This window comes from Acinetobacter sp. YH12105, assembly GCF_013419095.1.
Lineage (GTDB): Bacteria > Pseudomonadota > Gammaproteobacteria > Pseudomonadales > Moraxellaceae > Acinetobacter > Acinetobacter pseudolwoffii.
The window spans coordinates 1-57,671 of the sequence record NZ_VPAU01000017.1; the positions used below are offsets into that span (position 1 = coordinate 1).

The following is a 57,671-nucleotide window of genomic DNA, read 5'->3' on the forward strand; positions in this document are numbered from 1 at the left end:
TTGTGCTGGCGACAATAGCAAGAGTGAACCACCTGATCCCTTCCCGAACTCAGAAGTGAAACCTCTTTGCGCTGATGGTAGTGTGGGGTTACCCATGTGAGAGTAAGTCATCGCCAGCTCATTATTCAAAACACCCTCAAGCCAAGGCTTGGGGGTGTTTTTTTGTGTGCGGAGTTTATAGCAAAATTAAAAAGTAAAAATAATATTCTGAATTTACTCAAGGTTATTTGCTGTTTTTAAATCAGCCTGATTATGTTTTAATCATTAAAATTTAAAGCCTAGGAATCTGCGTGTTTGAGGTATTTACACAGCTCTGTGGTGGAATCGGTTTATTTTTGCTTGGCATGACTTTAATGACCGAGAGCCTTAAAGATATTGCAGGTGAAACATTAAGACAATGGTTAGGTCGGTTTACTGGTTCTCCTTTTAAAGCAATGACTTCAGGTATTGCCTTGACCTTGATTGTGCAATCCTCCACAGCCACGACTCTAGCAACCATTGGCTTTGTCAGTGCAGGCGTACTCTCTTTTTCGCAAGCCATTGGTGTAATTATTGGCGCCAATATCGGTACAACCAGTACTGGCTGGATTGTGGCTTTTTTAGGTTTAAAGTTTTCTATTGGACAAGTGGCTTTGCCTCTCATTGCCATAGGCGCTTTACTTAAAATATTAGCACATGGACGTACAGCGCTTACCGGCTTGGCGCTTGCGGGATTCGGCCTGATTTTCTTTGGAATTGATTTGCTTCAAGTAGCAATGTCAGGTGTCGCAGAACATCTCGATCTTTCAATTTTCTCGACCGAAAGTTTTGCTGCAAAGCTGTTATTGGTACTTTTCGGTTTGGTCATGACTGTGATTTTGCAGTCCTCTAGTGCCGCCATTACAGCGACACTTGCTGCATTAGCAAGTCAGGCGATTCAGCTCGATCAAGCGCTTGTGCTCGTCATTGGCCAGAATATTGGAACCGTTGCAACTGCAGTACTGGCAGCCATCGGTGCAAATGCGAATGCAAAACGAACTGCTGCTGTGCATGTCTGTTTTAATGTCGTGAGTGCAATTTTTGCATTTTGTATTTTGGTTCCCTTGTTTTTATGGCTGTATCAACCACAGTATTTTTTATCTGGTTGGGATCATGTGGTCATTGTGGCAGCTTTTCATACAGCCTTCAGTGTATTTGGTGCCTTATTTTTTATGCCATTGATTCGCCCCTTTGAACAGCTGTTGGTGAAATATATTCCGGCACATGAAGATTCATTATTACAGGCCTTAGATGAAGCCAGTTTGGCAGTGCCTGCGGTCGCAATTAATACGGCAGAACAAGTGATCTTTAAAACCATATTGACCCAATATTCCTGGATTCTAAAAGCCATCAAGTCAGCAGAATTGGTTTCGGCCAATGAATTAAAACAGCAAGACGAATTAATTTACAAATTACAGGATTATTTAGAAAAAATTGTTGTGCCTGAAAATAGCACTGATCAAAGTCGGCTGTTTAGCTTATTAAGGATGATGGTTTATCTGAAAGTGTTGCGTAGTGATTTGGAAAATCTAAAGCATGTTGTGAGTATTCGTACCCAACCCGCGATTCATCAACTTGCCTTGGATTTTATCCAGATTCTGGAAAATGCTGGAAATAGCATGCTAGATACTCGCTCATCTGAAGATTTGAGCCAACTGTATATTGAAATGGGACATCTAAAACAGTGGAGTAAACAGCATCGTAGCGAATTACGTGAAAAAACTAATATTTATGCCTCAACGTATCAGCTGAATGCAGCCAAAACTTTTGAGTTATTGGCTGCTCAGCGTTGGTTAGATCGCTTAGTTGCGCACAGTTACCGTTTGATTAATGTACTCAATGAGCGTCAGCAAACACTTACAATGCATCAAATTGACGACGAGCATGTTTAAGAGCAGATCTGAGACCTTCTTCCAGTGTTGGGTGATAAAAAGGTTTTGCCAGGATTTGATGAATATCCTGATCTGCATCAATGGTCCAGGCCAGAAGATGGCCAAGATGTTCAGCTTGTGAACAGAAGAGTTCTGCGCCTAATAATTTGCCTGATTTTTTATCAATATAAACTTCGATACCACCTTTATTTTCAGCAAGAACCAGTGCACGTCCTTGATTTTCATAGGAGGCAAATCCTCGAATAAACTCAATATTTTGCTTTTCTAACTGTTTAAAACTTTGCCCGATAATCGCCATTTCCGGGTGAGAGAATACGATTGCCAGTGGGGTGAGTGCGGGAATCGGTTTAATTTCGGGATAATTTAAACAGTTATGAACCACTTCTTTACCAGCATGAGCAGCTTCGTGCTGAATGGGGGCATCAGGTGCGGCATCACCCACTATAAATATCGGCATATCTGCGAGTTGTTTGGTTTTTTTATTGATAGGCAATTTTTTGATATCAGCAAAATTAGGATCTAACTGATTTAAACTCAATCGATCCAGATTAGTCTGACGGCCTGTAGCGCCCAAAATATATTCAACTTGAATAGTTTGAGCTTGATCATTTTCAGTAAAATTAATCTGGATATGATCAGCTTGTTTTTTAACTTGATCTGGCAAGATTTTGAACTTGATATTGAGTTCTTTACTCAATTGCTCCTGTGCCAGCTTTTGTAAGACTGGACTGGTTAAGGCACCTACTTTTTGGCTACGAGCGAACAGGGTAGTGTCTACGCCCAGTCGTTGCATGGCTTGTGCCAGTTCAATGGCAATCACACCACTTCCGATCACTGCTAAAGACTTGGGTAATTGAGAAAGTTCAAATATCTCATCAGAAGTTAGATATTTATCTCCTAATTCTTCCTTGAACGTTTTATCGATATTAGGTCGTGAACCAACCGCAATAATGAAGCTTTTAGCCTGATAAGCTTGTCCATTGACTTCAACTGTATGGGCATTAATAAACGTTGCATGACCAGAAATTTTATGTGAAGCCTCCCATCGATCAACGCCTTTTAGGGTTGCACGAATGAAACGTTCTCTTAAGCTATGTAGACGTTGCATCACACCTGAAGTATCTATTACAGCTTCATGTTGTAAAGCGAGGTCTTTCGCGGATTGAATGTCATGCATGCGATTTGCAGATGAAATCAGAAGTTTGCTTGGCATACAGCCGACACGTGCACAGGTTGTATCCCATGGGCCGTCATTAATAATTAAAATATTTTGGGTGTATTTGATGGCTTCGTTATAAGCACTGATCCCTGCAGTGCCTGCGCCAATAATGATGAGGTCGTACATGGATCACCCTTATAAAAAATTATTTTATATAAGCTAGCATACAAAACATTTGACTTACCTTTGTTTACATAAAATCTTAATTATGGTTACATAACGCATAATTAAATAAAGATTGATAACAAACTCTATAATAGAGGATCTTGGGGATTTAAATGATTAGTAAACAATTAAGTATGAAATTATCTGCTCTTACTTTAGCTTTGGTGTTGGCTGGGTGTGGAGGTGGGGGGAGTGACGGTTTTTATAATGAGACTGGAAATTCAGGGGGTAATGGACAAAGTCCTGGTGGTCCTGCTGAGGTTCAAGCGCTTAATGTCACTGAATTTTCACTCAAAGACTCGAATGGTGAAAAAACAGAAATCATATCAGCGCTTGGTACTGTCGCAACAGTTAAAGTAAGTGATGGAAGTGGTAAACCCGTCAGTGGTGCATTGGTTGCATTCTCTGGCGAAAATATGACTTTTAGTACAACGAATAATTCAGTATTGACAAATGCTGATGGTGAAGCAACTATTGGTGTTACACCAACCAATGCGAATGTTACAGGTCCATATACGATTTCTGTAACAGCTTCATTTAATAATCAAAGCGCTGCTCAGTCAAAAAATGTAAGTTTTGTTAAAACAGACATTATCATTGATCAATTTGAAGCTGCGAGCAAAATCTTAGTTTCAGGTGGATCTACACTGCTTACACTTTTGGTTCAGGATACTAATGGCAACTATCAAAATAATCAAGAAGTTACTTTCTCAGCAGATTGCGGTAGTTTTGCTCAACCAAGTGTAATTTCTACAAGCGAAGGCAATATTTCCAATACATATTATGCTTATGATGCATCTGGTAACCTATGTAGTGGAAAACAAGAGATTAAAGTTACACCAAGTAACTCACCATCCAACGCAAAAATAGTTTCTGTGAATGTAGAGGCTGCAACAGCAACCTCTGCCGTATATACTTCTAAAGCGATTTCAATCCCTGTTGTTGGTAGTGGGTCATCATCAAGTAGCCAAGTCGAATTCACTGTTTATTCAAATGAAAAAGCTCTCCCTAACCAAGACGTAACTCTAAGTTTAGTAAAAGCTCCGCAAGGAACAAGTTTCGTTAGCTTGAGTAATACAGCAAACAGAACTGTCAAAACTGATAGTGCTGGAAAAGTGCTTGTGAATATTTATCCTGGTCATATTCCTGGACCTGTCGAAATTAGTGCGACTTTATCGTCAGGATTCACAGCACTGTCAAAAAATGTAACAATTACGACAGGGCGGGCGACACAGAACAGTTTTAGTTTGTCTTTGAGTAAAAACTCACTGCAAAATGATATGGATGGTGACAAGGCAACCCTTGTTGCAAGACTTACTGATCGTAATGGCAATGATGTTCCTGATGGAACAGTTGTTAACTTCGTCACTGAAGGTGGTAAAGTTGGGGGTTCTTGCTCAACTTCAAATGCTGAATGTTCAGTAGAAATCAGCACACAGAATCCACGTTCAGCAGATGGTCGTGTGACTATATTGGCTTATGTTGAAGGTGATAAAAGTTATACAGATAAAAATGGTGATAATACTTATACACCAGGTGTTGATATATTAACTAAAAATATTGGCAGCTTCTTCCGTGATGATAACGAAAGCCTTACATATGACAATGAAATAGGTGAGTTTAAGTACGATAGAATAACGACTGGAACAAGTGCGTCATGTGCGGCATCTACCTTCAGGGAGCCGAATATTGAGGGAACTTGTGATAATCAACTTTCAGCAATTTTACGTCAACAAGTTATTGTATACTTTGCTGATAGTACTGCGACTATTCAAGGTTTAAAAGCAAGTGATAGTTCATTAAGCTTTAATCTTTATGGTAAAAGTGCATTGACGACACCGATGCCTTCCGGCACATCTGTCACTGTTACAGCAGAAGATGCTACAGAAAATAACAAATCATGTTCTGCAGAGTTAGCAACAGGAAGTAACCCAGTTGCAAATATTGTTGTTTCAAGCTATTACGAATATAAATTAAAAGACTGTGCTAGAGGGGACAGCTTAAAAGTGACAACTACAGCACCTAATGGCAAAGTGTCAAATTTCTATGTTGATTATTCATAATCTCTGATGCCATAAAAAAACAGCGCTTCGCGCTGTTTTTTTATGGGGACTGAAGTTTAAAAACTTAAATTGAGGTTCCCACACTTACACCTACAGTTGGCTTCAAGTTCATTGAACTACAGCCGATAAAGGTCAAGCTCAGACATAACACAACTAAGATTTTATTCATGAATCAATCCTTGAGATTTAGCCTGGTTAAACAAGGTCGCTGAACGTGTACCACTCCGGCAAACCATCAAAATAGGTTTAGGTAGCTCATTATAATATCGAGCAAATTCCTCAATATTGGCCTGAGAAAGCTGGCCACTCACCACAGGCTGATAAATTACACTCACTTGAGATTTCTCCGCAATGGAGCGTAATTGACTCACCGTGACATTATTGCCAGTTTCCTGATCCGGCCGATTGACAATCACAGATTTGAAACCTTGCTGAATCAATTGCTGAAACTTGCTTAATGTCATTTCACCTGACACACTCAGCGAAGAGGTCATTGCACGGCTGAGATCATTTGCGGCAAAACCAAGTGAGCTGACACTTAAACAGCTTGCCAGTACTACAATTTTCCAAAAAGACTTAGTCATCCAGCAGGTCCATCTGTTTTGCCAGTTGATATAAATTATTTGAGCGATTTCCAGTACGGCAGAACATCAGAATAGGTTTCGGTAATTCATTATAATGATTGGCAAAAGTACGTACATCGAGCTCAGTAATCTGACCAGCGACGACAGGCTGAAAGACATAATCCAGACCGGCACTGCGTGCAGCTTCTTCAATTTGTGCACTGGTCGGCTGCTCAGAACCACCTTCCATATCCGGGCGGTTATTGATAATAGATTTAAAACCTTTCTCGACCACCTGAGTCACGTGTTCCGGACCAATTTGACCAGCAAAGCCTACATTTTCGCTCATGACGCCACTCCATCATTTCATTTATATCGATATGCTTTATGATAGCATTAAGCGGAAAACATGCTGAAGCTGTTGTGAAATTTTTATAAATGATGATCACCATAAGATAACGCAATGGAGCGCGTATGCAGGCTTATACAGTTGAGCCACTGTATGTCAAAAGCGGTCAGGATGTGATTGCTGCAGATTTTTATCGGCCTAAAAATATAGAAAAACCGGCCGTGATCTTGATGGCCCATGGTCTGGCGGCCTTACGTCAATTTAAACTGGTGCACTATGCCCAGCATTTTGCCAGTGCCGGCTATGCGGTGGTGTTATTCGATTATCGCTATTGGGGCGGCAGTACCGGGCGACCGCGTGAGCTGGTCTCGATTTCTGCCCAGCTGGATGACTGGCGAACCATGATCAGGCATATTCAGGAACGTAAGTCGATTGATAGTCAACGGATCGTGCTCTGGGGAACTGCGCTAAGTGGAGGGCATGTACTCACGCTAGCAGCAGAACTGAAAAATATTCAAGCTGCAATGGTACAGGTGCCTTTTGTCGATGGGGCTGAAAGTGCCAGGCTTTATCCTTTGCAGCAACTCCCCAAGGCACTTAAGGTTTCTAGTCAGGACTATATGGGAAGCAAGGTCGGTATGCAGCCCAAAACCTTGCCGGTGATCGATCCTTACGAGCTGTGTTTTATGCCGACACAGGACAGCTACGAGGGTTATCTGTCGATTGTGAATCCGGATTATTATTGGAGCGGTCAAATTCCTGCGCGGGTCTTTTTTAATTTAATGCGTTATCGCCCGATTCAGCAAGTTAGAAAAATCACCATTCCGGTGCTGTTTATTGCAGCAAAACTGGATAGTTTAATTCCGATTGAATCCAGTCGCGAAACCGTAACCAATCTTGCACCGTTTGTACAATATCAGGAGTGGAATATCCGGCATTTTGATATTTATCATGGTGAATGGTTTGAAAAAGCCGTTTCAACCCAATTAGAATTCCTACATCAACATATTGGAGTACGCTAGATGATTATTGTATGTCCGGAATGTCAGGCCAAGAACCGTGTTCCTGAAGATAAACTCACCGCCAACCCTGCCTGTGGTCAATGTCATCAGGCCCTGATTCCATTGGAGCCAATTGAATTAAATGAGCAGAATTTCAGTCAGTTTGTCACCCATAGTGACTTGCCTATTTTGATTGATCTCTGGGCAGAATGGTGTGGCCCCTGTAAAATGATGGCACCGCATTTTGCGACTGTCGCGCAGCAATATCCAAACGTGGTTTTTGCAAAAATTGATACCGAAGCGAATCCGCGCTTAAGTTCAGCATTTAATGTTCGTAGTATTCCGACGCTGGTGTTGATGAATAAAAGCAACGAAATTGCTAGAATAAGCGGTGCATTACGATCAAGCGAACTACAAAAATGGCTTGATCAGCAGTTAAATACCCAACCCTAATTCAAATGCCTGGAGTGAATGTGTCAGATTCTCAAGTAAAACCAGAGGGGATTCTTTCCCTACAAACGATCGCAATGCCTGCAGATACCAACTGGAGTGGTGATGTGTTTGGTGGCTGGATCGTTTCACAAATGGACTTGGCAGGCGCGATTCACGCAGAACGATTTTCAAAGGGACGTTGTGCCACGATTTCGATTAACCAGATGACCTTTCTGGTTCCAGTGAAAGTCGGGGATGTCATTAGCTGTTATACCCAGATTTTAAAAGTTGGCAAGACCTCTATTCAGATGGAAATTGAAGTCTGGGACAGTCATGATGATTCACGTGCGCCGATTCGTGTCACAGAAGGGGTATTTACCTTTGTCGCAGTCGATGTAAAAGGCAATAAGCGTCTGATTCCAGAGGAAGCCAAACAGAAGTTTTTAGAGTCTCAAGCAGCCCAATGATTGAATGAGATATAAAAAAATCCCAGAGATGATCTCTGGGATTTTTCTTGCTTAGAAAGAATTATGATTGCTTGAGCTGATCTTTGGCAATCCAGGCCCAGAGCATTTCACATTGAATCGGCGTTTCTCCGGATTCATCCGTGACCGTGACCTGAACCAATGTTTCGCCTTTATCGGAGCTTTGCATGAGTGCTTGTTGCTCCGGCGTCAAGGTAGCGACTGCAGTCATGGCGCCTTTGGTCGGACGTTTAAAATCAATCTTCAAACTTTTGATTAATACAATCGCGGCATCCGGCACATTCATTGCCGTCACAAAGCCGGTCGCAGTTTCTGCCACTAAGGCCATGGCACAGGCATGTACCTGACCAATATGGTTTTGCATGGCTTTATGGTTGGCGATTGTGACCACCACTTTTGCTCCACTGAGTTCTACATAGCGAATCTTGGCAGAACCTACCATGGGAATAATCCGGCCAAAGGTTTTACTCAATAAAGTACTACGAATAGCTTGAGGTAGTCTGGAAGTAGCTTTTACCAGTTTGGTCAGTCGATTGCGATGCGTCATAATTCCTTCTTTAAGACACTGTGCGGTCTTAATCTTTAAAGTTATTGAACTGTAAAGGCAAACCAAATTGCTGTTCTTTTAAGAAGGTCATCACTTGTTGCAAAGTGTCGCGCTTCTTGTCCGTTACACGAATCTTGTCTCCCTGAATAGAAGATTGCGCTTTAATGCCGCTTTCTTTAATGGCTTTATTGATTTTTTTTGCGGTATCAGAGTCAAGACCGTCTTTGAGCTTGATCACCTGAATCACGTTTTTACCAGAAGCCGTCATTTTCTGTGGATCGAGTGCCTGAATATCAACTTTGCGTTTAAAGAAATGACTTTCGAGCATGCTATACACTTGTTCACACTGGAAATCACTTTCAGTCGAAATCTTGATTTCCTTGTTTTTTTCATTCAGTTCAATAGAAACGTCCTGACCGCGGAAGTCAAAGCGGGTCGCAATTTCTTTTTGGGTGTTTTGAACTGCATGATTTACTTCAAAAATTTCTAATTCAGAAACAATATCGAAAGAAGGCATGGTTTAGACCTTTACAAATGGAAAGAATATCTGAGATGCTAGGGATGTTTTCTTCATTTGCCAAGTGTTGTTTACATCAAAGGAGTGCGCAATGATCCGTAAACAAGAAATTACAACATTTGAGTTCCCAGAAAATGCAATTATCTGGGATGTACGCGATACAAGTGCTTTTGCTGAAGCACACGTGAAAGGGGCGGTGAATCAGCCCATTAACGATCTTTCAGCAGAGAGCCTAACTCAGGTGTCAGCGGATCAACCCATTTACATCTTGTGTGGTGGGGGTAGTAAAGCTCCACGTGCTGCTGAAAAACTAGAGGGTTTTGACAGTTCACGTGAATATGTCATTCTGATGGGGGGTACTCGTGCCGCCCGTGATGCAGGCTTACCGCTTGAACAGGGTGCATAAGCATTCTGTTAAAAAAAAGCGCCGCAAGGCGCTTTTTTATTGGCTGAAATTTAATCCCTCCCAACCTCCCTTTTCTAAAGGGAGGAGCTACAGGCATTCGATTTATTCATAAAAGTAGAGAAAAGTCCCCCTTTAAAAAAGGGGGACTTAGAGGGATTAATTCAAAAGGGTAATTCAATTTGTGGCTTAAAATAAGGCTTCTTGGCTTTTACTTTCTTTTGAAAGCGGCTCACGCTGAGTTTTTTAACCAGACTTGCCGGAACAGGACAGGCTTCACCCAGAATCTGGGCGGCCAGAATTTCACTACAAAGGGGTGCAAATAAAAAGCCTTTGGAGCCTAGACCGGCAAAACTATAAATTTCCTGTTCAGGCTGCATTTTACCGAGTAAAGGAAAGTAATCCTGACTTTGGGCACGTAGTGCTGCACGGCCTTGCCAGGTGTCCATCGGTGCTAATGACGCGGCATAATCTGGAAAGACGCTCTGGAGCAGCTCATGATTATGTGCATGATCTTCTGGGAGCACCTCTGTATCCTCCCGGCCGGGATGGAAAGATGCACCGAGAATTAAATGTGTATCATCCAGTTGCATACAATAACCGCCGTAGTTATAAGCAGTGTCTTTGCTTAAAGGCTGAGCGCTATTGTTTAGCCAGCTCACTTGTCCACGAATTGGCTTGAGTGCCGGATAATGCTCAAAGAATTGTGCTGTCTCGCGCGCGCTACAAACCAGCACATGATCAAACTGACCCAAACAATTTTCATTTTCAAAAAGTTCGGGTTGAGATAGCTGCTCAATTTTGGTGATTTTTGCTTGGATATATTTAATATTCGGATGCTGTAAAATTTCATCACGCAATTGATGCGGAGAAATAGTTCCTGCTGCTAAAAGTTTTAAACTTGAATATTCAGTATGCAGTTTCTGCTCATCCGCCGTTTGCACTGAAAGAATATGTGCTGGATATTCATTTGCCAGACTTAAAAGAGTTTCAGGATGTTTGAGTGCCAATTGACTGACCTGAATCGGTCGAAAGGCTTTGAATTTTGCATAATGAGTCAGGGCATGTTGCCAAGCCAAGGTCATTAAATGTTCTGCACTCTGCTCAATCGGGCAGAGTTTTGGGTTCAGGAGCGCAAGCGGGTTACCAGAACCACCAGCAAGTGGCGCTGATTGATCGTAAATCGTGACTTGGTGGCCACGCTGCGCAAAGGCCCAGGCAGCACTTAAACCTGCGATTCCGGCACCAATAACCGCAATCTGGCGTACGTTAAATTCAAGCTCAGGATTTAATGCTGTTTTTTTTTGAGTAATATCCTGATCTGCACCCGAATTGGCTGGTTCAGATAGCTTCCAGATGGCTTTGAGCATTTCACGTTTATGTCCAAAACCTCTTGGACGTGAAATGGAAATCCCATGATTCTTTAGGCCACGTTTCAGGACACCTGCGACACTAAAAGAAGCGAAAGTGGTGCCAATCTCGGATAAACGCACAATATTATTTAAAACATTTTCTTCCCACATGTCTGGATTACAAGACGGCGCAAAACCATCCAGAAACCATGCATTCACAGGTGCGGTTTTTTCCATGATGGGAAATACATCATGGGCATCTCCAAGCCAAAGATCCAGACTGAAACGTTGTTCAGGAAAGCTTAAACGGTGGCAGCCTGCAATTGGCATCGGATATTGGGAAATCAGTTGATCTGCCAATGGCTTGAGTTCAGGCCAGACATTTAAAGCGCGAATCAGATCGGGTTTAGAGAGCGGAAATTTCTCCACTGAAATCGCATGCAAATGACTGTGATTGTCCGGACGGGTCTGCTGCCAGAGCTGCCATAACGCCAGAATATTCAGTCCTGTGCCAAAGCCGGTTTCGCCCACACAAAAATATTCAAACGGTTTTAAGTCAGTCAGGCGGGTCGGCAGGTCATTGCCATTTAAAAAAACATGGCGGGTTTCCAGCAAACCATTGTCTTTAGAAAAATAAACATCGCCAAACTGTTTAGAGACAGGCACTTCAATGCCATCCACCAATTGCCAATCGAGATCGGCGGTTTGAATTGCATGCGACAAAACGACTACAACCTTAAATAAGTCCGAAAGGGGAATAGATTACCATTGACGGCGACGTTTGGTATAAACGTAACTGGCAATCAGAAAGCCCAGCAAAACGCCTACGGCCAACGTGGCAGCACCATACAGGAACATCTGCGCACTGCGTTCGCTTTGTAAAACCTGTACTTGCACGCCAAGATTGTCATTTCTGAGCTGTAGTTCCTGATTTTGTGCTAACGCTTCCAGATTGGCTTTTTCCAGCTGTTGCAGACGTGTCGCCTGATCTTTCACCAAGGCTTTTACTTTGGCATCTTGCTGAGCTTTATTTCTGGCGAGTTCTTCAGCAGTCAGTGGCTTATTTCCAGTTGCCGGAAGGGCTTGAGATGCTGTTGCAGCCACAGGGATGATTGCAGGTTTTGGCGTAGCAGTGGGGGGTGCGACTGCAGCTTGTACAGCGGCGGCGGCGACACTGTTCGGTGTTGTCTGAACTGTGGCAACTTCTACTGCCCATACAGAATGAAAGGTACAACAGAGGCCAATAACACTGGCAAGAACAACACGCATAAACCTTATCCTTGAGGGAATGCTTTGTTAAACGGTTTCACATCAATCTGTGCATATACACCTTCTTTCAGGAAGGGTTCATCCTCTAACCAGGTATCCAGGTCTTCACGGCTGTCAAAATCGACAATGATGGTACTGCCATAAAAGCCGGCTTGTGGATTACTCGGATCTTTCGGCATCGCGCCTGCAACAATCAGACGGCCTTCATCATTCAGCTTTTGCAAGCGGGCAAGATGTTGTGGACGAATGGCAAGACGTTTCTCCACTGTACCTTCCTGATCGGTACAGCTAACGACAAATAATGGCATGATGATTCTCAATCGTTTGTAGTTGGATTTATTCAGCAGTCTTAAAGTATTTACGCAATACAATAAACTGGATAATGATAAAGGAAAACATCACGATCATGTCACCGAATGCCGTGAATTCGCCCCAATATTTTCCATCCAGCCACAAGTAGGCAAAGAAGGTATGTAAAAATGACATCAGTGCAAACATGGCGACCCAGGCATAGTTCAGTTTGATCCAGCCTTTTTCACTTAAGTTGAAAACCGGGCCAAACAGACGCTGAATCAGTGGCTTTTTATCTTTACTAAACCAAGGCGACAGCAGGAATACGCCCGCAAAGACCAGATTCAGCAATACCGCCTTTAAACGGATATAGAAATCGTCGCTCAGCATCAGAGTGATCCCACCAAAAATCACGGTCATAAACAGCACAATCCATTGCTGCTTATCCAAGCGGAATTTTTGCATGACAAATAACGCACCATAGACCACCAGCATAGCAATAATCAGCCCCGTGGTTGCCACAAGAATATTATTATTGTCGACACCCCCCGCAGAACCGATCAATTGCAAAAGTTGATGGTCAGTGTCTTTTGGATCTACAGTTTTATATAAATAAAAGAAAATAATGAGTGGCACAAAGTCTAAAAGTGCTTTCATGTTAGAGTATCTAAATCTGATTAAATAAATGTCATAGTATAGAGATGCACGGCGTAGATTTACATACACATAGCAATATTTCTGATGGAACTTTAACTCCACAGCAATTGGTCGAGGCTGCCGTAGAGAAATCGGTGCATACTTTGGCATTGACAGATCACGACACTATGGATGGCTTGGAACTGGCACAAGAAGCCGCTAAAAATCATGAGATTAAGATCATTTCTGGGGTGGAAATCTCCAGCCAGTGGTCACGTCCAGCCACCAAGAAAAATTATGGTGTGCATATTGTTGCACTGAATATGCAAAATCCTGAGCCTTTACAAAAAGCCCTCAATCAGCAGAAGAAAATCCGGGCGGAACGCTCGAAACAGATCTGTGACTTACTGATTCCTTTAATTGGTCAGGATATTTATGCCGATGTACTGGTCAAAGTCGATAATATCCCTGATCGGGTAACACGGACGCATATTGCCAAAACCTTAGTAGAAAAAGGTATTGTGACTCGCCCGCAACAGGCTTTTGATAAGTACATCAAGGAAGGCAAGAAAGCCTATGTCAAATTTGATGGCTTGAGTCTTGAAGACACGGTTCAGGTGATTCATGAAAGTGGCGGTTTTGCGGTGCTGGCACATCCGACCAAATATGACCTATCTGCGACCAACATTCGTTACCTGATCGAGATCTTTGCCAAGTTTGGTGGCGACGCCGTTGAACTGCCGCCAGCGGTAGATCCAAGTTCTACTCGCCAGATGGTCGATCGGATGATTGCGGAGCATCGTCTGAAAGTTTCGATTGGCAGTGACTTTCATGGCGACCATATGCCATGGATCAGACTCGGGAATGTGCCGAGCCTAAAACAGGGACAAGTCGGGATTTGGGAGAGTTTTGTTGATTGAGTGCTTTACTCGAACTTTGTTCTTGCAAAGCAGAAGTGCCCTTTGCTGATAGAAAAGGGCAAGAGAAAAATAAATTACAGTAGGTTATGATCTTTGGCCTGAATCGGTGGTGGGGTTGGTTTGCCTAATGTGCCTAAGAGTTCAATTTCAATGGTACGTACCATCGAATCGAGTGGCAAATCATTACTTTGCGTGCCAAAAGGTTCTTCAATTTCTGAGCTTAAGGCATCTAGTCCTAAAAAGGTATAAGCTAAAATACCGACCAGTAAAGGCGTAAATAAACCTAATGTTGAACCCAGGCTAAAGGGCAAAATAAAACAGAAAAAATAGACGGTACGATTCAGCAAGACTGAATAGGCAAAAGGTAAAGGCGTCGTCGCAATCCGGTCACAACCAGTCTGGACAATACTCAACTCCGCCACGTGATTATTCATCTGCATATAGATGATGTCTGAGATTTCACCTTCTTTGAGCGCCTGCATTAACTCCCATTGAATCAGGCTTAAGGTATATTGCGGCGCGTTGGCCTGTTGATAGAGCTGGGTCACAGCTTGCTGGCTCATGCCGCTGGTTTCAACCAGTTCGGTCGGATTGGCTGTCTGATGGCGTAGCCGGTCACGGAGAACATTGGCAAAGACAATCACGTGCTGAATTACACGTTCACGGCGACCTTGAGACAGCATCCGGCAATCCCGGTCAAAATGTCGTGAATTGGCAATCAGAATACCCCAGAGTTTGCGGGCTTCCCACCAGCGGTCATAACAGGCCGAATTCTTAAATCCGAGAAAGATCGACAGTACCACTCCAATCAGGGTAAAGCCGACCAGGGGTAATTCTGGAAAATGAAAAGAGCCAATATGTGACAAGCCACCGATAATGGCCGAGATCAACATCACTACGCCTAAAGGTGGCAAAACTTTCGGCAAAATTGTACCTCGCCAGGAAAACAGCAATTTAAAAAGACTTGGCTGGTCACGTACAATCATTTATTGGAATCATCACAGTTTTTTCATGATCTTCTTGACTTGTGCCAGCTTTGTCAAGTGCTAATCACCTGTGTATTTCGGGTTGAATGAGTTGCTGCTCGGCAAAAGAAAAACTGCCCTCTAGGGCAATGATACAGTGGTCGATTAAATAAATATCGACCAGTTGACAGGCTTGCTGAATCTGGCGAGTCAGATGCCGATCTGCTGGAGAGGGATAGGCCCGGCCGAGTGGATGATTATGCGCAATTACAATTGAGGTTGCCTGTTGGGTAATTGCATAGCGCAGTAATTGGTTAATCGAAATATCACATGCATTCACAGAGCCATAAAACAGTTTTTTAAAGCTGATTTTTCTTAAACTGGCATCCAGACACAGCACTGCAAACACTTCCTGAGTTTCACCGAGCAGTTCAAAACGTAAATAATCCCGTAACCGTTTGGAATTATTGAGCTCCAGTGCATCCTGTTTCAGATGTTCGGAAATATAACGCCGTCCGAGTTCCTTGACGGCCATGAGTTGGGTATATTTACTGATGCCCATGCCATGAAACTGGCTGACTTCCTGTAAAGGTGCATCCAGTAAGGCAGTGAGATGACCGAAATGCTGAATCAAGAGTCGGGCAAGTTCGACTGCGGAATGTTGCTGGGAGCCCGAACGAAGAAAGATGGCCAGTAGCTCGGCATCGGACAGACTTTCTGCGCCATATTGAATTAAGCGTTCTCGCGGCCGTTCTTGTTCCGGCCAGTTTTTAATAGAAAATTGCATAGTTATTAGACTTATTTATTATGAATTATCAGTTTTCCCGCAAGCCGATCTCTTGGGAATGCGGTTATTTAATGCTATTGTGAGCCCCACTGCAACAGAAAGGTAGCCTGTTTGTGAGCTTCGACGTAAGTGTAATTCCTCATAAAAATATCATTTTAGCTGTGACTGGCGGCATTGCTGCCTATAAAAGTGCGATTCTGGTTCGTCGTCTGAAAGATGCCGGATTTAATGTGCGGGTGGTGATGACCCAAGGGGCACAGGCTTTTATTACACCTTTAACGTTTCAAGCCTTATCAGGCAATCCGGTCCATACGGCATTACTGGATCCTGAAGCGGAAGCAGGTATGGGGCATATCGAGCTGGCACGTTGGGCGGATCTGTTACTGGTTGCACCTGCAAGTTGTGACACCTTGGCAAAGTTTGCAGCAGGTCTAGCAGATGATTTGCTCAGTACTTTATATCTGGCGACCAAGGCACCGGTCTGGGTAGCGCCTGCCATGAACCAGCAAATGTGGGCAGCTAAGCCAACACAACGCAACTTGGCCACTTTAATTGAAGATGGTGTGCATGTGATCATGCCGGATGCCGGATCTCAAGCCTGTGGCGATGTGGGTTTAGGCCGTATGCCTGAGCCGGAAGATCTGGCACGACAAGTCACAGAATATTTCCATCAAGCACAGCGTGCGATCGCAGAAAAATTTGGTCAGCTTGCGGGTAAACGTGTCACCATCACCGCCGGTCCAACCCGTGAAGCGATTGATCCGGTACGTTATATTTCCAATCACAGTACCGGTAAAATGGGCTTTGCTCTGGCAGCTGCCTGTTATGCCGCTGGGGCAGATGTGACCCTGATTGCAGGGCCAGTGACTCTGGATACACCAAATGGCGTCAAACGCAAAAATGTCAGTTCTGCCGTAAAAATGCTCAATGAAAGCATGCAGATGCTGGAAGATGGCTGTGATATTTTTATTGCAACTGCTGCGGTGGCGGATTACCGCGTGGCGGAAGTTGCAGAACACAAAATTAAAAAATCTGGCGATGAGCTGAATGTGGCGCTTGTGAAAAATCCGGATATTGTTGCGACCATCGCCCAGCAAGAGAAACGTCCGTTTATGGTCGGTTTTGCGGCGGAAACCCGCAATATTGAAGAATATGCCGCGGGCAAACTGGTCGCGAAAAAACTGGATATGATTGCCTGCAATGATGTCTCACGTGCCGATATCGGTTTTGCGTCGGATGAAAATGCCATGACCGTATTTTTTGCCGAACAGTATCAGATGGATAAGCGTGATCTGGAAAAAGCCTCCAAGCAGGAAATTGCCCAGCAGCTGATCGAAGCGATTCATGATGCCTTGCATCGTGATCCATCCAGTGATGACGATTTTTAAAAGAATCTTCACAAAAAAAAGCCCTGTTAGACTCAGGGCTTTTTTATGAGTAAATTTTTATCATTTATTCAAAAAGCTGTAGAAAACTTAAATAATTTAGTCATGATTCATGCACTGCTTATTTCTTGTTTTTTCAAAAAAGCATAAAATAGGTCACAGAATAAGCAAGCATAACAATACTGCATATATCAGCTATAAGCAGGAACAGGAAAGAAAAAGAAGGAGGCGCTATGAGAACAATCATTGTGTTATGGATGATCGCCTGTCTGGCTGGATGCAGTTACTTTGTCTCGATGGATGAATTGGCCAGAAATATTCAAGCGCAGATGCAACAGGAATTTAATTCCAATCAGGATTATCAGCGCTATCGTTTTACTGTGCAGAAGGTCAAAATTGTCCAGCGGCAGGGCAATCAATTTAAAGCGATTTCTCATCTGAATTATCAGGGGGAGGCATATCCGGTCAATGTCAAAATTTTTAAGGTCGATGGAGGCTATAGGTGGTCGATCGAAGAGGATGCCTTTGCTTTTATTGATGAAATTGAAATAGAGCAATACCGGCAGCAACTGGATCGGGAGTTACAGCAGCTGGCTGCAGCCTTAGATGACCTGGAACCTGTAGATGAGTCAAAAGAGCATGAGCGCGGTTCTCTGGTCACACCCATTGCCGAGCCAGAATTTCAAGGTGTTTCTTATCAGGAAGAACCGGTTCCGGTCGGCAATATCACCGCATATACTCAATAACTCCTTCAGTCATTTCTATAAAAAAGCACCGATGATCGGTGCTTTTTTATATCGATTAGACTTTTAAATTCGTATTTAGGATTCAACTTGCTGATGTTCACGCACATAGTCTTCAGTACGTTGCATTGCTTCTTGAATATTAAACAGCGCAGTTTCCACATCTTTCAAGGTTTTGGCATTGCCACCGCTTAGTGCCTGACGCCATTTACGTGCACCCGGCAAGTTCTGGAACAGTCCTAAAATATGACGGCTAATAATTGACAATGGTGCACCTTCTGCCATGCGCTGGGCAATATAAGGCAGCATTTGTTGCATGATCTCGAAACGATCCGGTGCATCCAGATTCCACAATTGGCCCAGTTCAGCCAATAAGTACGGATTATGATAGGCTTCACGACCAATCATCACGCCATCGACATGTTTGAGATGTTCCAGCGTTTCGGCATAGGTCTTGATCCCGCCATTGATTTCAATCAGCAGATCAGGACGATCCTGCTTCAGGCGATAAACATCTTCATAACGCAGGGGCGGCACATCGCGGTTTTCTTTAGGCGATAGACCTTTTAATAAGGCAATGCGCGCGTGTACGATAAAATTATTGCAGCCGGTTTTGGCTACGGTATCGACAAAATGCAGCATTTCTTCATAAGACTGCATATCATCAATCCCGATCCGGTGTTTTACAGTCACTGGAATATCCACCGCATGCTGCATTTCAGCAATACATTCCGCGACTAAATCGGGTTCAGCCATGAGGCAGGCCCCAATTTTATTATTCTGTACCCGGTCACTCGGGCAACCCACATTTAAATTGACTTCGTTATAACCCCAATCCTGTGCCATCTTGGTACAGATCGCGAGATCTTTAGGATTCGAGCCACCAAGTTGTAGCACGATCGGCTGTTCTTCGGTGTTAAAGTCCAAATGCCGTTTGGCATCCCCATAAATGATGGCACCTGTGGTGACCATTTCAGTGTACATAATCACATTTGGGTTAAACAGACGGGCAAAGAAGCGATAGTCTTTGGTGGTCCAATCCATCATCGGGGCAACACTGATTCGTGGTTGAAGTTTATTTTCAATGGTGGTCAGATCAGTCATTCAAAATTATGCCTTAACGAAATGGAAGAAGAAGGGATGAATAAATCACCCAAAGATTATTTTTTTTTGCCCAAGCTCGCTAGGCCAATATTGCAAAAAAAGAGGGCGTAATACTAGCATAAAATCAGCAGAACGACCCGGCGAACTTGAGTTAAGCCAGTAAGTCCAGGACATAGAACAAGAAATAAAATTAGAATTCCAAGTCATTCCAGAATGGTATATTTTGATAGTAGAAACACCAATATAAAAAATGATAGAAATAAGGAGAATAATTATGCTGTTATTGGAGGAGATTTATAAAAGCCATAAAGCACAAAATTCAGCACATTTTAACTTAAAAATTCATCGTGGCTTAGGCTGGTTTAAAAAAGCGCTAGACTTGGATCAAGATCTGGATTTTAAATTCATCAGTCTATGGATTGGTTTTCAGGCTATTTATGCAGAAGAGGATGATCGGGTTCAGGGAAAGGATAAGCTGCGTCAATTTCTAGAAATACTTTGCCAAAATGATCTGGACCAGAAGATTAATCATATTGTCTGGGAAAAGTACAGTCAGCCAATCCACTCACTCTTAGCGAACCCCTATATGGAACAAAGTTTTTGGGATTATCGTCACCAGAAAATTAGTCTGGAATGCTGTAATGCTGAACTGGAAACACAGAAAAAAATCATACAGCATGCTTTAAATGAGCGGAATTCTGTCGAAATTTTAGTCGGGGTGTTTCGTCGTTTATATACATTACACCATCAGCTCATGCAGGGTGGAATTACCTATCATAGTTCCCTGAACCACAAGTTACTCGAGGAAAGCTGTCGGATTCTGGCCGCTTTGCTGCCGGTCTTTATCTGTATTTTATTGGAAAATTCAGTTGCTCTAGATTTAAATAAACCTTTCTATCCAGCGGCTCAAGTCAGCTAAGTATAGTTAAGCATCTAGGCTGCTGTCCGGGCGTGATGCCATTGATCCAGTAAGGCGAATAGGGTAGCGCCTAGGGCCAGCCCGAGTCCTGCCATACAGGTCATGCTCCAGCCCCCATGATGCCAGGCATAAACCCCTAAGGCTGAACCACAGGCACCGCCAATAAAATACAGGGTCATATACAGTGAATTGACCCGTGATTTGGCATCAGGGCGCAGGCGGAAAATCACATTCTGATTACAGCTATGCGTAATCGCCAACCCCAGATTAATCAGTCCATAGCCCAGAATATAGCTCAGCAGCGATACCGCACCAAAATATAGGAACAGCCAGCTCCCAATCAGGATCGAACAGCCAATCCAGCTCAAGGTTTTGATATGGCCCCGATCGGCCCATTTACCAATGAATTGAGTCGACAATGCGCCAAAGACGCCGACCAGTGTCACCAGACCGACCATGACATCAGACAGCTGGAAAGGTTCTTGGGTCAGCAGCAGGGCAATGGTCGAGAACAGCATGCTCATGGCGGCAAAAGCACAAGCACCGGTAAGAGAGCGCAAGACCAATCGTGGTTCATGTTTTAATAAGCTCGCCATAGATTTGAAAATCGCTGCATAGCTGATTCTTAGGCGTGGCAGACTCGGTAATTTTCCTCGCAGATAAAAACTTAAAGCCAGCATGCTGATGCCACTGACGATATAGATCATTTTCCAGTGAAACAGGTCGGACAATAATCCCGCAATACTGGTCGAGAGCAGAATACCGACCAGCAAGCCGCTCATCAGGAAACCCACCACTTCTCCAGTTTTTTCCGGTTTGACTGCCATGGTGGCTAAGGGAATCAGAATCTGTGCAGCCACGGAAAACAGCCCGGCAATGATGGTGCCAACCCACAGCATCGGCAGGTTTACCGCACTGGCACAAATAAATAAACCTGCAGCTGCACCCAGCATGAGAAAGGGAATCAGCTTGGTTTTATTCAGCATATCGCCCAAAGGTACAATAAACAGCAGGCCTAATGCATAAGAGATTTGAGCAAAGGTAACGGTGAGCGCCACTTGTGATTCCGGCACCTGATAATATTGCTGAATCGATGAAATCAGTGGCTGGCAATAATAGTTGGCGCCGGCACATAAACCACAGGCAATCGCCATCAGCCATAATAAGGGCTTGTTTTGACTGATATCGAGGGGCGTGTTCATAGCAGCAACCTTATCTAAGCCGAGGAGAATTTAAAACAAGCAGCGCATTGATGCAGGAATGAAAGGCACTATAAGTGAGAACTTTAGGCTTTAAAAGTAGAAAAATATTACAATGACTCAATGAAAAGATCTTAGATCGCAAGGACTACACAAGACTTGAATTAGAAAACCAGTCAGGAATGATCAGGTTGCCAGATTTTTGATCAATAGCTGGCTTTATTACAACGCATAGGACAAAGAAAGAACGGAAAATCCCCTGAAAATGAAAAAAATTAAATAATGGCTCTCATTTTATGCGCAGATATGGTGCATAAACTTTATTTTAGTCACTTATTCGGTTTATGACATTAATATAATAAATGGTCAGCAAGATTTTTGTTCCTCTTGGTCTGATCATTTTAGAGATAATTGATCCTTAGACCCACAGATCTCGTTGTGTCACATCCATCAATTCAACCCTAGCTCGATGGGTGTTAAATCATAACTAAATTGAATAAAAGGTATTACTTTACAGATCAGATAGCTTATCGGGAATAAGTTCTTTATTTGTCAATAAAGTCAAATTTAGAAAACTTGGAGAGCTAAAGTGCCGCTGTCCTTAGCAGAGAGACCTATTCAGAAACGGGTAGCATAAAGAACCAAAACAGGAATTTTGGTCAGAAAGATCAATGTAACAAAAAAAATCTCAAGTAGGCGGCTTATCAGCCGAGCGCATTTTCAGGTTTTCATTCAGGTGAATGAATATCGTTTATAAAATAATCAAATATAAATATTTGGCGTATATAAGCCACGCACCAGTACAGCAACATTTTTATGAATCATCAGTTCAATATATAGGCATTTATTAAATAAATAGTAGGTAGTAATTTCAAACAGTTTGATTAGAATCCAAAAATTCAACAAGAACACATCCTGAGGGGAAGCATCGTTTAAGCGATGTTTACTTAAGAAAAATTAGCTTGAGGAACGCTCATGCAGATCGGAATTCCAGCCGAAACTGTTGTCGGTGAAAATCGCGTCGCTGCGACGCCAGAGACAGTAAAGAAATTGATCAGCGCAGGACATAGCGTGATTATCGAACGTAGTGCAGGGCTTAAAGCTGCCTATATCGATAGTGCCTATGAACAAGTTGGTGCCAAAATTACGGATGATGCCTACACCGGCAGTCAATTGATTTTAAAAGTTCGTGCACCGAAAGGTGAGGAAATTCAAAAACTCAATCCGAACACCGCCATCGTGGCAATGTTTGATCCTTACCGTAATACTGAGCTTGACCAATTTGCGGCACAGAACGTGTCTGCATTTGCATTGGAGCTTTTGCCACGGACCTTGTCTCGTGCGCAGAATATGGATGTCTTGTCTTCTCAAGCCAACCTTGCAGGATACAAGTCAGTCCTTCTGGCTGCGGCTGAATACCAGCGCATGTTCCCGATGCTAATGACGGCTGCGGGGACGGTCAAACCAGCCCGTGTGGTGATCATGGGGGTCGGGGTCGCGGGTCTGCAAGCCATTGCCACTGCAAAACGCTTAGGCGCTATTGTGGAAGCCACAGACTTGCGTCCAACAGCAAAAGACCAAGTGGAATCATTGGGCGGTAAATGGCTGGATGTGCCGATGTCTGCGGAAGAGCAGCAAAAAGCGGCGGATGCGGCCAAGAATGGTTATGGCTGGATGCCGGGTGAGGAATACATCCGCGATCAGGCTGCCATTGTGGATAAAGCCGTATCAAATGCTGACATTGTGATTACCACAGCGCTTTTACCCGGCCGTGATGCACCGCGTTTAATCCGTGCTGAAACAGTTGCGAAAATGAAACCGGGTTCAGTCATTTTAGATATGGCAGTGGAATCGGGCGGTAACGTTGAAGGTTCGAAATGCGGTGAAACTGTGCATACCGACAACGGCGTCAAAATTTTGGGTATTCCCAATATTCCTTCGACTGTATCGACTGAAGCATCGGCTTTATATGCACGTAACGTGTTTAATTTTGTCGAAACGCTGTTTGATGCCGACAAGAATTTTGTCCTGAATCCAGAAGAAGAAATTCAAAAAGCCCTACTTGTCACTCATGCCGGCCAAGTGCTGCTAAAACGTGGTTAAGGAGAAGACTCATGGTTGAAACAATTACGATTTTTGTCCTTGCCATTTTCGTAGGTTACTACGTGGTGTGGGGTGTAACACCAGCATTGCATACGCCGTTGATGGCGGTCACCAATGCCTTGTCATCGATCATTATTGTCGGTGCGATGATCCAGACCGTTGGTCTGCCGGTGATCGGCGTTGAAGGCAGCGTGGATTTCCAGACCATTAACGTGGTGAGCGTGCTGGGTGCAATCGCGGTGTTCCTGGCCAGTATCAATATTTTCGGTGGCTTTGCCGTGACTGCACGTATGCTGGAAATGTTTAAACCTAAGCAAAAGAAAAAAGAGGGTTAATCCATGGAAATGATTCGAGAATATGCGGATTGGTTCTACCTGATTGGTGCCGTTCTTTTTATCCTGACGCTACGTGGTTTATCAGGTCCTAAAACTGCAATTCAAGGTAACCGTTACGGTATGATCGCCATGGCGATTGCAGTATTGACCACCTTCTTTGTTGCAGATAATCCTGTGGTGTGGATGATTGTGGGCGCAATGGTAGCAGGTGCGGTGGTGGGTATTGCCCGTGCGCGTACTGTCCCTATGACCCAAATGCCAGAAACTGTGGCACTGATGCACTCATTGGTGGGTCTGGCTGCGGTCTTGATTGCGATTGCTGCAATTATTCATAACAACAAACTGATTGAACTCGGTCCAGACCTTTTGACTGCCAATGGCGTCAATTTTCATGAAATGAGCCGTGTTCATTTATTTGAACTGTTCGTGGGTTGTTTCGTCGGAGCAATTACCTTTACAGCATCAGTCTTTGCTTATGGAAAACTGGCTGCGAAGAAATGGGCAAAAACCATTTCTGGCGCATGGGTAAAACCTGTTCAGGCCATCATCTTTATTGCCATGTTGGTGTTTGGTTTCATGTTCTTCTCAACAGGGAATATGACCGCATTCTGGGCAATGACAGCACTTGCACTGGTCTTTGGCTGGGTCTGGATTGCACCTGTCGGCGGTGGTGATATGCCGGTGGTGGTCTCGCTACTCAACTCATTCTCTGGTTGGGCTGCAGCCGGGATTGGTTTCACGCTTGAAAACAACATGCTGATTGTGGCAGGTTCACTGGTCGGTTCTTCAGGTGCGATTCTGTCTTATATCATGTGTAAAGCCATGAACCGTTCAATCATCAACGTTCTGTTTGGTGGCGCAATGGGCGGTACAGCTGCGCCGACAGCAGGTGCGGGTGAGCAGGTACAACGTAACCACCGTTCTGGTTCAGCAGATGATGCGGGCTTCCTCATGTCAAATGCGGACAGCGTGGTGATTGTACCGGGTTATGGAATGGCGCAAGGTCGTGCACAGAATGCGGTCAAAGAACTTGCGAACATCTTAAAAGAGCAGGGCGTAACCGTACGTTTTGCAATTCATCCGGTGGCAGGTCGTATGCCAGGTCATATGAACGTATTGCTGGCTGAAGCTGATGTGCCGTATGAAGATATTTTAGAGATGGATGAGATCAACTCTGACTTCCCGGCAACGGATGTGGTGCTGGTGATTGGTGCAAACGACGTTGTCAACCCGGCAGCCAAAGATGATCCAACATCGCCGATTTATGGCATGCCGATTCTGGAAGCGCATAAAGCACGTACTATTATGGTAATCAAACGTTCAATGGCGACCGGTTATGCAGGTCTGGACAATGACTTGTTCTATAACGACAAGACCATGATGATCTTCGGTGATGCCAAGAAAGTGGTGGAAGATATGACCAAAGCGATTAATGGTACGGGTCACTAATCATTTAAATCCCCCTAAGTCCCCCTTTAATAAAGGGGGATTTTTTATTTTATATTTTGGAAAAAGGATGATTGAGCGGTCATCGAACGTCTATGTTTATGATGAATTTATCCTAAAATACCCATCAAATCGGTGCATAAGACAAGATGAAAATTAAAGAAAAATAGCTGTAGCTTGAGTTATATTAACGCTTATAAAGTCCGATGAACAGGCAATAAAAAAGCGACCTACACAGGTCGCTTTTTTGAATATTTGATTTTACGCTACAGAGTTTGTATCTGCAGGATTGCGCCATAAGCTTTCTAGATCATAGAATTTACGCGCTGTTGGAAGCATACAATGAACCACTACATAACCGAGGTCGATGAGGATCCATTCAGCATCACGTTCGCCTTCAATACCAAGCGGACGGAAGCCAGCTTTACGTGCTTCTTCAGCAACGTTATTGGCCAGTGATTTGATATGACGTGTCGATGTGCCGCTTGCAATGACCATAGCATCAGCCACATTACTGATACCGCTGACATCAAGCTCAACAATTTCTTTTGCTTTTACATCTTCAAGTGCAGCATGTACGACTTTTAAGCAGTCCTGTACAGCTTGAGAATTTGAATTCATAGTAAGATCGTGAGAATTAGAAGCGCTGGGCGATGGTTCTAAATTCATGGGGTGTGTAATTTCCTAACAATTATGCATGGTCTAATATAGCGGTTTTAGTGCGGAATTTCAAATGAAGCCGCAGTCCACTCAGTCATGCTCCGGAAAGAATTCGGCTTTCCAGACAAAGGAGTCATTGGAATGCTGCATCGGCTTATATTCGGCAGCGACATAAGCTTGATATTGACTATGTTTTAACCACTGAAATATATCATGATATTGAATAGACGCCGTATTGGGTTGATGTCGTCCCGGACAATCCGCAAACTGGATATGACCAATCAGGTGAATATTTTCTTTTAAATTTTCCAGTACATCTTCGCCCATCATCGCCATGTGATAGCAGTCATACTGCATTTTTAAGGCCGGATGATTGACTGCTTCCAGCATTTCCTGAGCTTGTGCAACATTTTGAATCAAAAAACGTGGCATATCGGTGCCATTGACCATTTCAAAGACCGGTTCAATTTGATGCTCGAGCAGCATTGAACAGGCCATTTTCAGATTACTTGCCAGCGTATTCAGGCAGGGCAACAGGTCACAATCCAGAGGCTGTTTGCCTGCCAGAATATTGACCCGAGGTACATTTAAGGCCGTGGCATACTGGATGGCTTGTTCAACAGCATGACGGAACTCGATTTCCCGCCCCGGGATACCGGCCAGGCCATGGCCGCCCTGCATTAAATCACCGGCAGGCACATTAATCAGGCATAAGTTCAGTTGATGGATGCTGAGCTGATTTTGAATCTGGCCAATCGTCAATTCATAAGGAAACTGGATTTCGACATGATTAAAGCCCTGTGCTCGAGCCAGTGCGAAGCGTTCGATGAGTGGCACTTCGGTAAAAATCATCGACAGGTTAACGGCGAGTTTAATCATGTATTTTCCTTATACATTCAGGGTATTACAAAAGTAAAAATTATGCGTGCTTGAGCTGTTGAATCACAGTGGCCAGATCGGCCTCGGCAAAGCCCTGGGCCTGATGGATTTGCAGCTGTGATAAGGCCTGAGTCGCGACCGGAATATCCAGGTCAAAGCTTTGGGCCAGTTGCACGGCATTGTTCAGATCTTTAGATAAGGTCTGCACTTTCCATTGCACCGGTTCGAAAGTTTGTGTGGCCATACGTGGCGCCAGAATCTGGAAAGGTTTGGAATCGGCAAAACCACCCTCCAAGGCAGGTGCCAGTAGGCGTGTATCTACACCTGCAAGGCCCGCCAATGCCACTGCTTCCGCGATCAGGGTACTATTGGCTGCGACAATGAGCTGATTACAAATTTTGGTCGCCTGACCAGTACCGGTGTCGCCCATACGGGTAACGCGCTGTGAAAGTGCTGCATAAATTGGGTCAAGATGTTCAATCATTGTGGCATCACCACCGGCAAAAATCACCAGACTGCCTTGTTCAGCACCTGCGGTACCGCCTGAAACTGGGGAGTCAATCCAGTTCACCTGTCTGGTCTGTGCTTGTGCTGCAAGCGCGTGGGTTTGCTGCACCGAAAGGCTGGAAAAATCCACAATGATTTGATCGGCAACCAAATACGGCACGATCTGCTCAAAGACCGATTGCACCGCCTGATCATCTGCCAAGCAAGTCAAAATCACTGGATAATCCGCAATCTGATTCAAAGACAGCGCAGTTGCACCCAAGTCGATTAAGGGATGGCAAGCTGCCGGGGTGCGGTTCCATACCGCGACCTGAAAATCTGCCTGTAGTAGACGGGTCGCCATCCGGCGTCCCATCAGGCCCATACCCAAAAAGGCAATCTTAGTATCGCGATTTAACTGCATGCTTTTTCTTATTCCTTGCTTGGACTCTAACTCGATTTAGTTATATTGGCGTGGCACGAACTGGACTTCCGGATTCTTGTCCTTTTTGCGAGCCAGCTGACTGTTTTTACCTAGCAATAATTTGAGCTGCCAGATTTTTTCCATACGTAAAGATTTATTTGGGCGATGCTGCATGGCATCCAGTACAAACTTAGAGGCCATCAGGGCATCCGGAGAGCGTTGCAGCATTTCCTCAGCCAATGCTTGTGCGCGTGCCAACGGTTCTTGATCCACATGGGTAACCAGACCAATCTCTTTGGCATAGGCACTGTCAAAAATCCGGGCAGTCAAAGTCAGTTCTTTGGCCAGATCAATCCCAATCAGACCTTTCAGCGAACGGCTGAGCCCCATATCTGGTACCAGTCCCCAACGGGTTTCCATAATCGACATTTTGGTATCAGGATGTGCAATACGGATATCTGCCGCCAGAGCAAGCTGCATACCAGCGCCAAAACAGAAGCCCTGCATCGCAGCGATCACCGGCACCGGTAATTCCTGCCAGACCAGAAAGGCTTTCTGGAACAGGCTCTGACCCGGACGGATTAACTCCCAGGCCGCATAGGCACGATTTTTAGGATTATTTAAATCGGCCAGATCAATGCCGGCACTAAACACCTGCGCTTCACCGGTTAAAATGACGCAACGGATACTTTTATCTTTTTTGATTTTCTGCGCAGTCGCAACCAGTTCACGCAGCAGGGCAAAGCTCATGGCATTGCGTTTATCCGGGCGATTCAGTGTAACTGTGGCAATGCCGTTATTTTTTTCCAAGCGCACGAGTGACATGGCATTCTTCCTTATTTTTCCTGAGCCGAGCATAGCATGTGGCCTATGAGCTTGCATGACAGCTCAGTCATACTTTCTAAGTCACGGACTGAGCAGCTTCAAGTTTTAATTCAAATGTTGTTTCAGAATTTGCTGGGCGGCCTGTTCAACTTGTTCGACCACGGCTTTAAGTTCATCAAAATGTTTCAGCACGTCTTGAACAAAGTTTTCGTCGGCCTTGCGACGTTCTTTGCGCAGGGTTGAAACGAACTGTTCAAATCCGCCCGTGACTTTCTGCAAAGTCGGTGCGCCGACATAGCGGGTTGCACCATATAAACGATGCAAGACATGTTCCAGTTGCGGGAAATCTTCCAGTTCGATTAGCTGCTGCATTTCAGTGAGTTCATCGGCAAAACTGTCGACCAGCATGCGCAACAGGTCTACTGCCAGATCTTCCTTATTGGCTGCCAGTTGCAGGCTTTGCTGCCAGTCCAGAATATTCGGATCCAGTGCATCAATCACATGGGCGCGTTCCAGCACTGGAAGCCGTTTAAAATGTTCTGTGGTCCAGTGGGTCAGAATCTGCACAATCTGCTCGATCTGGATCGGCTTGGTGACATAATCATCCATGCCATTTTGCAGCAGCTTATGTTTTTCATCTGCCAGCGCATGTGCAGTCAGGGCAATAATCGGCAGTCGGTTATGGTTTTCAAAGGTCGATTCCAGTGAGCGAATCGCACGTGTGGTATCAATTCCCGACATCACCGGCATCTGAATATCCATAAAGACCAGATCAAAAGCTGGCTGTTTCTGCTCATAACGGCGCTGGATGATATCAATCGCTTCCTGTCCGCTCAGGGCTTTGCTGGTGGTGACATTCAGTTCAGCGAGTAATGCTTCCAGAACAATCAGGTTGGGCAAATGATCATCGACGGCCAGAATATGCAGACCCTGACCATTAAAGTCTTCATGCTGTTCCTGATCGAAGACCGGTTGATTGCCCAGCAGCTGAATCAAGGCACTGCGGCTGAGTGGCTGATGCAGAGCACGGGCACGATGGTCGTTCAGCATGCTTGGATCGAGTTGCATCTGATAACCATATACGGCCAAATGACCCTGATAACGCGAGCGGATCTCGCGTAACAGGACTTCGCTGTCGCCACTATGATCGACGATGAGCCAGGTGTTTTCAGAGTTCTGTAGATGATTCAGGCGGCTAAACAGATCCAGAATCGATGCGCATTCAATATGCTTGACCTGATAATTTTCCAGATAATGACGCAAGACGTTCGCGGTTGCCGGATGGGCCAGATAAGACACCACCGTCAATTCATTGAAATCTGGATGATCAATTACAGTATCTTCATCGACCAGGAATTGTGCAGTAAACCAGAAAGTCGAGCCTTTTTCGGTTGGGGCACGTTCCTGATTATCTTCAAAACCAATCTGGCCATGCATCAGGCTGACCAGCTGTTTGGAAATGGCCAGCCCCAGTCCTGTACCGCCAAACTGACGGGTGACCGAAGTATCGCCCTGTGAGAAAGATTCAAACAACTTCTTACGATCGGTACCACTCAGGCCAATGCCGCTGTCCTGTACACTAAAATGCAAGACACATCGATCGATCCCCTCATGTTCCATACGTGCCCGCACGATGATTTCGCCATCCGGCGTGAATTTGATCGCATTGGAAATCAGGTTGGTCAGAATCTGCTTAAAGCGTAGCGCATCGCCAATCACATGTTTCGGTACGCTGTCTGCGTAGTAGAAGGCCATATCAATATGTTTTTGTGCCGCCAGGGGTGAGAGCATGTCCATCACATCAAAAATGGCTTCTTCCAGATCGAAAGCTGCGGTTTCCAGTTCCAGTTTGCCGGCATCAATTTTGGAAAAATCCAGCACATCATTAATCAGCGCCAGTAAATGTGCGGAAGATTTACGAATAGTCTGCAAATATAGACTTTGCTCATTGCTGAGATTGCCCTGACGCAAGAGCAGATGAATAAAGCCATCAATACTGTTGAGCGGGGTACGCAGTTCATGGGAAATATTGGCCAGAAACACCGACTTGGCCTGGTTGGCTGAAATCGCCTGGTCACGTGCCTGACGGTAAGTAATATTCTGTACTTCGAGCGTATCTAAAGTACGACGTAAATCATCTTCAGTCTGTTCAGTATGTTCGCGCAGTTCCAGAAAACTAAAATGCAGACGTTTTACCACATTGGCAATATCCCGTTGCAGTAAACGCAGCTCTCCGGTGCTGTTAATCACCATATGCTGGCCGAGAGTATCGGCATTCAGTCGCTGCAACTGCATGCGAATTTCATACATCGGTGCAATCCAGCGCCGTGAGTAGAAGTTCAGACAGAGTAATAACAATAATAAGGTTAATAGACCCGTTGCAATCAATACGATCAATACCCGGTAGCGGGCAATGGCCAGCGGCTGATTATCCAGTTCAATTGCCAGCCAGCCTTTAGAGAAACTGTTTTCATTCACTTTAATGGCATAAATATGATTATCTTTATACAGAATCGGGCCAATAAAGTTACCGCTTTTATCAAAATCGGGCCAAGCGGCCTGTTCCTGAAAGCCTATACCTAAACGATTCTTGCCACTGTCATCCAGAATGGCTGCCCGAACCAGATGTTTTTCATTGAGCATATTCTGCATGGCATTGTGGGCCTGATCATATTGCCAGGGATACAGGCTTAAAATATCCAGTGCATACTCAGACGTGCCTTGAAAACGCGTCATAATGGCAATTGCCATCTGCTTTTGCTGGGCGCGTGCGGCATTCGAGGTTTCAGTCAACACCAGCATCGCGCCAACACAGGCCAAAATAGTAATCGGCACAAAAATCAGCGCAATCAACTGTCCATAGGCGTGATTTAAGTGTAGGCGTTTAAACAGCTTTTTATTGATCGTTGACATGATTTAAGCAGTATTTTCTTTATGTCTGGCATATTAGCATGCTTTAAATCGACAGTTAAAATTTAAGCATTATTTTTATAAGGGTTCAGATCAACCTTTAAAAATACAAGAGATTTCAGTTAAATGATTGCTGAAATACAGTGAAAAGCGGGCGATGAAGACTTCAGTCGTCTGAAAGTCCGGGGCTGAAAATAACGCTTTTATATTCACAGCTGAGCTGCTTGATCTTGCTAAATCACAGGGAAATGAAGTTTATAGCAGGATACTGAGTCTGTTTTAGAGAGTTTCCTGAAAAAGCAGTGCTAAATGGATGCAGGGAAAAGCATTTTTTCATACAATAGCCGCACCTCGATATAGGTGCACACAATGAGTAATACCACCCCCGATTTTCAAGCAGATGAATTTTTGTTAGACCACTATGTCGGCAAAACGCCACTGGTGCGTTTACAGCGTCTGGTAAGTCACACTCAAGCTACAGTACTCGCGAAACTCGAAGGCAATAATCCGGCAGGATCGGTCAAAGACCGTCCGGCCTATAATATGATCATGCAGGCCGAGAAGCGTGGACAGATCAAGCCGGGTGATACCCTGATTGAAGCAACGAGCGGAAATACGGGGATTGCATTGGCGATGGTCGCAGCGATGCGTGGCTATAAAATGAAGCTGATCATGCCGAACAATATGAGTCAGGAACGTAAGGATGCGATGCGTGCTTATGGTGCCGAGCTGATTGAAGTTACCAAAGAACAAGGCATGGAAGGTGCACGTGATCTGGCCGCTCAAATGCAAAATGATGGCGTGGGTCTGGTACTGAATCAGTTTGGCAATCCGGATAATGTCGAAGCACATTATCTGACTACAGGTCCTGAAATCTGGCAGCAAACCGGTGGCAAGATTACCCACTTTGTCAGTTCTATGGGTACAACCGGCACTATTATGGGTGTCTCGAAATATCTGAAGGAAATGAATCCGGAGATTCAGATCGTGGGTTTACAGCCATCTGATGGTTCAAGCATTGCCGGAATCCGTCGCTGGCCGGAAGAATATCTGCCGACCATTTTTGATCGCAGTCGCGTGGATCGTATTATCGATATTCCACAAATTGAAGCTGAAAAAACCATGCGTAAGCTGGCGCAGAAAGAAGGCATCAGTGCTGGTACTTCATCTGGTGGTGCAGTGTGGGCTTCCATAAAGCTGGCGGAAGAACATCCGGATGCCGTCATTGTGTGTATTATTTGTGACCGTGGTGACCGTTACTTGTCTACAGGGTTATTCTCTGTGCAAGATTCTGAATAATTATTTGAGCACTGTGTTATGCGCCTGCCTGTTTTAACTTTCGATATTGAAACCCAAACCGATCTCAAATCAGGCGCGCATTTATTTGGTCTGGACCTGCCTGAAGCAGATCTGGATCAGGCCCTGACCAAACTGCGCCGTCAGGATTCAGGCTCTGATTTTCAGCGTCCGCCCTTGCATGAAATTGTCTGTATTTCCGGTTTATGGATCGATGAGCAGGGCATGAAGCTGTTTTCTTTTAGCCGGGAACAGCATTCTGAAGCGGAAATTTTAAGAAAATTCTTATCGATTTTTGATAAGCGTCATCCGACGCTGGTCAGCTGGAATGGTTCACAGTTTGATTTACCGGTGATTTTATACCGTGCCATGTATCATGGACTCTCTGCACCGAGTCTATTCGATCAGGGCGAAATTGACACGCAAAAGCGTTATAATAACTACCAGAATCGTTACCATCATCGTCATGTCGACTTAATGGATGTGATGGCCATGTTCCATGCGCGTCATTTCCAGAAGCTGGACGATGTTGCACATTTGCTGGGTTATCCGGGTAAACGCGGTGACGGGGCCTATCGGGTTCCTGAATATGTCCGCAATCAGCAATGGACCGAACTGACCTCTTATTGTGAAGGCGATGTGCTGAATACCTGGCTGGTCTATATCCGCTGGCTGTTGTTAAAAGGACAGCTGTTATTGCCGGATTATCAGCATTTGCTGCACAGTACGATTCAATATTTGCATACCCAACCGCAGCATGCGGACTTTTTATCGGTTTGGCGTGAAACGTCACAAAGAACTGACTTTACCCGTTTTGATTTTCCAACTCCCACATCCTAGGTTTTCATGAAGCATCGAGCACACACACGTCCTACCCAGCAACCCGAGTACATTTTTCAGGTTGAGTCACTTTCGCATGAGGGACGTGGCATCGCTCATTATGGTTCACACCCGGATCATCCACCGCATAAACACGGCAAGAAAGTCTTTATCCGTTATGCCTTGCCCGGTGAAACCGTGCGTGCTCGCATTACCCGTGAAGTTAAAAAACTGGAAGAAGCTGACAGTCTTGAATTACTCAGCGAAGCTTCCGAAATTCGCGTCAAGCCGATCTGTGCACATTTTGGGGTCTGTGGCGGCTGTAATATGCAGCATATCGCAGCCGATGCACAGATTGAACTAAAACAGAATGTGCTGAAATCGCATTTACAGCATTTTGCTGGCATCCAGCCTGTGCAGTGGCTTGCACCGCTACGTTCCGAGCGTGAAGATTATCGCCGTAAAGCCCGGATCGGAGTGCGTTATCTGCCGGCTAAAGACACATTGGTGGTGGGTTTTCGTGAGAATCAAAGCAATAAATTAACCTCGATTGATCGCTGCATGATTCTGGATCGTGAATTTGGATCGCTTACAAGCCTTAAACAATTGCTGCAAAGTCTCAATGGCAAGGCTGACATTGGTCATATAGAATTGGCCATGGGGGATCAGGATATTGCCTTACTGGTGCGTGAAACTGCAAAATTATCAGTGGCTGATGTCAACCAATTGCGCGAATTTACGTTACAGAAAGGCTGGCAACTGTATGTGCAGCCTGCCGGCAAAGATACACTCTCGCGAATTGATGCTCCAGATGCCGCGGCGCGCTTGCACTATAGTCTTGATGACTTTGATGTGAAATTCGGTTTTAATCCTGTGGACTTCACTCAGGTGAATTCGACTATCAATCCGCAAATGGTAGCGCTGGCATGTAATTTGCTACAGCTGCAACAGGGTGAGCGGGTTCTGGATCTATTTTGTGGATTAGGAAATTTTTCTCTAGCACTGGCACGCTGTGTAGGCACATCTGGTCAGGTGATTGCAGTGGAAGGGAGTGAAGAAATGGTGCAACGCGGTGCGGAAAATGCCAAAAATAATGGTATTGCCCAAGTTGCTTTTTATTCACAAGATTTAACCAAAGATTTCTCGCACCAGACTTGGGCAAATCAAGGTTTTGATGCATTATTGATTGACCCGCCACGTGCTGGCGCAGAAGAAGTCATGCATTATCTTCCTCAGTTTGGCGCAAAAAGAATCGTTTATGTGTCATGTAATCCTGCGACACTCGCAAGAGATGCAGGGCTCTTGGTACAACAGGGTTATCGCCTCACTCAAGCCGGAGTGATGGATATGTTCACGCATACTGGGCATGTTGAATCGATTGCATTGTTCGAAAAAGAAAATTAAATGAACGATTGAAGAAATGATGTATTTACAAGTAGGAGAAGGGTATGGTCACAGTACGTGAGCAACTCCCTGGACGACTCAATGAGTTGTCACAGGAGACGACTGTAGAACATGCCGAACAAGCACACCACGATCTGACTGAGTGGTTGGATCGGGTTCGTGGCATATTAGATGGGGCACCTTTACAGCAGCTCGAAGAAGTCGCCCATTTAACATTAGAAAGAGAGCTGCAAAGTACGGTTCAGCATCGTTCCAATACCTTTTATACCGGTATTGAGATGGCGGATATTTTGGCACATCTGCATGTCGATGAAGATACCCTGTCCGCGGCCATGCTCTATCGTTCGGTGCGTGAAGGCGTCATGCCACTGACTGAAGTGTTAGAAAAATTTGGTGAGCAAGTGCATAGCCTGGTCAAGGGCACGCTGGCCATGGGTAAACTGTCTGAACTGATCGAAAAGAATAAACGTCTGGAAGACCATTTCGATAATAATCAGCGTGAACATCTGTCCGGCATTTATAAAATGCTGATTTCAGTGACCGAAGACGTGCGTGTGGTTCTGGTGAAGTTGGCAGAGCGTACCTATGCCTTGCGTGAGCTGACCAATTCCTCGCGTGAGCGTCAGGAACGGGTTGCCCGAGAAATTCTGACGATCTACTCACCACTGGCGCACCGTTTAGGCATCGCCCAGTTAAAGTGGGAACTGGAAGACTTGGCCTTCCGTTATCTTGCGCCAGAACGTTATAAAGAAATTGCTTCTTTACTGAATGAAAAACGTTTAGAACGAGAGCAATATATTCAATTCGTGATTGATAAATTACGCAATGAATTGTCTGAATATGGCATCGAAGCTGAAATTAACGGACGCGTAAAACACATTTATTCGATTTATCGAAAAATGAAAAGCAAGAGCCTGAGTTTTGACCAGCTCTATGATATTCGTGCCTTAAGGGTATTGGTCAAGAGCGTACCGGAGTGTTACCACAGTTTAGGGATTGTACATCAGATCTGGCGACATATTCCGCATCAGTTTGATGACTATATCACCAATCCAAAAGCCAATGGCTATCGTTCCCTGCATACGGCTGTAATTGCCGAGAACAAATCACTTGAAGTGCAGATTCGTACTTACAGCATGCATGAAGAAGCAGAGCTGGGGGTGTGTTCGCACTTTAATTATAAAGAAGGCTCGAAAACCACCGATCATTCTTTTAATCATCGTTTGCATTCTTTACGCGCAGTTCTCGAGCATTATCAGGAACGCAATGAGTCCAGTGCACATAAAGAAGCAGAAGATGAAATCGAAAACTTCGAACATATTCAAGACTTCGAAGGCTTCGAAAAAATTTATGTGTTTAGTCGTGATGGTGATATCAAAGAGTTGCCGCGTGATTCAACTGTGCTCGACTTTGCTTATCATGTGCATACCGAAGTTGGTAACAAATGCTATGCCGCGCGTGTCAATCAGCGCTATGTGCCACTGACCTATACCCTGAAAACCGGGGAACAGGTCGAGATTCTGACCAAAAAAGACCGTGAGCCGAATCGGGACTGGCTGGTTAACTCTCTGGGTTATATCAAGACTGCACGTGCGCGCGACAAGTTGCGCCACTGGTTCCGTCAACAGGACCGCAGTAAAAACCTGGAAGTCGGCCGTGAAGTGCTGAATAAAGAATTGTCACGTCTGGCGATTCATCCAAAATCGATCGATTTGAGTGATTATTGCAATCATTTTAATGTCAAAACTGGTGATGACATTCTGGTGAATCTGGTCAATGGTGATATCAGCCTGCATGCCTTGATTAATCAGGTGAATCGTCATATGCATCTGGATCAGGATGAACCTGAGCTGGTGCTGAAGCCAGCGCTGAATCCGCGTGCCAGTCATACCCTGTCAGCGCACGGTATTCTGATTGACGGGCTGGATAACGTAGAGCTGCATGTCGCGCAATGTTGCCAACCGGTGCATGGTGAGTCGATCGCTGGCTATATCACCCTGAATCGTGGGGTAAGCATTCATAAGGTGGCTTGTCCGGACTATGTGCGCATGATCACCCAAGAGCCTGAACGTGCGGTAGAAGCCGACTGGGAAATGCAGCCGACTCGTGGCCAGAGCGTACAGATTGTGGTGGAAGCCTATGATCGACGTGGTCTGCTCAAAGATTTGACTCAGGTGATTTTCTCCGATCAGATCAATATCCGTCAGGTCAATACCATTTCGGAAGCGGATGGTATCGCCAATATGAAGCTGTTGATTGAAGTCAAAGGCCTGGCGCAACTTTCCAAGCTGCTGGCTCGTCTTGAGCAGCAACCGGGGATTATTAGTGCCCGTCGTCTGGTACAGGGTACTTAAATTCCTATGAAATCAGTTGAAAAGCCTGCAATTTGATTGCGGGCTTTTTTATTGTAAGGTATTTGAATAAAATGGATAAAAAAAGATCAGTAGATGGATATGAGTGCGCCAGAAATATTTGAACGAAGACGACATCATCTGAGAAAAGTGATTGATCAGCTGATTGACACCCAGCAATTTAAAACCGGCAAAGAGATCTGCGAGCATTTTGGCTTGTCTGCTGCCTATATCGCACAGTTACTGAATAGCAAACGTCAGATCGGGGAGAAGGCGGCAAGGGAACTGGAACAGCAGCTTGGCTTAGCCCGTTTAATTCTGGATCAGACGGTCGAGCCGAAGATTGAACTTGCTACAGCTATAGAACAGGTCGCTTTGTTTCAGATGCAGGTGGTACAGCAGCAGGCCTTTAAACTCAATCCCATAGATTCTACGGTTTCGTTCAATCCGGATATTTTTCATCTGCAAGCACAGCATTATGCGATTCAGGTGGCAGAGCGCTATTATTTTCCCAGTCTGAAACCGGACTGGTGGCTGGTTTGTGATAAAGAGTTGCCAGTTTTTGGGATGTGCTGTGTGTATCTGGCCAACGGCTTGCAGCTCATTTTGGAGGGGGTGGGGGAAGCTCAAGATACTTATGAATTTCAAAGTCTGGATGAAAATCGGAAAGTCATTTTCCAAAAAACAGATATTGAAAAAATCCATCCAGTGATTGCGATTCTGCCGGCTACTTCAACATTCAAACAGCAGAAATAATTCAGCCCATCCTAGGACGGGCTGAACGATGAAAATGAAATATCAGATTAGGGAATCTGGTTTTCGTCTTCAAATTCTGGCTTGACTTGTACGATAAAGTCCTGACGGTTTAAACCACGCCAAAGTGCAAATCCAGTCCCGATATAGATTGAAGAGTAGGTACCGACAAAAACGCCGACAAACATCGCAATCGAGAACCATTTCAGGCCATCACCACCCATGAGCATCATTGCAACAACAACCAGCAATAGCGTCATAGAGGTATGAATGGTACGGCGTAAGGTTTCGGTCAGGGCAATGTTAATCACTTCAAGCGGTTCTGCACCCCGAATCTTACGGAAGTTCTCACGGATACGGTCAGAGACCACGATATTATCGTTCAGTGAGAAACCAATGATCGCAAGGAGTGCCGCAAGTACCGTCAGGTCAAATGGCCACTGCGTCATGGCAAAAATCCCGAGGGTCACCACGATGTCATGGAATAGCGACAGTACTGCACCGATCGCCAGTTTGAGCTCAAAGCGGATGGTGACATAGACCAGCATCAGCAAGAGTGCCAGTGCCACCGCGCCACCAGAGCGGACATACAGCTCATTACCCACCTGTCCGCCGACTACATCAAGCTTCGGTACCTCTGCCGCATTATTTGGCAGCTGAACCGCTGCTGTGACCGCTTTAGTCAGGTCTTCAGCTTCAATGTCTTCCTGAACGGGCATACGTACCATCAGGTCGCGTTCTGAACCTAAAGTTTGTACGACAGCATCGTTGAAGCCAGCCTGGCTCAGTGCCTTGGAAACATCCTCCGGTTTGACCGGATTGGTATAGTTCAGCTCGGCTGCCACACCACCGGTAAAGTCCAGACCCAGGTTCAGACCTTTAGTGGCAATAAAGAACAGACTCGCAACCGTTAAGAAGATAGACAACAATGCCGCAGGCAAAGCAATCTTCATAAACGGAATGACGCGTTCGTCTTCAGGGCGACCATACTGTTTCTGATTCAGTTGAGTATTTTCAGTCATCATCGATCTCCTTAAATGCTCAACTTTTTCAAGTTACGTTTTTTGCCATAAATGATCTGTACCACGGCACGGGTCACTGTAATGGCAGTAAACATCGAGCAGACGATACCAATCATCAGGGTCACGGCAAAGCCTTTGATCGGACCTGTACCAATCGCGAACAGAATGAATGCAACCAGGAAGGTGGTGAGGTTCGAGTCAAAAATGGTGTTATAGGCTCGATCATAACCCGCCACGATCGCCTGTTTCGGCGAGGCACCCCATTTCATCTCTTCCCGTATTCGTTCACAGATCAGTACGTTGGCATCTACCGCCATACCGATGGTAATCACGATACCGGCAATACCAGGAAGGGTTAAAGAAGCCCCAATCCATGACATGACGGTAAGAAGCATGGCCAGGTTAAAGACCAGAGCAAAGTTGGCAATCACACCAAACAGACGGAAGAATACCACCATCCAGATCGCCACCAGAATGAAGCCGATTTGCGTTGAAAGTACCCCTTTGTCGATGTTTTCCTGACCCAGACTTGGACCAATCACACGTTCTTCGACAAAGTACATTGGCGCAGCCAAAGCACCTGCACGTAGCATCAAGGCAAGTTCAGCAGCTTCCTGCGGAGAATCCAGACCAGTAATACGGAACTGAGAGCCGAGTACCGCCTGAATAGTTGCAGCATTAATCACGACAGATTCAGTATATGGGGTACGAACTTCAGTTTGAGTACCGGTCGCAGGGTCTTCCACATAGCTAATGCGCTGTTTGTTCTCGATGAACAGTACAGCCATACGTTTGCCAACCGCATTACGGGTCGCATCCGACATCAGTTTGCCGCCTGCGCTGTCTAGCGTAATGTTGACTTCAGCACCGCCGGTGTCCTGACTAAAGCCAGAAGATGCATTCTGAACACGTTCACCAGTCAAGATCCGGTTGCGGTTCAAAAGCAGCTGACGACCACTGTCCAGGGATTCATAAGCGAATACTTCTGTACCTGGTGGCAATGTGCCAGTCGCCTGACCGGTATATGGATCAATATATTGATCATTCAGATCAGAAACCAGACGAAACTCGAGGTTCGCAGTACGACCCAAGACACGTTTTGCTTCTGCAGTATCCTGTACACCCGGCAATTCAACCACAATACGGTTGCTGCCCTGGGTTTGCACCAGTGCTTCTGCCACACCCAATTCGTTAATACGGTTACGTAACGTGGTCAAGTTCTGGTTGACTGCATAAGACTCGATTTCTTGCTTACGTACATCAGTATAAGTCAAACGTAAAGTCGAGCCGGTATCAGTCGCAACAGCCTGCTGGGTAAACTCATTGCCATTACGGCGCAAGAAGTCCATCGCTGCAGCACGATCATCGTTGCTGGCAAACTGCACCACAATGGTGTTGCTGCTTAAGTTCAGGCTATTAAATTTCAGGTTGTTATCACGCAACTGACGACGTAGGTCTGTCGCAGAGGTTTCCATGCGCTGCGCAATCGCTTTGTCCATGTCCACTTCAAGCAGGAAGTGAACACCGCCACGTAAATCCAGACCCAGCTTCATTGGCTTGGCACCAATTTTTTGTAGCCATTCCGGCGTGGTCGGGGCAAGGTTCAATGCAACCACGTAATCATCACCTAATCCGCGACGTAAAGCTTCTTTGGCTTTAAGTTGCAATTCACTTGAATCTACACGTAATAAGGCAGCATTGTTGCTAAAGCTATTGTCATGGGTGGCAATATTTTCAGTTGTTAAAATTTGCTCTGCTTTTTGTACGATGCTTGCATCAATTTGAGTACCGGCTTTGGCACCCGAAATCTGTACAGCAGGTTCATCTGGATACAAACTTGGCAGGGCATATAAGGTACTGATGACTAGTACAACTAGAATCAGTACATATTTCCATGCTGGGTAACGCATTTATTTTCTTCTTAAAATGAAAAAGCCGTGCAAGGGCACGACTATTTTTGATTAAAGGTTATTTAAAGTGCCTTCAGGAAGGACTGAAATCACACTCGCACGCTGAACTTTAACTTCTACGCCACGGCTCAATTCAACCACTGCGAAGTCACCTTCAATCTTGGTGATTTTGCCCATTAATCCGCCTGCAAATACCACTTCACTGCCAACTCCAAGGCTTTCAACCAAAGCACGGTGTTCTTTGGCGCGTTTAGATTGGGGGCGCCAGATCAAGAAATAGAAGATCGCAATAAAAACTGCAATCATCAGAAGGTTGGCCATCATGCTTGGTTGTTGTGCAGCTTCACCTGCAGCGTGAGCAGTCGAAATAAAAAGGCTCATTACATTTTCCTAAAATAAAAAACTGGTGATCAACTTGATAATAAATTGACATATTCTTGCAATTTACATTGTCTTTTTCCTCAGCGCAAATGCTGATGGATTAATCTTGCGGGCAAGGGGGTACTTCCAGGCCACGACGGGCATAAAAGTCCTGCACAAACGCATCAAATGTACCGTTGTCCAAGGCATCACGCATGGATTCAGTCAAGCGCAGGTAATAACGCAAGTTATGAATGGTACCGAGCATCGAACCAAGCATTTCCCCACATTTTTCGAGGTGGAATAAATAAGCACGAGTGAAGTTGGTACAGGTGTAGCAATCGCAATGTGGATCAAGCGGGCTTTGATCGTGACGATATTTTGCATTACGGATCCGTACCAGACCATCTGTGACAAAATAATGACCATTACGTGCATTTCGGGTTGGCATCACGCAGTCAAACATATCGACACCACGGCGCACCGCTTCCACAATATCTTCAGGCTTGCCGACCCCCATCAAATAGCGCGGTTTATCTGCCGGCATTTGTTCTGGAAGATAATCCAGTACCTTGATCATTTCTTCTTTAGGCTCGCCAACGGACAGACCGCCAATCGCGTAACCATCAAAGTCAATATCAAGCAGGCCTTTTAACGATTCTTCACGTAAGTCTTCATACATGCCACCCTGAATAATCCCAAACAGTGCATTACGGTTTTTCAGAACCTCGTGATGTTGGGTTTTACAGCGCTTCGCCCAGCGCAAAGACAGTTGCAAGGATTTTTGCGCTTCTTCATGCGTCGCAGGGTACGGCGTACATTCATCAAAAATCATCACAATGTCAGAGTTCAGCGTGTGCTGAATGTCCATTGAAATTTCAGGCGATAAAAATACTTTTGAACCATCGATGGGTGAGCGGAAGGTGACACCTTCTTCTTTAATTTTACGCATTGCGCCCAGACTGAACACCTGGAAGCCGCCGGAATCGGTCAAAATGGGATTATTCCACTTCATAAATTCGTGCAGGCCACCATGTTCACGAATCACATCGAGTCCTGGACGTAAATACAAATGGAAGGTATTGCCCAAAATGACTTGAGACTTGATCTCTTTAATATCACGCGGCAACAGGCCTTTCACCGTACCGTAAGTGCCGACAGGCATAAACATCGGGGTTTCAACCACACCATGTTCAAGCGTTAAACGACCACGACGGGCGCGACCCGACTGACCTAATTTTTCAAACTTCATAGGAGTTCCACATCCAGGCGAAAAAACAGTTCGCTGCTAGTTCATAGCTAAAGGGCGCTATTTTCCTTGATTCTTACGCTAAACGCCAGCATTGTAGAGCATTCGCTCTGTAATTTTATTTATCGTTGAATAAATGCAAGATCAGGTGAAATAGTCGAATTTGCAGAAAACTGTTGCAAGCGCTGCTGGATATCTTCCCGGCTAAGAGCACAGCTGCCATCCGGTTCAGAGGCCATGGCGGCAATATGCTGGATCAGTTTCTGGATATAGATATTGCTGTCGATAAAGTAGGATTCCAAGGTCAGCAAATAGGCATCGTGCGCCACTTGCAGATAATCATAAGGCTCCATCACCAGCATTTGCTCCAGATCAATCAGAATGTCTTTGTCATTTTGCGAGAGTTTTAATCGCTTACTGATTTCAGAAAAAGGCTGGGCATGTCGGGAGGCTAGAAAGTTTTGCAATAAGGCGCTTTCTGGGTTGAGTTCCAGTGCAGATCGGCGTTCAAATTCGGCCTGGTTTGGCAGGCTCAGGAAAAAAAGTATATTGCCCAGATCCAGACCATAGGCTTCGGAGAGGCGATATTTGGCCTGTTTGAATGTTTGCAGTAATAAATCCAGATGTGTTGTGTGGAGCTGTTGCTGTTCTAATAGCGGATGACCAAAACTATGCTGGGTTTTAAAATAATCAGCCAGCAAAGTTTTGAAGGGGATCAGTCCGGAGTCGGGCGCAGCTTGTGCCCGATAACGCCATTTTGGGACATTCCAGCGATCTTGTTCAGCCAGATATTGCCGCTGATCTTCCGGATCTTTAAAAATACTGCATTCAGTCGAAATGGCCAGATCATCCAGCAGTAAAAATTCGTCAAAGACCAGACTACAGGCATAGATTCCATCGTCCTGATAATGGTCATAAAGCTGATAAAATTCTTCCACCAGCGTCTGCTCTAAGCGCTCTACATAATTCAGCATAATTTTTATTCTTTATTTTATTGGTTTTATAAAGGTGTAGCTTCATCCTGGGTCATTTTATTATAAGTTGAGTACGCCAGGATGAGAAAGTCGATCAGATGAGATAGTTGCTCAGTGAAAATTTGGACGATAGTCAAAACTCTGGGTTGCGCTCTGATCGCGAAAAGGGCGAACTGCTTTTTTTCCTAACAGCATATTATTAATCACATTGTGTGGGAAAATCTGGATCTGGTTATTAAACAGTTCCACATTGCGATTATAAATGGTAATTGCCGCACCGACATTTTCATTCTGTTCTTCAATTTCAGCCATCATTTTCAGATAAATGTCATTGGCTTTTAGCTCGGGATAGTTTTCAACCACTACATTGAGGCTATGCATGAGTTGTTTGTTCAGGCTTTCAATGCGCTGTAACTGAGAAATGTCGGCATCGTTGATATTTAAATTCATGATGTTCTGACGCAGTTCGGTGACTTTTTCCAGTGTGCCTTTTTCAAAAGAAGAATATTGCTCGACCAGCGGCTGCAGTCCATCCAGAATTTTCAGTTTCTGCCGTTCATAACTGGCAACATCCGACCAGGCGCGAATCGTCGCGTTGTGATGACGGACAATACTGTTGCGGATCATAATGATCAGCACAATCAGCGCAATAATGATCAAACATAAAACCAAAAATCCCATGCGAGATCTCCCCAATTCATATTTATATTCTGAAAATATTGATTTAAAAAAAAGCAGTTATTTTAAAAACTGCACAAGATCATGTTGTAACTGTTCGAGTTGTCTTAATTTAAACGTTCTGAGATGGCCGCGCAATGTCGAAATATCATTGATATGACGATGCTTGCTCGACACCTGAAATAGGTCATGAGGCCCCAGATAGCAGAGCATCCGATTTTCTGGATGAAACAGTAAATCCCCCTGACGCTGTGCAAAAAAATCGGCCAGACGCAGTACAAAACCCGGACTGAGTAATTTGGCGGTTTGCATCGGATCACTGCCATAAAAGCTTAAGCGTTGATTGGTACGAATATCGCTACTATGCCAAGGATGGCTATAAGGATAATAAAATTTACGTCGAGAAGTCGTGACCGCCAGTCCCTGAATCTGGATATCAAAGACAAATACGCCCCACAGGTCTTTGTGAACCTGCATTAATTTAACCGGCTGCCCTTGCTTGTTGCGAACCTGTACTTCATCAATATAGTGATATTGAAACAGCAGCACCTGATGTTGCTGGCCGTTTTCATCTTCCCATATCGTACTGGCATAACGTGTAATCTCATTACTCAAAGAACCTTGATTGAATAAGGGGAATAAACGTTTTAAATGTCCAATAAAATGCAGGGGATTTAAAGGAATTGAAATATGCTGTGGCTGTTGCTGAAAGGCAAGCTGATATTTTTTGGCCAGTGCTGCATCTTCCAGAAAGCCAATAACTTCATCTAATGGTTGTTGTTGCTCATAGCAAAGATAGGCCCAGAACAGCAGCAGACCGCCCAGAAAAACGCCACTTTGAATCCAGATATTTTCCGGTGCAATAAAAATGCTGACGATGAGCAACAAACCAATACCAGCCAGCGCCAATGGCAGATTATTTTCAAATTTTAGCGTTATCGGGCCATTCCAGGGATGCAATCCGTCCAGCAGGTCTTGATGACTCTTGGCTTGACGGCCCAAATCCCACAGCCGGGCGATATTCTGAAACACCACTGCATTTTTCTTGCGGCGAATATGAATGGACTGTTGTACAGACTCGATCGGCATGGGCAGCTATTCTCGCTATTGTGCCTGATCAATCAGCATGGCATCGCCATAACTGAAGAAACGATATTGGCTGTCTACTGCATGCTTGTAGGCATTCAGAATGTTGTCACGATTGGACAGGGCAGAAACCAGCATTAACAGGGTCGATTCCGGTAAATGGAAATTGGTAATCAGACGATCGACCACTTTGAACTGATAACCTGGATAAATGAAAATCTGGGTATCACCGGTCCAGCCTTTTAGTTCACCGCCATTGGCCTGCGCCGCACTTTCTGTGGCACGGGTAGCCGTTGTACCGACAGCAATCACTTTATTGCCACGCGCTTTAGTTGTTTTGATGAGTTCCATCGACTCATCGGACACCTGGCACCATTCGCTGTGCATGATGTGATTTTCAATATCGGTAGTGCGTACTGGTAAGAATGTACCTGCGCCCACATGTAGTGTGACAAAGGTGGTTTGAATTCCTTTGGCTGCTAACTTTTTCAATAAGTCTTTATCGAAATGCAGAGAAGCCGTAGGTGCTGCGACACTGGCCAGCTTGGTTGGATCATTAAACACAGTTTGATAACGTTCGGTATCAATTTCTTCTGCTTCACGGTTGAAATAGGGCGGAATAGGGAGGGCGCCATATTTGTCTAAGACGTCTAAAATCGGCTGTGAAAATTCCACAATAAACAGGTTTTCATGACGACCTTGCACGGTCACTTTTACTGCATCTGGGCCAATAAACAGTTCTGCACCGGCTTTCGGTGAGTTGCTGGCCTTGATATGACAATGTGCAATGAACTGATCCATCATGCGCTCAACCAGTACTTCTACCGCGCCGCCTGAGGCACGTTTGCCTTTTAGACGTGCTTTCATGACTTTGGTGTCGTTCAATACCAGTAAGTCGCCGTCTTCAAGCAAGTCCAGAATATCGGTAAATTGATGGTCGTGATATTGACCGTGTGCATCGAGGTGCAGCAGGCGAGAGGCACTGCGTGTTTCCAGAGGATAGCGAGCAATCAGCTCATCGGGGAGATCAAAATTAAAATCAGAAAGTTGCATGATGATTTACGCTAAAAAAACTGCGGCTAGTATAAACTTTTTTCTTTTTTATAGCGGGAATTGCTCGATTTTAAAACGAAAAAATGCCATTTGTTTTAAAAATAAACAAATGTAAATATTCTGCGTTGACAGTGCCGAGAAATCGCGTATTATACCTTTCATCCACTCCCGAGGTGGTGAAATTGGTAGACGCGGCGGACTCAAAATCCGCTGTCAGAGATGACGTGTCGGTTCGAGTCCGACCCTCGGGACCAAAATTCTAGAAAACCCCAAGCACATTCAGTCTTGGGGTTTTTTATTGTCTGTATATTTAAAAGTATTTATTTTCATCATTTCTTAAAATAGTTTTTGACTGAATTTGAGTGGTTTTGTCAGTAAGATGATGATTTATATCTATAGCGAAAAATAGATTAATTGAATAACTTTGATACATCAATCAGACATAAAAAACCGGCGCCTAGACGCCGGTTTTTTTATTTTACATTACTGATCAAGTCAGTTTTGCAAAAGCTTAGATCGTTTTAAGCGCAGCATTCAAAGTTGCGCTTGGACGCATCACTGCATTTACTTTTTCTTGATCAACTGCGTAGTAACCGCCGATGTCTACAGATTTGCCTTGAACTTCTGCAAGCTCAGCAATGATTTTCTCTTCATTTTCAGCTAAAGTTTTTGCAAGTGGTGCAAACTTCGCTTTCAATTCAGCATTTTCGTCTTGAGCGGCAAGTTCTTCAGCCCAGAATTTCGCTAGGTAGAAATGACTGCCACGGTTGTCCAATTCGCCAGTACGACGAGAAGGAGACTTGTCGTTATCTAGCAATTTGCCAGTCGCTTGGTCTAAAGTTTTAGCAAGTAACTTGATGTCGTCATTGCCTTCTTTAATACCCATTTCTTCTAAAGATACCGCCAACGCCATGAATTCACCGAGTGAATCCCAACGTAAGTGGTTTTCTTCAACTAACTGCTGTACGTGCTTAGGAGCAGAACCACCTGCACCTGTTTCATACATGCCGCCACCCGCCATTAACGGCACGATTGACAACATTTTCGCAGATGTACCCAATTCCATGATCGGGAACAAGTCAGTCAGGTAGTCACGTAAGATGTTACCTGTTACAGAAATGGTATCTAGACCGCGCGCAACACGTTCAAGCGTATAACGCATTGCACGTACTTGTGACATGATCTGGATATCAAGACCGGTAGTGTCGTGATCTTTCAGGTATTTTTCAACTTTCTTGATCAGTTCATTTTCGTGTGGACGGTACGGGTCAAGCCAGAAGATTGCCGGCATGCCAGAGTTACGTGCACGCGTTACTGCAAGTTTCACCCAGTCGCGGATCGGTGCGTCTTTCACCTGACACATACGCCAGATATCGCCTTCTTCCACGTTTTGTGACATCAGCACTTCGCCAGTTTCAAGATCAACGATGTTGGCAATACCTGCTTCAGAGATCTCGAAAGTTTTGTCGTGTGAACCGTATTCTTCCGCTTTTTGCGCCATCAAACCAACGTTCGGTACGGTACCCATTGTACGTGGATCAAAATTGCCATTCCACTTACAGAAGTTGATCATTTCCTGGTAAATACGTGCGAATGTTGATTCAGGCATGACGGCTTTACAGTCATAAGGTTTGCCATCAGCGCCCCACATTTTACCGCCACCACGGATCATTGCAGGCATAGAAGCATCTACAATCACGTCGTTTGGTGAATGGAAGTTCGTGATGCCTTTGGCAGAATCAACCATCGCAAGCGCAGGACGGTGTTCTTGGCAAGCATGTAGATCTGCAATGATTTCTTCACGTACAGAGGTTGGTAGAGTTTCGATCTTTTCATAAAGACCAGCCATACCGTTGTTTACGTTCACGCCCAGCTCATCAAATAACTTGCCGTGTTTTTCAAATGCGTCTTTGTAGTAAATTCTCACACAGTGACCGAATACGATCGGGTGTGAAACTTTCATCATGGTTGCTTTGACGTGAAGTGAGAACAAGATGCCGGCTTCTTTACAATCATCTAATTCTTTTTCATAGAAATCGCAAAGCGCTTTTTTGCTCATGAACATTGAATCGATGATTTCGCCATCTTGAAGTGCAACTTTTGGCTTAAGAACAATGGTTTCACCAGACTTGGTGATCAATTCCATTTTCACATTACGTGCACGGTCTAAAGTCATCGACTTTTCGCCATGGTAGAAGTCGCCTTCGTCCATGTGTGAAACGTGAGTTTGAGACCACTGTTTCCACTCGCTCATAGAGTGCGGGTGTTTTTTCACATAGTTTTTAACGGCAGCAGGTGCACGACGGTCTGAGTTACCTTCACGTAGTACCGGGTTTACTGCTGAACCAAGACATTTGCTATAACGTGCCTTGATTGCTTTTTCTTCTTCAGTGGCCGGGTTTTCAGGATAGTCAGGAAGGGCATAGCCTTTAGACTGGAGTTCCTTGATACACGCTGTTAGCTGGCCAACAGAAGCACTGATATTTGGGAGTTTGATAATGTTCGTGTCTGGATCTTGTGTAAGACGACCTAGCTCAGCTAGAGTGTCAGGCACCTTTTGCTCTTCGCTTAGGTAATCTGTAAATTCAGAGAGCACGCGCACAGCTACAGAGATGTCACTTTTGACGATCTCAACGCCAGCTGGCTTAGTAAAGGTCTCAATGATCGGCAGCAGAGAATAAGTCGCCAGTAATGGCGCCTCGTCGGTCAGTGTGTAAATGATAGTTGACTTTCCACCAGCCATATATAGCCCCTTGCGTTGGATTGAGTTTCTGAGGACCGAACTTTTGGTCCAGCCTCATTGAACCGATTTGCTTAAATAAAAACATTGAGAGTATCGTCTTTCAGCGCATTTCAGTCAACGAAATATGCTTTTAGATTGAAATTTGGGCGAAAATTTGTACAGATTTGTATGGTTTAGCTGTGTTTGTATTTTGTACAAAAAAATAATTTTCGGCGCTTAGAAATCATTGTGGTGCTGGAAGGAAATTTTATGCTACCAGATTGTATTCACTGAAGATGAGTTTTTGAGCATTGGGCGGGATCGTGATGATCCCGAAATACAAATAAATGTTGAGTAAGCAGATACTATTTCGGGACAATTTCTTAGGGTCAATTGAGGAAATTTGTCTTGACGAATCATCACCTCAATATCATGGAATTACTTTGCGATATACTTCTAAGCATTGATCAAATCATTCTTAAAATTGCAGCGAAATAAGGAAATCGAATGCCCAGTTTATTTATTGTGATGCTTGGTGGCCGTCATGCCCGTGCCAATACAGAAGTTCATGATGTGGTACTGGCAGTAGGCGAAACTCTGGAAGAAACCTATCCTCAACTGAAAAATGCCTGGTTTGCCGAGCAAAAAGGGCTGCATATTGATGCTTGGGCGCAAATTAATGGACTGGAGTTCGAGGGCAAAAATTATCACGTTCAATTTAGCGATGCTGCCCCGAATCAGGCTGCCGAAAAGCTTTGGCTGATTAATTTAGGTGGTTATGATGCACGTGAATTTGGTGAGCTGCACCGTTATGTGCTGGTGGTGGCACAGAATGCCATGGTGGCAAAACAGCGCGGTAAAGCTTATTTCGCCAAGCACTGGCAAAAACAGCATACTGACCGGGTGCTGGATGTCGATGATTGCATTGCGATTGATCAGGTGTATGGCCGATATGTACAGCTGGTGGAGGGACATTTTAGTGCGAATCGCTGGGAAAATACCTATCTTACGATTTAAAACTGAAGCATAGGGCTATAGCGTGGCTGAGGGTCAGGATTCGACGAGTGACTTAAAAAAAATCTTTATCAAAGTTCAATAATCTGCATAATACCGGAAAGGAAAAACAGCTTTTGACTGAGATGGAACATCTTAAATGGATTTAATTCAGGCAAATGGACAACCGCACTATGGACGTTTCAAGGAACTTCCAAAAAGTATTGACTATCAGGCATATCAATACAAGAACCCTTATGGTCAGGTGCTGTCAGGCTGGCGTAAGCATCTAAAATATAAGAAATTCAAATTTTGTAGTATTCAGCACGAACATTATACCATTGGGCTGGCGATTGCCGATATTGCATGGGCAGGGCACAGTTTTGTCTATGTCTACAACCATATGACCAATGACGTTCTGGAATGGAATGCGATTAATTTCCTGTCTCGCCATACTGTGCTGGATGAACAACCATTATTCAATCACAGTTATTTTCATAAATCGCCTTTTCAGGTCGATATTCAGCATGCCAACGGTGTGCGCTATATCAATGTCAGTAAATACGGCGAAATTCAGCTCAGTGCACGAATCTTTTGTGCAGGAACCGATCCTTTAAGTATGTGTAGCCCAACTGGTATCAACGGTTGGACTTATACGCAAAAGCTCACGACCTTAGGTTGCGAAGGCTATTTTTTAAATAAACAAAAACAAAAGATTCAATTTAACGAACGAACTTTTGCCTTGCTGGATGACACCTGTGGTTTTCTACGTCCAGAAACTGCCTGGTTTTGGTTGTCGTGTAACTTTTGGGATGCGACCAATCAGCGGATTGGAATTAATTTAGCATCCGGTGTTAACGAAAGCTTTGGTAATGAAAACTGTTTGTGGATCAACGGAAAAATTTATCCATTGGCTGATGTGCTCTTTCAGCAGGAAACTGAAACTCAATGGACGATTCAATCACTAGATGAAAAGCTGAATCTAACGGTGACAACCGGTTGGCGACGTTATGAAAATCTGAATTTGCGTCTGGTCGGCAGCCAGTTTAGCCAGTGGCAGGCCAAAGTCTGTGGCACCATTCAGCAGGATGATCAGGAAATTATTTTACTGAATGAATATGCCTTGCTTGAGCAGCATTATGCCAAATGGTAAATCAGCTTAAATCAAAAAGCCTTCAAGTTAATGAGGGTTTTTTGATTTAAGCGATGCTCACGTGTAGTCTTTCGCGGCCTGCCAGAAGGCTTCACCGGCTTGAATCGGATCGCCGGTTTCATTTAGGGTGTTGATCCAGACATCGTATTGGGCAATCACTGGGTGCTGACTCGGATGAAAGTCTTTTTTAAACCAGTCTCGATACTGTTTGCCCATTCGGGTCAATGTGCCTTTTGGGCCAAAAAACCAGGGTAAGCTCTTGATATTCATCTGCAAGCGTTGCAAGAGGCTAAAGCCATCATGTTTCAGCATGACATTGGCACGGTAGACGGTAAAACTAAACATTAAAATGGTCGTGCTGACTAAGGTGGCTCGACGGGTAAATTCTGGGGTTTTAGCCACATTTTTCATCACATCAAAAGCTACATCGCGGTGTTCCATTTCCTCAATGGCATGCCAGGCCAATAATGCCCGTACAAAAGGATGGGCATCTTTCAGGGTCTGTTTTTGTCCATAAAAAGTTTCTGCCATAAGCGCCGTTAAGTGCTCTGCCGCAGCGGTAATGGCAATATTAAACTGGGGTGAGCGGTGCTTCAGATCATAATTGAAAATTTTATTTAAACGTTCAATAAATTGGTCTACAGGCATGCCTTGCTCGCGCATCAACTGATTCATTTTGTCATGCGCGATGCCGTGCTGGGCTTCCTGGCGGATGAAATCCGCGACACGTTGTTGCAGCTCCGGGTCCTGGATCTGATCGCGGAACAGGCGGACACTCTGAATAAAATAGCGCTCGCCGTCTGGAAAGGTCAGGCTCAGGGCATCGAACATGCGTGTCATAAAGGGATCGCCGCCGAACCAGTAACGTGGAATTTCATCCAGTTTAAAATCAAGTTGGGTGCGAACCACAGGCTGTAGGGCGGATTTTAATATGGCGTTCATCTTGTAGATTCTTTTTTGTGACGATGCTGACAGTATGTCGGCGAATCTCGCCATTGTTTTGACAGAGCTTGCCAATTTTTATACATTTTATGCCAAATGAAAATAAAACTGGTCAGATTAGAGCTGCCAGCGAGAATCGCACATGCAAGACATAAAAATATCCAATGGTTATCTTCAGCTCTGGGCGACTTATTTGCGTGATGTGGGGATTGAACCCTTAACTGCCGACTTTCTGCAAGATGTGCATGACTCGCTTGTGACCCTCATCGATCAGCCTTTTGATACACAAGTACCTTTGGAATTGTTGAATCATATTATTTTAACTACTCGGCAACATCTGAACTGTCCGCAGCTGATTTTTGAAATCGTGCAGGTCATTCGTCCTGAGCATTTTGGTGTACTGGGTTATATGGTTTCACGTAGCAGTAGTGTCGCGGAAATGATCGGCTATAGCATGCGCTTTCAGCGGCTGGTGATTGATGGCAGTGAATTCGTGCCTTTACAGTTGAAACAGCATGAACACAGTATGGAACTCTATTGGGGCTATTTAGATGAAAAATATAATTTGTTAAATGAGCTCACCATGGCAGCAATGGTGCAACTGGGACGGGTTATTTTGCAAGAGCAGCCACTTTTATTGCGTTGTGTACGACTGGCTCATGCAGCTGAAATGGCACAAATGCATTATCAAAAATTCTTTGCCTGTGAGGTTCAGTTTTCTCAAGATTATTATGCTCTGGAACTGGATGTACAGGGGTTAGCTCATGGGTCTGAGCATGCTGACCCCATATTATTGCAGTTGCTGACTCTTCAGGCGGAACAGGCGATTGCAGCAAAAGTACCTGTTGAAAATACCTTGCAGCAAGCACAGCAAATCATTGCCGAACAGTTGCGAACCAGGCAACAGGCGATCAAAATTGAGCAGCTTGCCCAGCAGTTGTGGATGTCGACCCGAAGCTTGCAACGCTTATTCAGCATATATCAAACTTCATTTAAAAAACTGCTGCAACAGCAGCGCATCAAACGCTGTGAGATTTTGTTACAGCAGGGGCTTAGTCTGAGCGAGATTGCTGAAGCGCTGGATTATTCCGACCAGTCGGCCTTGGCCCGCGCCTATAAAGCAGCCACCGGACAGACTTTGTTCCAGCGCAAGAAACAGTTAAAGCATGCACAGCAATAAAAAAGCGACCCAATCAGATCGCTTTTTGATGTGAGGATGATACAGAGATTAAGCGGTTGCTTTAAGGTTGGGGAATCTCAACGCAATCGCAGCAATTGCGAAGATGGCCAGAATCCAGCAATAGTACAAGCCGCCAATCAGTTCAACCGGTGAGATTTTTGCAATCGAGCAGGCGAGGAGCAACTGTGCACCATAAGGAATCAGACCTTGTACCACGCAGGAGAAAATATCCATCAGTGCTGCAGAACGCTTGGGATCCACGCCGTATTCTTTGGCGACTTCACGTGCCATATCACCCGACAGAATAATTGCGACGGTATTATTGGCCACAAAGATATTTGAAAATACCACCAGAAAGCTGATCCCGATTTCGCCGGCCCTTTGCTGCCCAACTTTAAACAGACGGGTCAGGCTATAAATGCGCTCGATTAGCCAGCGTAAACCACCTTCACGTTGCATGATCGCTGACAGACCCGCCAGAAACATGGACAGTAATGCCACTTCAAACATGCCGACAAAGCCGTCATAAATCGAAGTATTCAGCTTGAGCAGGTTAAATTCAGGCGTCGCAAACAGACCGAACAGACCCGAAAGCAAAACACCAATGGTCAGTACTGCGAGGACATGCAGGCGACTAAAAGCCAAAACAAAGACCGCAATATAAGGTAAGACCAGTAACCAGTTAAAATCTTTATATTCTACGGGGCTGGAGCTGCCTGTACTTAAAATATAAATCACAATGGTGCTGATAGAGGCCGGTACAGCAATCCAGACATTGACTTTAAACTTGTCACGTAATTGCACCCGCTGGCTGGTGGTGGCTGCAATGGTGGTATCTGAAATCATGGAAAGGTTGTCACCGAACATGGCACCGCCTACGACTGCACCAATGGCGTAGATCACATTAATATCGGTGACCTGGGTAAAACCAAAGGCAATCGGGGCACAAGCTGCAATGGTGCCCATGGAGGTGCCCATCGCCGTGGCAATAAATGCCGAGATGATAAACAGCATCGGCAAGATAAATTCAGGCGGAATAATCGACAGGCCCAGTTGTACCGTGGCATCCACACTGCCAATCGCACTGCTGACACTGGCAAAGGCACCGGCCAGCATAAACACCATAAACATCAAAATTAAGTTCGGATGACTGGCCCCTTTTAGAAAGGCTTCAATGCCCTGATTGAGTTTGCCGCGATACACCAATGCAGCCAAAATAATCGCAGGCAGGGCAGCAACAGGCGCTTTCACCTGATAGAACGCAAATTCGGTTCCAATCAGGGAATGATAGATCCCGCTACCCAAAAATAGGGTTAAAAATACAATAAGCGGCAGCAGTGCAATGGCGCGTGCCTGCACTGTAGCCTCAGAATCAGTCTGCATAGGAGATAAAAAAGTAAGAGAATAGGACTAGTATAAAGCAGGTTTTGCAATTTCAGAAAACTTTAAATGAATGCGCTAACATCTGCATTTTTATTAATTTTTGCATGATAAAAATAAGTTTATCTAAATATTCAGGATTTTAGCTAATAGCAAAATTAGGCATCTTTGATCATTGTGAAAAAAATCAAAATAATCGTAAATAGACCCTTCCGAATTGTTTTGAAATCTTCGTACAGGAAATGAAATACTCGAGGTCGGTATCGCAGACTGTTCATTGGACAAAAAATAGCGTTACAATGCGACGTCTTGTATTTTTACATAGTCAATGCCTCAAGTTTGAAACACGTTAAGGAAAGCTCAGCCCTATGTCACGTTTAGCCACACAATTTGAACAACTTAAATCTCAACAGCGTAAAGCTTTAGTTTCTTATGTGATGGCTGGTGATCCGCATCCAGAGGTCACTGTACCTTTGCTCCATGCAATGGTAGAGGCGGGTGTCGATGTGATTGAGCTGGGTCTTCCTTTCTCAGACCCGATGGCAGATGGTCCCGTAATTGCTTTAGCGGCTGAACGTGCGCTGGCAGGCGGAACCAATACTTTGGACGCACTGCACATGGTGAAAGAATTTCGCTTGAAAGATCGCGAAACACCTGTGGTGCTGATGGGTTATCTGAATCCGGTCGAAGTGATTGGCTATGAAAAGTTTGTGGCTTATGCTTACGAATGTGGAGTAGATGGCGTGCTGCTGGTGGACTTACCGCCAGAGGAAGCACAAAGTCTGGGTGAAGTACTGGAAAAATATGACATGGATCAGATTTTCCTGCTGGCACCCACTTCAACCGATGCACGTATTCAACACGTAGCGAAACAGGCCACTGGCTTTATTTACTATGTATCCTTGAAAGGCGTGACCGGTGCAGCAACTTTAGATGTCTCTGAAGCCGCTGCCCGCATTCAAAAGATTAAAGCTGTGACTGATGTTCCTGTAGGCGTAGGTTTCGGTATCAGCGATGCTGCATCTGCGAAAGCGATGGGTGTTGCTGCCGATGCAGTTATTGTGGGAAGTGCGTTTGTAAAGCAGTTTGCAACGCTTGCACCAGAACAAGCCGTTATTGCGACGGTGAATAAAGTCAAGGAGCTTCGAGCAGCGCTCGATGAGTTATAGTATGAGTCAACCCGTGAAATCAGGCAAAATTCTGAGCCCATCGACCCCATGGACGGAACGCATTGTTCCAGGCATTCATGTACCTGATGAGCAAACGATCTACAAAGCGACATTTACCGAGCCTACGGTCGAGTGTCCTGAATGTCATGCTTTGGTGACCCGTACCGCGATGTCATTCAATGCCTATGTTTGTCCGCAGTGTGATGAGCATTTACGCATGAAAGCCCGTGATCGCCTGAACTGGTTCTTTGACCAGGTACAGACTGAACTGGGTCAGGAGTTTAAGGCTAAAGATCCGTTAAAGTTTGTCGATAGCAAAGCTTATCCAGAGCGTATGGCAGAAGCGCAAAAGAAAACCGGCGAAACCGAAGCGTTGGTCGTGATTCAAGGCCTGCTAAAAGATGTCCCAATGATTGCCTGTGCATTTGAATTCGATTTCATGGGCGGCTCTATGGGGACAGTGGTCGGTGACCGTTTTGTTCAGGCGGCAGAGCGTGCGATTGAAGCCCGTCAGCCCTTGATCTGCTTTGCTGCTTCAGGCGGTGCACGTATGCAGGAAGGCATGTTGTCCTTGATGCAAATGGCACGTACTTCGGCTGCTATCCAGCGTTTAAAAGAAGCAGGCCTGCCTTATGTGGTGGTATTGACGCATCCGGTATACGGTGGTGTCACTGCATCATTGGCGATGCTGGGTGATGTACATCTGGCTGAACCGAAGGCGATGATTGGCTTTGCCGGTAAACGAGTGATTGAACAAACTGTCCGTGAAAAACTGGAAGAACCGTTCCAGCGCGCGGAATATTTGCTTGATCATGGGGTAATCGATCAGATTGTTCACCGTCACGCATTACGTGATACAGTTTACCGTATTGTTACGAAATTGATGAACCTGCATTGAACACAGCACCGCTAGCAACAGATTCTTTAAGTACATGGCTCGATTATTGGAGCCATGTTCACGTTACGGGTATTGATTTAGGTCTGGAACGGGTTATTCCGGTGGCTGAAAAGCTCGGTGTGACACGTCCGGCGGCCAAAGTGCTGACGGTGGCTGGAACCAATGGTAAGGGTTCAACCACCACCACACTGGCTGCGATTTTGAATGCACAAGGCTTCAAGGTCGGACTGTATCAATCTCCACACGTGTACCGTTTCAATGAGCGGGTAAAACTGCGCGGCATTGAAGTTGAAGATCAGTTGTTGGTGGATGCTTTTGTTCAGGTGGATCAGGCTCGTCGCGAATGTGATTTGAGCCTGTCTTTCTTTGAAGCGACCACTTTGGCCGCTTTTGTGATTTTTAAAGATCAGTTATGTGATGTCTGGGTGTTGGAAGTCGGTCTGGGCGGTCGTCTGGATGTGGTTAATGTGGTTAATCCGGATGTAGCAGTGATTACCAATATTGGTCTGGATCATACCGATTGGCTCGGTGATAGCATCGAGAAAATTGCCTTTGAAAAAGCCGGAATTATCCGGCCGAATATTCCGGTGGTGTTTGGTGGACAGCAACAGATTCCACAAGCCATTTTAGATAAAACTCAGCAATGCAACGCGCCCCTATATGCGGTGAATCGTGATTATTTCTATGAAGCCTTTGAAGATGGGCAAAGCTGGGCATTTGCTTCTTCAGGTACGACCTTAAAACTCCCAACAGGTTCACTGGCGCTAGATAATATTTCTACCGCTGTGGCTGCAATTTTGCTGAGCGGTTTAACGGTCAGTCAGGATGTGATGGCACAAGGGATTCAAACGGCAAAGTTGCCGGGACGTTTTGAAGTCTGTCAAATCCAGAATAAAACCGTGATTTTTGATGCCGGACATAATCCGCATGGGGTCGAGTTTCTGCTGAAACAGTTGCGAAACTATTTAAATTACAATCAAAACTATA

General features: G+C 44.9%; 53 protein-coding genes, 1 tRNA gene and 1 rRNA gene (1 of these 55 running past the window's edge). 26 read left to right on the forward strand and 29 right to left on the reverse strand.

Annotated elements, in window-relative coordinates:
- Positions 1-4: 4 nt before the first annotated feature.
- A 5S ribosomal RNA gene (gene rrf, locus FTU44_RS11995) occupies positions 5-119 on the forward strand.
- Positions 120-290: 171 nt separating this feature from the next.
- Positions 291-1,910 (forward strand): Na/Pi cotransporter family protein, encoded by a 1,620-nt coding sequence (locus FTU44_RS12000; protein WP_005168665.1) that lies wholly within the window; start codon positions 291-293, stop codon positions 1,908-1,910.
- Here FTU44_RS12000 and FTU44_RS12005 read toward each other — a convergent pair.
- Positions 1,876-3,255: a dihydrolipoyl dehydrogenase gene (locus FTU44_RS12005; RefSeq protein WP_180050855.1), complete on the reverse strand. Its 1,380-nt coding sequence runs from the start codon at positions 3,253-3,255 to the stop codon at positions 1,876-1,878. The genes FTU44_RS12000 and FTU44_RS12005 overlap by 35 nt on opposite strands.
- Before the next feature lie 152 nt (positions 3,256-3,407).
- Here FTU44_RS12005 and FTU44_RS12010 point away from each other — a divergent pair, with 152 nt between their 5' ends.
- Positions 3,408-5,357 carry an Ig-like domain-containing protein gene (locus FTU44_RS12010; RefSeq protein ID WP_180050858.1) on the forward strand — a complete coding sequence of 650 codons (1,950 nt, stop codon included), beginning with the start codon at positions 3,408-3,410 and terminating at the stop codon, positions 5,355-5,357.
- 161 nt (positions 5,358-5,518) lie between these two features.
- Here FTU44_RS12010 and FTU44_RS12015 read toward each other — a convergent pair whose 3' ends face one another.
- The gene (locus tag FTU44_RS12015; protein ID WP_100329847.1) at positions 5,519-5,941 is read right to left on the reverse strand and encodes a beta-lactamase hydrolase domain-containing protein; all 423 of its coding nucleotides are present in this window, start codon (positions 5,939-5,941) and stop codon (positions 5,519-5,521) included.
- A complete protein-coding gene (locus tag FTU44_RS12020) occupies positions 5,934-6,269 on the reverse strand; it encodes a TIGR01244 family sulfur transferase (protein ID WP_005098133.1) in 336 nt (111 codons plus the stop codon). The genes FTU44_RS12015 and FTU44_RS12020 overlap by 8 nt, the downstream gene beginning before the upstream one ends.
- A 125-nt stretch (positions 6,270-6,394) precedes the next feature.
- Between FTU44_RS12020 and FTU44_RS12025 the strand changes: the two genes are divergently transcribed.
- From FTU44_RS12025 to FTU44_RS12035, 3 genes are read left to right on the forward strand one after another with little or no spacing between them, the layout of a single operon-like run.
- Positions 6,395-7,291 (forward strand): alpha/beta hydrolase, encoded by an 897-nt coding sequence (locus FTU44_RS12025; RefSeq protein WP_180050861.1) that lies wholly within the window; start codon positions 6,395-6,397, stop codon positions 7,289-7,291.
- Positions 7,292-7,723, forward strand: coding sequence for a thioredoxin TrxC (gene trxC, locus FTU44_RS12030; RefSeq protein ID WP_180050864.1), 432 nt, complete (start codon positions 7,292-7,294; stop codon positions 7,721-7,723).
- 5 nt (positions 7,724-7,728) lie between these two features.
- Positions 7,729-8,169 (forward strand): acyl-CoA thioesterase, encoded by a 441-nt coding sequence (locus FTU44_RS12035; protein ID WP_218944670.1) that lies wholly within the window; start codon positions 7,729-7,731, stop codon positions 8,167-8,169.
- A 61-nt stretch (positions 8,170-8,230) separates the two neighbouring features.
- Here the strand turns inward: FTU44_RS12035 and FTU44_RS12040 are convergent, their stop codons facing one another.
- Both FTU44_RS12040 and FTU44_RS12045 read right to left on the reverse strand, forming a co-directional pair.
- A complete protein-coding gene (locus FTU44_RS12040; protein WP_180050867.1) occupies positions 8,231-8,734 on the reverse strand; it encodes a DUF4442 domain-containing protein in 504 nt (167 codons plus the stop codon).
- 28 nt (positions 8,735-8,762) lie between these two features.
- The gene (locus tag FTU44_RS12045) at positions 8,763-9,251 is read right to left on the reverse strand and encodes a YajQ family cyclic di-GMP-binding protein (RefSeq protein ID WP_005098115.1); all 489 of its coding nucleotides are present in this window, start codon (positions 9,249-9,251) and stop codon (positions 8,763-8,765) included.
- Between the two features lie 91 nt (positions 9,252-9,342).
- Here FTU44_RS12045 and FTU44_RS12050 point away from each other — a divergent pair, with 91 nt between their 5' ends.
- Entirely contained in the window at positions 9,343-9,657 is a 315-nt protein-coding gene (locus FTU44_RS12050; protein ID WP_005098114.1) for a rhodanese-like domain-containing protein, read from the forward strand.
- A 161-nt stretch (positions 9,658-9,818) separates the two neighbouring features.
- Here FTU44_RS12050 and mnmC read toward each other — a convergent pair whose 3' ends face one another.
- The 4 genes from mnmC to FTU44_RS12070 are packed head-to-tail and all read right to left on the reverse strand — an operon-like array spanning position 9,819 to position 13,223.
- The gene (gene mnmC, locus FTU44_RS12055; RefSeq protein WP_180050870.1) at positions 9,819-11,729 is read right to left on the reverse strand and encodes an FAD-dependent 5-carboxymethylaminomethyl-2-thiouridine(34) oxidoreductase MnmC; all 1,911 of its coding nucleotides are present in this window, start codon (positions 11,727-11,729) and stop codon (positions 9,819-9,821) included.
- 39 nt (positions 11,730-11,768) lie between these two features.
- Positions 11,769-12,275, reverse strand: coding sequence for a hypothetical protein (locus tag FTU44_RS12060; RefSeq protein WP_100329844.1), 507 nt, complete (start codon positions 12,273-12,275; stop codon positions 11,769-11,771).
- A 5-nt stretch (positions 12,276-12,280) separates the two neighbouring features.
- Positions 12,281-12,583, reverse strand: a complete 303-nt coding sequence (locus FTU44_RS12065) for a YciI family protein (protein ID WP_005098111.1) — start codon at positions 12,581-12,583, stop codon at positions 12,281-12,283.
- Positions 12,584-12,611: 28 nt separating this feature from the next.
- On the reverse strand, positions 12,612-13,223 hold the full coding sequence (locus FTU44_RS12070) for a septation protein IspZ (RefSeq protein WP_005168649.1): 612 nt from the start codon (positions 13,221-13,223) through the stop codon (positions 12,612-12,614).
- A gap of 44 nt (positions 13,224-13,267) precedes the next feature.
- Between FTU44_RS12070 and FTU44_RS12075 the strand changes: the two genes are divergently transcribed.
- Positions 13,268-14,122: a PHP domain-containing protein gene (locus tag FTU44_RS12075; RefSeq protein ID WP_180050873.1), complete on the forward strand. Its 855-nt coding sequence runs from the start codon at positions 13,268-13,270 to the stop codon at positions 14,120-14,122.
- A gap of 74 nt (positions 14,123-14,196) precedes the next feature.
- Here the strand turns inward: FTU44_RS12075 and FTU44_RS12080 are convergent, their stop codons facing one another.
- Entirely contained in the window at positions 14,197-15,108 is a 912-nt protein-coding gene (locus FTU44_RS12080) for a bestrophin family protein (protein WP_005168648.1), read from the reverse strand.
- A gap of 64 nt (positions 15,109-15,172) precedes the next feature.
- Complete coding sequence (gene radC / locus FTU44_RS12085) at positions 15,173-15,874, reverse strand: DNA repair protein RadC (RefSeq protein ID WP_180050876.1); 702 nt, start codon at positions 15,872-15,874, stop codon at positions 15,173-15,175.
- Between the two features lie 113 nt (positions 15,875-15,987).
- Here radC and coaBC point away from each other — a divergent pair, with 113 nt between their 5' ends.
- Entirely contained in the window at positions 15,988-17,262 is a 1,275-nt protein-coding gene (coaBC, locus tag FTU44_RS12090; RefSeq protein WP_005098105.1) for a bifunctional phosphopantothenoylcysteine decarboxylase/phosphopantothenate--cysteine ligase CoaBC, read from the forward strand.
- A 230-nt stretch (positions 17,263-17,492) separates the two neighbouring features.
- Positions 17,493-18,005, forward strand: a complete 513-nt coding sequence (locus FTU44_RS12095; RefSeq protein WP_180050879.1) for a hypothetical protein — start codon at positions 17,493-17,495, stop codon at positions 18,003-18,005.
- A gap of 75 nt (positions 18,006-18,080) precedes the next feature.
- Here the strand turns inward: FTU44_RS12095 and dusA are convergent, their stop codons facing one another.
- On the reverse strand, positions 18,081-19,106 hold the full coding sequence (dusA, locus tag FTU44_RS12100; RefSeq protein WP_005098100.1) for a tRNA dihydrouridine(20/20a) synthase DusA: 1,026 nt from the start codon (positions 19,104-19,106) through the stop codon (positions 18,081-18,083).
- Between the two features lie 274 nt (positions 19,107-19,380).
- Here dusA and FTU44_RS12105 point away from each other — a divergent pair, with 274 nt between their 5' ends.
- Positions 19,381-20,025, forward strand: a complete 645-nt coding sequence (locus FTU44_RS12105; RefSeq protein ID WP_180050882.1) for a hypothetical protein — start codon at positions 19,381-19,383, stop codon at positions 20,023-20,025.
- 14 nt (positions 20,026-20,039) lie between these two features.
- Here FTU44_RS12105 and FTU44_RS12110 read toward each other — a convergent pair whose 3' ends face one another.
- Positions 20,040-21,227: an MFS transporter gene (locus FTU44_RS12110; RefSeq protein WP_180050885.1), complete on the reverse strand. Its 1,188-nt coding sequence runs from the start codon at positions 21,225-21,227 to the stop codon at positions 20,040-20,042.
- A 972-nt stretch (positions 21,228-22,199) separates the two neighbouring features.
- Here FTU44_RS12110 and FTU44_RS12115 point away from each other — a divergent pair.
- Genes FTU44_RS12115 through FTU44_RS12125 form a run of 3 tightly spaced genes read left to right on the forward strand, consistent with a single transcriptional unit; the run spans position 22,200 to position 25,111 of the window.
- Complete coding sequence (locus FTU44_RS12115; protein WP_074383527.1) at positions 22,200-23,327, forward strand: Re/Si-specific NAD(P)(+) transhydrogenase subunit alpha; 1,128 nt, start codon at positions 22,200-22,202, stop codon at positions 23,325-23,327.
- Positions 23,328-23,338: 11 nt separating this feature from the next.
- Positions 23,339-23,662 (forward strand): proton-translocating transhydrogenase family protein, encoded by a 324-nt coding sequence (locus FTU44_RS12120; RefSeq protein ID WP_004281642.1) that lies wholly within the window; start codon positions 23,339-23,341, stop codon positions 23,660-23,662.
- 3 nt (positions 23,663-23,665) lie between these two features.
- Positions 23,666-25,111 (forward strand): NAD(P)(+) transhydrogenase (Re/Si-specific) subunit beta, encoded by a 1,446-nt coding sequence (locus tag FTU44_RS12125; RefSeq protein WP_180050887.1) that lies wholly within the window; start codon positions 23,666-23,668, stop codon positions 25,109-25,111.
- Between the two features lie 258 nt (positions 25,112-25,369).
- On the opposite strand, the gene rsfS is transcribed toward FTU44_RS12125, so the two are convergent.
- The 5 genes from rsfS to FTU44_RS12150 all read right to left on the reverse strand — a co-directional run bounded on the left by rsfS (position 25,370) and on the right by FTU44_RS12150 (position 31,295).
- Positions 25,370-25,777 carry a ribosome silencing factor gene (rsfS, locus tag FTU44_RS12130; RefSeq protein WP_005098092.1) on the reverse strand — a complete coding sequence of 136 codons (408 nt, stop codon included), beginning with the start codon at positions 25,775-25,777 and terminating at the stop codon, positions 25,370-25,372.
- Positions 25,778-25,858: 81 nt separating this feature from the next.
- Complete coding sequence (locus FTU44_RS12135; protein ID WP_100329839.1) at positions 25,859-26,647, reverse strand: hydroxypyruvate isomerase family protein; 789 nt, start codon at positions 26,645-26,647, stop codon at positions 25,859-25,861.
- A gap of 40 nt (positions 26,648-26,687) precedes the next feature.
- Positions 26,688-27,557 carry an NAD(P)-dependent oxidoreductase gene (locus FTU44_RS12140; protein ID WP_180050890.1) on the reverse strand — a complete coding sequence of 290 codons (870 nt, stop codon included), beginning with the start codon at positions 27,555-27,557 and terminating at the stop codon, positions 26,688-26,690.
- 36 nt (positions 27,558-27,593) lie between these two features.
- The gene (locus tag FTU44_RS12145; protein WP_005098089.1) at positions 27,594-28,382 is read right to left on the reverse strand and encodes a crotonase/enoyl-CoA hydratase family protein; all 789 of its coding nucleotides are present in this window, start codon (positions 28,380-28,382) and stop codon (positions 27,594-27,596) included.
- Positions 28,383-28,487: 105 nt separating this feature from the next.
- On the reverse strand, positions 28,488-31,295 hold the full coding sequence (locus tag FTU44_RS12150) for an ATP-binding protein (protein ID WP_180050893.1): 2,808 nt from the start codon (positions 31,293-31,295) through the stop codon (positions 28,488-28,490).
- Between the two features lie 366 nt (positions 31,296-31,661).
- Between FTU44_RS12150 and cysM the strand changes: the two genes are divergently transcribed.
- From cysM to FTU44_RS12175, 5 genes are all read left to right on the forward strand, one after another.
- A complete protein-coding gene (gene cysM / locus FTU44_RS12155) occupies positions 31,662-32,591 on the forward strand; it encodes a cysteine synthase CysM (protein WP_005098086.1) in 930 nt (309 codons plus the stop codon).
- Between the two features lie 18 nt (positions 32,592-32,609).
- Complete coding sequence (locus FTU44_RS12160; protein ID WP_005098085.1) at positions 32,610-33,428, forward strand: 3'-5' exonuclease; 819 nt, start codon at positions 32,610-32,612, stop codon at positions 33,426-33,428.
- Between the two features lie 6 nt (positions 33,429-33,434).
- Positions 33,435-34,811 carry a 23S rRNA (uracil(1939)-C(5))-methyltransferase RlmD gene (rlmD, locus tag FTU44_RS12165; RefSeq protein ID WP_005098083.1) on the forward strand — a complete coding sequence of 459 codons (1,377 nt, stop codon included), beginning with the start codon at positions 33,435-33,437 and terminating at the stop codon, positions 34,809-34,811.
- A 44-nt stretch (positions 34,812-34,855) separates the two neighbouring features.
- Positions 34,856-37,165 carry a bifunctional (p)ppGpp synthetase/guanosine-3',5'-bis(diphosphate) 3'-pyrophosphohydrolase gene (locus tag FTU44_RS12170; protein ID WP_005098082.1) on the forward strand — a complete coding sequence of 770 codons (2,310 nt, stop codon included), beginning with the start codon at positions 34,856-34,858 and terminating at the stop codon, positions 37,163-37,165.
- A 99-nt stretch (positions 37,166-37,264) separates the two neighbouring features.
- Positions 37,265-37,918, forward strand: a complete 654-nt coding sequence (locus tag FTU44_RS12175) for a hypothetical protein (RefSeq protein WP_180050895.1) — start codon at positions 37,265-37,267, stop codon at positions 37,916-37,918.
- A gap of 47 nt (positions 37,919-37,965) precedes the next feature.
- On the opposite strand, the gene secF is transcribed toward FTU44_RS12175, so the two are convergent.
- From secF to queA, 8 genes are all read right to left on the reverse strand, one after another.
- Positions 37,966-38,940, reverse strand: a complete 975-nt coding sequence (gene secF / locus FTU44_RS12180) for a protein translocase subunit SecF (protein WP_171255744.1) — start codon at positions 38,938-38,940, stop codon at positions 37,966-37,968.
- Between the two features lie 8 nt (positions 38,941-38,948).
- On the reverse strand, positions 38,949-40,847 hold the full coding sequence (gene secD, locus FTU44_RS12185) for a protein translocase subunit SecD (RefSeq protein WP_005168609.1): 1,899 nt from the start codon (positions 40,845-40,847) through the stop codon (positions 38,949-38,951).
- Positions 40,848-40,898: 51 nt separating this feature from the next.
- Positions 40,899-41,228 carry a preprotein translocase subunit YajC gene (gene yajC, locus FTU44_RS12190; protein WP_180050898.1) on the reverse strand — a complete coding sequence of 110 codons (330 nt, stop codon included), beginning with the start codon at positions 41,226-41,228 and terminating at the stop codon, positions 40,899-40,901.
- Between the two features lie 100 nt (positions 41,229-41,328).
- Positions 41,329-42,459 (reverse strand): tRNA guanosine(34) transglycosylase Tgt, encoded by a 1,131-nt coding sequence (gene tgt / locus FTU44_RS12195; protein WP_005098076.1) that lies wholly within the window; start codon positions 42,457-42,459, stop codon positions 41,329-41,331.
- Positions 42,460-42,578: 119 nt separating this feature from the next.
- A complete protein-coding gene (locus FTU44_RS12200) occupies positions 42,579-43,430 on the reverse strand; it encodes a DUF4303 domain-containing protein (RefSeq protein WP_180050901.1) in 852 nt (283 codons plus the stop codon).
- A 111-nt stretch (positions 43,431-43,541) separates the two neighbouring features.
- Positions 43,542-44,111: a LemA family protein gene (locus tag FTU44_RS12205; protein WP_005098074.1), complete on the reverse strand. Its 570-nt coding sequence runs from the start codon at positions 44,109-44,111 to the stop codon at positions 43,542-43,544.
- 57 nt (positions 44,112-44,168) lie between these two features.
- Entirely contained in the window at positions 44,169-45,197 is a 1,029-nt protein-coding gene (locus tag FTU44_RS12210; protein ID WP_005098073.1) for a hypothetical protein, read from the reverse strand.
- 15 nt (positions 45,198-45,212) lie between these two features.
- Entirely contained in the window at positions 45,213-46,247 is a 1,035-nt protein-coding gene (queA, locus tag FTU44_RS12215; protein ID WP_180050903.1) for a tRNA preQ1(34) S-adenosylmethionine ribosyltransferase-isomerase QueA, read from the reverse strand.
- 167 nt (positions 46,248-46,414) lie between these two features.
- On the opposite strand from queA, the gene FTU44_RS12220 reads away from it, so the two are divergent.
- Positions 46,415-46,501: transfer RNA gene (locus tag FTU44_RS12220), tRNA-Leu, on the forward strand.
- Between the two features lie 257 nt (positions 46,502-46,758).
- On the opposite strand, the gene FTU44_RS12225 is transcribed toward FTU44_RS12220, so the two are convergent.
- Entirely contained in the window at positions 46,759-48,990 is a 2,232-nt protein-coding gene (locus FTU44_RS12225; protein ID WP_180050906.1) for an NADP-dependent isocitrate dehydrogenase, read from the reverse strand.
- A 486-nt stretch (positions 48,991-49,476) separates the two neighbouring features.
- On the opposite strand from FTU44_RS12225, the gene FTU44_RS12230 reads away from it, so the two are divergent.
- Complete coding sequence (locus FTU44_RS12230) at positions 49,477-49,986, forward strand: DUF1543 domain-containing protein (protein ID WP_005098068.1); 510 nt, start codon at positions 49,477-49,479, stop codon at positions 49,984-49,986.
- Between the two features lie 136 nt (positions 49,987-50,122).
- The gene (locus FTU44_RS12235; protein ID WP_100329830.1) at positions 50,123-51,115 is read left to right on the forward strand and encodes a DUF2804 domain-containing protein; all 993 of its coding nucleotides are present in this window, start codon (positions 50,123-50,125) and stop codon (positions 51,113-51,115) included.
- 57 nt (positions 51,116-51,172) lie between these two features.
- Here the strand turns inward: FTU44_RS12235 and FTU44_RS12240 are convergent, their stop codons facing one another.
- Positions 51,173-52,057, reverse strand: a complete 885-nt coding sequence (locus FTU44_RS12240) for a metal-dependent hydrolase (protein ID WP_005168590.1) — start codon at positions 52,055-52,057, stop codon at positions 51,173-51,175.
- 142 nt (positions 52,058-52,199) lie between these two features.
- Between FTU44_RS12240 and FTU44_RS12245 the strand changes: the two genes are divergently transcribed.
- Positions 52,200-53,237, forward strand: a complete 1,038-nt coding sequence (locus tag FTU44_RS12245) for an AraC family transcriptional regulator (protein WP_005098065.1) — start codon at positions 52,200-52,202, stop codon at positions 53,235-53,237.
- A gap of 48 nt (positions 53,238-53,285) precedes the next feature.
- On the opposite strand, the gene FTU44_RS12250 is transcribed toward FTU44_RS12245, so the two are convergent.
- Entirely contained in the window at positions 53,286-54,620 is a 1,335-nt protein-coding gene (locus tag FTU44_RS12250; protein WP_180050909.1) for a Na+/H+ antiporter NhaC family protein, read from the reverse strand.
- A gap of 365 nt (positions 54,621-54,985) precedes the next feature.
- Between FTU44_RS12250 and trpA the strand changes: the two genes are divergently transcribed.
- The 3 genes in view from trpA to folC are tightly spaced (at most 1 nt apart) and all read left to right on the forward strand, a layout consistent with a single transcriptional unit that may run on beyond the window.
- The gene (trpA, locus tag FTU44_RS12255) at positions 54,986-55,786 is read left to right on the forward strand and encodes a tryptophan synthase subunit alpha (protein ID WP_180050911.1); all 801 of its coding nucleotides are present in this window, start codon (positions 54,986-54,988) and stop codon (positions 55,784-55,786) included.
- Position 55,787: 1 nt separating this feature from the next.
- Positions 55,788-56,684, forward strand: coding sequence for an acetyl-CoA carboxylase, carboxyltransferase subunit beta (gene accD, locus FTU44_RS12260; protein WP_034608357.1), 897 nt, complete (start codon positions 55,788-55,790; stop codon positions 56,682-56,684).
- Positions 56,681-57,671, forward strand: partial view of a bifunctional tetrahydrofolate synthase/dihydrofolate synthase gene (folC, locus tag FTU44_RS12265; RefSeq protein WP_180050914.1) — the 5' portion only. The gene runs 293 nt beyond the window's last position; the window shows 991 of its 1,284 coding nt (coding positions 1-991); its start codon is at positions 56,681-56,683; its stop codon lies off the right edge, out of view. The genes accD and folC overlap by 4 nt, the downstream gene beginning before the upstream one ends.

What these genes read in the sequence shown, in the direction of transcription:
- FTU44_RS12005 (WP_180050855.1), bottom strand. Translation starts at nt 3,255, where the DNA reads ATGTACGACCTCATCATTATTGGCGCAGGCACTGCAGGGATCAGTGCT.
- FTU44_RS12010 (WP_180050858.1), top strand. Translation starts at nt 3,408, where the DNA reads ATGATTAGTAAACAATTAAGTATGAAATTATCTGCTCTTACTTTAGCT.
- FTU44_RS12015 (WP_100329847.1), bottom strand. Translation starts at nt 5,941, where the DNA reads ATGACTAAGTCTTTTTGGAAAATTGTAGTACTGGCAAGCTGTTTAAGT.
- FTU44_RS12020 (WP_005098133.1), bottom strand. Translation starts at nt 6,269, where the DNA reads ATGAGCGAAAATGTAGGCTTTGCTGGTCAAATTGGTCCGGAACACGTG.
- FTU44_RS12025 (WP_180050861.1), top strand. Translation starts at nt 6,395, where the DNA reads ATGCAGGCTTATACAGTTGAGCCACTGTATGTCAAAAGCGGTCAGGAT.
- trxC (WP_180050864.1), top strand. Translation starts at nt 7,292, where the DNA reads ATGATTATTGTATGTCCGGAATGTCAGGCCAAGAACCGTGTTCCTGAA.
- FTU44_RS12035 (WP_218944670.1), top strand. Translation starts at nt 7,729, where the DNA reads ATGCCTGGAGTGAATGTGTCAGATTCTCAAGTAAAACCAGAGGGGATT.
- FTU44_RS12040 (WP_180050867.1), bottom strand. Translation starts at nt 8,734, where the DNA reads ATGACGCATCGCAATCGACTGACCAAACTGGTAAAAGCTACTTCCAGA.
- FTU44_RS12045 (WP_005098115.1), bottom strand. Translation starts at nt 9,251, where the DNA reads ATGCCTTCTTTCGATATTGTTTCTGAATTAGAAATTTTTGAAGTAAAT.
- FTU44_RS12050 (WP_005098114.1), top strand. Translation starts at nt 9,343, where the DNA reads ATGATCCGTAAACAAGAAATTACAACATTTGAGTTCCCAGAAAATGCA.
- FTU44_RS12060 (WP_100329844.1), bottom strand. Translation starts at nt 12,275, where the DNA reads ATGCGTGTTGTTCTTGCCAGTGTTATTGGCCTCTGTTGTACCTTTCAT.
- FTU44_RS12065 (WP_005098111.1), bottom strand. Translation starts at nt 12,583, where the DNA reads ATGCCATTATTTGTCGTTAGCTGTACCGATCAGGAAGGTACAGTGGAG.
- FTU44_RS12070 (WP_005168649.1), bottom strand. Translation starts at nt 13,223, where the DNA reads ATGAAAGCACTTTTAGACTTTGTGCCACTCATTATTTTCTTTTATTTA.
- FTU44_RS12075 (WP_180050873.1), top strand. Translation starts at nt 13,268, where the DNA reads ATGCACGGCGTAGATTTACATACACATAGCAATATTTCTGATGGAACT.
- FTU44_RS12080 (WP_005168648.1), bottom strand. Translation starts at nt 15,108, where the DNA reads ATGATTGTACGTGACCAGCCAAGTCTTTTTAAATTGCTGTTTTCCTGG.
- radC (WP_180050876.1), bottom strand. Translation starts at nt 15,874, where the DNA reads ATGCAATTTTCTATTAAAAACTGGCCGGAACAAGAACGGCCGCGAGAA.
- FTU44_RS12095 (WP_180050879.1), top strand. Translation starts at nt 17,493, where the DNA reads ATGAGAACAATCATTGTGTTATGGATGATCGCCTGTCTGGCTGGATGC.
- dusA (WP_005098100.1), bottom strand. Translation starts at nt 19,106, where the DNA reads ATGACTGATCTGACCACCATTGAAAATAAACTTCAACCACGAATCAGT.
- FTU44_RS12105 (WP_180050882.1), top strand. Translation starts at nt 19,381, where the DNA reads ATGCTGTTATTGGAGGAGATTTATAAAAGCCATAAAGCACAAAATTCA.
- FTU44_RS12110 (WP_180050885.1), bottom strand. Translation starts at nt 21,227, where the DNA reads ATGAACACGCCCCTCGATATCAGTCAAAACAAGCCCTTATTATGGCTG.
- FTU44_RS12115 (WP_074383527.1), top strand. Translation starts at nt 22,200, where the DNA reads ATGCAGATCGGAATTCCAGCCGAAACTGTTGTCGGTGAAAATCGCGTC.
- FTU44_RS12120 (WP_004281642.1), top strand. Translation starts at nt 23,339, where the DNA reads ATGGTTGAAACAATTACGATTTTTGTCCTTGCCATTTTCGTAGGTTAC.
- FTU44_RS12125 (WP_180050887.1), top strand. Translation starts at nt 23,666, where the DNA reads ATGGAAATGATTCGAGAATATGCGGATTGGTTCTACCTGATTGGTGCC.
- rsfS (WP_005098092.1), bottom strand. Translation starts at nt 25,777, where the DNA reads ATGAATTTAGAACCATCGCCCAGCGCTTCTAATTCTCACGATCTTACT.
- FTU44_RS12135 (WP_100329839.1), bottom strand. Translation starts at nt 26,647, where the DNA reads ATGATTAAACTCGCCGTTAACCTGTCGATGATTTTTACCGAAGTGCCA.
- FTU44_RS12140 (WP_180050890.1), bottom strand. Translation starts at nt 27,557, where the DNA reads ATGCAGTTAAATCGCGATACTAAGATTGCCTTTTTGGGTATGGGCCTG.
- FTU44_RS12145 (WP_005098089.1), bottom strand. Translation starts at nt 28,382, where the DNA reads ATGTCACTCGTGCGCTTGGAAAAAAATAACGGCATTGCCACAGTTACA.
- FTU44_RS12150 (WP_180050893.1), bottom strand. Translation starts at nt 31,295, where the DNA reads ATGTCAACGATCAATAAAAAGCTGTTTAAACGCCTACACTTAAATCAC.
- cysM (WP_005098086.1), top strand. Translation starts at nt 31,662, where the DNA reads ATGAGTAATACCACCCCCGATTTTCAAGCAGATGAATTTTTGTTAGAC.
- FTU44_RS12160 (WP_005098085.1), top strand. Translation starts at nt 32,610, where the DNA reads ATGCGCCTGCCTGTTTTAACTTTCGATATTGAAACCCAAACCGATCTC.
- rlmD (WP_005098083.1), top strand. Translation starts at nt 33,435, where the DNA reads ATGAAGCATCGAGCACACACACGTCCTACCCAGCAACCCGAGTACATT.
- FTU44_RS12170 (WP_005098082.1), top strand. Translation starts at nt 34,856, where the DNA reads ATGGTCACAGTACGTGAGCAACTCCCTGGACGACTCAATGAGTTGTCA.
- FTU44_RS12175 (WP_180050895.1), top strand. Translation starts at nt 37,265, where the DNA reads ATGAGTGCGCCAGAAATATTTGAACGAAGACGACATCATCTGAGAAAA.
- secF (WP_171255744.1), bottom strand. Translation starts at nt 38,940, where the DNA reads ATGATGACTGAAAATACTCAACTGAATCAGAAACAGTATGGTCGCCCT.
- secD (WP_005168609.1), bottom strand. Translation starts at nt 40,847, where the DNA reads ATGCGTTACCCAGCATGGAAATATGTACTGATTCTAGTTGTACTAGTC.
- yajC (WP_180050898.1), bottom strand. Translation starts at nt 41,228, where the DNA reads ATGAGCCTTTTTATTTCGACTGCTCACGCTGCAGGTGAAGCTGCACAA.
- tgt (WP_005098076.1), bottom strand. Translation starts at nt 42,459, where the DNA reads ATGAAGTTTGAAAAATTAGGTCAGTCGGGTCGCGCCCGTCGTGGTCGT.
- FTU44_RS12200 (WP_180050901.1), bottom strand. Translation starts at nt 43,430, where the DNA reads ATGCTGAATTATGTAGAGCGCTTAGAGCAGACGCTGGTGGAAGAATTT.
- FTU44_RS12205 (WP_005098074.1), bottom strand. Translation starts at nt 44,111, where the DNA reads ATGGGATTTTTGGTTTTATGTTTGATCATTATTGCGCTGATTGTGCTG.
- FTU44_RS12210 (WP_005098073.1), bottom strand. Translation starts at nt 45,197, where the DNA reads ATGCCGATCGAGTCTGTACAACAGTCCATTCATATTCGCCGCAAGAAA.
- queA (WP_180050903.1), bottom strand. Translation starts at nt 46,247, where the DNA reads ATGCAACTTTCTGATTTTAATTTTGATCTCCCCGATGAGCTGATTGCT.
- FTU44_RS12225 (WP_180050906.1), bottom strand. Translation starts at nt 48,990, where the DNA reads ATGGCTGGTGGAAAGTCAACTATCATTTACACACTGACCGACGAGGCG.
- FTU44_RS12230 (WP_005098068.1), top strand. Translation starts at nt 49,477, where the DNA reads ATGCCCAGTTTATTTATTGTGATGCTTGGTGGCCGTCATGCCCGTGCC.
- FTU44_RS12235 (WP_100329830.1), top strand. Translation starts at nt 50,123, where the DNA reads ATGGATTTAATTCAGGCAAATGGACAACCGCACTATGGACGTTTCAAG.
- FTU44_RS12240 (WP_005168590.1), bottom strand. Translation starts at nt 52,057, where the DNA reads ATGAACGCCATATTAAAATCCGCCCTACAGCCTGTGGTTCGCACCCAA.
- FTU44_RS12245 (WP_005098065.1), top strand. Translation starts at nt 52,200, where the DNA reads ATGCAAGACATAAAAATATCCAATGGTTATCTTCAGCTCTGGGCGACT.
- FTU44_RS12250 (WP_180050909.1), bottom strand. Translation starts at nt 54,620, where the DNA reads ATGCAGACTGATTCTGAGGCTACAGTGCAGGCACGCGCCATTGCACTG.
- trpA (WP_180050911.1), top strand. Translation starts at nt 54,986, where the DNA reads ATGTCACGTTTAGCCACACAATTTGAACAACTTAAATCTCAACAGCGT.
- accD (WP_034608357.1), top strand. Translation starts at nt 55,788, where the DNA reads ATGAGTCAACCCGTGAAATCAGGCAAAATTCTGAGCCCATCGACCCCA.